The organism is Halomonas sp. SL18_1 (assembly GCF_055755715.1).
The window spans coordinates 3,124,205-3,179,382 of the sequence record NZ_JBVTRK010000001.1; the positions used below are offsets into that span (position 1 = coordinate 3,124,205).

A 55,178-nucleotide genomic window follows, 5' to 3' on the forward strand; every position below is an offset into this window, starting at 1 on the left:
ATACCGAGGGCGGCGGCATAGCCCAGCAGGCGCTGGGAGCGACTGGAAAGCAGCGGCTGCACATGAGTGAGCGAGGGGGTTCCAAGGGTCATGGGGCGGCAGGCTCGACGGCAAATGGAAAGCCACCAGTGTGGACCAACTCGACTGGCGCGGGCGGGCAAAATCCCCCAGACTTCACCTAGCCTTTGGCTGGATCAGCCAACTTATATCAACGATTCGCGATTATGAGCCACACCATGTCCGCCACGTCCCTCGACCGAGTCGATCGCCAGCTGCTCGACGCCCTGCAGCGGGATGCCCGGCTGACCACTGCCGAACTGGCCGAGCGCGTCAGCCTGACCCCTTCGCCTTGCGCCCGGCGCATCCGGCGCCTGGAACAGGAAGGGCTGATCGCCCACTACCGCGCCGTACTGGACAAGGAGAAGCTGGGGCTCGGCATCACCATCTTCGTGCAGGTGCGCCTCAGCCAGCATCAGGATAGCCTGGTCGAGCAGTTCGAGGCGGCGGTGCGCGGCATGCCCGAGGTGATCAACTGCCACACCGTCTCCGGCGCCTTCGACTATCTGCTCCAGGTGGTCAGCGCCGACCTGCGCGGCTACGAGCAGTCGGTCCGTCGCCTGCAGAAGCTGCCCATGGTCAATACCGTGGACAGCAGCTTCGCCATTCGCGCGGTCAAGGAGAGTGGCCCGCTGCCGCTGTAGCCCGCTTTGCCCCTCCCGGCACCCGCCTGGTAGGCTTGAGCTCTATTCACAAAGAGGGAGGCGTGACATGGATTCCGCCGTCAACAGCGCCGTGGGCCAGGCCCTGGTACTCCAGCAGGCGCAGACCGCCCAGCAGGCCCAGATGCAGGTGTTCAAGGAAGCCCTGGATACCCAGAAGGATCAGGTCACCGCCCTGATGGAGTCGGCCACCGCCGACCCACAGCTGGCCAGTAGCGGCAACCTGGGCACCCTGATCAATACCTACGCCTGATGCACCCTGGCCCGACCTCGCGTCGGGCCTTTACCCTCGCCTCTCCCCTCCCGGCTGACCCCGAGCCGACAGAGCGGGCATAATGACAGCCCCCCTGAACGGCGACTCGACATCATCGACGGGAGACACCCATGCCCAGCGGCCCGATCACGGTATTTGGCGGCACCGGCTTTCTCGGTAGCGCCATCGCTCGCGAGCTGGTGGATGCCGGACAGGCGGTACGCATTGCGGCTCGCCATCCCCACCTGCCGGAGTGGGCGGAAGACGGCGATCCGCTGTCGCTGGTCAGCGCCGATATTCGTGACGAGGCCAGCGTCGTCGACGCCCTGGAGGGGGCCGGCGGAGCAGTCAACGCGGTGAGCCTCTACGTGCAGAGTCGCGAGGCGCGCTTCGCATCGATCCACGTCGAGGGCGCCGGTCGCCTGGCCCGCCTGGCCCGGGAAGCCGGCCTCGAAGGACTGGTGCATATTTCCGGCATCGGCAGCGATTCGCGCTCTCCCTCAGCCTATGTTCGCGCCCGGGCGCAGGGCGAAGCAGAGGTCATCGCCGCCTTTCCCAAGGCGGTGATCGTGCGGCCCAGCGTGCTGTTCGGCCCTGGGGACGCCTTCCTCGGCACCCTTGCCGGGCTCACGCGGCTGCCGGTCATTCCGCTGTTCGGCCGCGGCGAGACCCGCCTGCAGCCCGTGCATGTGGTGGATGTAGCTCGCGCCGTGGTTCGCCTGCTGGGCGGCAACCCGCCCCGCTGGCGACTCTTCGAGCTGGGTGGCCCCGAGGTGATCCGCTATCGCGACGTGCTCACCCTGCTGCTTGCCTATCTGGAAAGGGAGCGCCCGATGGTGCCGGTTCCCTTCCCGCTATGGCATTTGCTGGCGCTGCTCGGCTCGCTGCTGCCCAACCCGCCGCTGACCCGTGACCAGGTCTTCCTGATGCAACAGGACAACTGTGCAAGCGAGGCGGTCGGTACCTTCGCCGCGCTGGACATCGCCCCGCGAGCCCTGCGGGACAGCCTACCGGAGTGCCTGCCGACCGCATCGTGACCGGACCAGGACGCGCCGGCTACGCCTCATCGGTGTCGTAGAAATCCAGATCCTCCAGACGCCCGAGCACGGCAGTGGCGATATTGGCCAGATGCGCCGCCACACGCTTGTAGTGTCGCGCCAGCAGCGAGTAGGCCACCGCCTCATGGAACTCGATCTGGCACTCATCGGCAAACAACGCCTCGATCAGCCCGTCGCAGCGCTGGCGAATCTCCACAGCCTGTGCCAGGGCCCGGCGCGCCTGCACCTCATCGGAGTCGCGGGTAGCGGCGATGACCCTGCCGAACATGCCGGTCATCTGCTCGGCCATCTCATCCAGCGGCTCCTGGTACTTCGGTACATGGAAGCCTTCGCTGTAGAAGTGGCCTACCTCGAAGACATTCTTGCAGTAGTCGCCGATGCGCTCGGCGTCCTTAGCCACGCTCATCAACGCCAGGCAAATCGCCACGTCGTGGCCGGGGTTCACGGTCAGGTGCCGCAGCACCTTGCGGCGAATCGAGCGTTCCAGCTCGTTGATGGCCTGGTCACGATCATAGAGGGGTTGTCGCACCTCATCCGCCGGCACGGTGCTGTGCAAGACATCGTTGGCACGCCCAAACATCCAGGCGCCGTACTCCAGCATCTGGGTCAAATCTTCGAAGGCCAGGTTGAGGGTGTTCTCCGAGGTAAGCGCACTGTACAGCTGACGAAACATGGGCAAAAACTCCGGGTATGCCGCGCTTAGCGCAGGCTCGTGAACAGTTCAACGGCGCCGATCCCCAACAGCGGAATCACCAGGAAAACGCCAATCAGGAAGAAGAACGCATAGCGCGTCTGGCGACCGGCCAGGCGGCCATACCAGGTCGCGACCTTGAGCGGGATATAACGAAGGGGCCACCAGATGGCGGTACCGGTCAGGTTGAAGATGACATGAAACAGCGCCACCGTCATCGCCGCCGCCACCGGATTGGCGGTTGCCGCCAGCACGCTGGTGACGGTGGTGCCCAGGTTGGCTCCCATCATGAACGGCAACACCCGACGCAGGCGCACCACCCCCGCCCCGGCCAGCGGCACCATCAGGCTGCTGGTGATGGTGCTCGACTGGACGAGCACGGTGGAGACCACTCCCACACCGTAGGCACGCAGGTCACTGCGAAAAAAGTAGGTGCGAAACAGCCCGTCCATATGGCGCAGCAGAGCGCCGCGCAGGTTCTGCACCATGAACACCAGCGCCGTGAACATCAGCAGCATGCCGAGCCCGGCCACCATCAGCCCCTGGGCGGCGGGGGTGGGCATCAGCAGCGACCCGATGGCGTTGAAGAGGTCGACCACAGGCGCGGTGATCACCTTGATCGGACTGTTGGGGCGCGCCACCTCCTCGAGCCCTATCAGCTGGGTGAGCCAGCCGGCCAGCTGAGAGAAGATACCGCGCCCCGCCTCGTGGAAGAGCCCGGAGATCAGCTCCAGCGGAAAGACCACCAGTACCGTCAGGATGTTGAAGAAATCGTGCATCAGCGCCGCGGTGAAGGAGCGGCGGAAATTGCGCTTGATCCGCACGTTGGCCAGGGCCACGATCACACCGGTGACCGCCGTGCCGATGTTGGCCCCCATGATGGCGAACACCGCCGTGCCGAGGGTCATCTCGCCGCTGGCCACCAGGGTCACGATCAACGCCGAGGTGAACGACGAGCTCTGCACCACCATGGTGACCAGCACCCCGGCCAACAGGGCGATGAAGGGATTCTCGCCATAGGCGAAGAGCTGCGACAGGAAGTCGCTGGCGTGTCCGAAGGCGCCCAGCCCCGCGCCCAGCACGTTGAGGGCGGCGAGGAACAGATAGAGGCAGATACCGGCATAGATGCCGCGCATCCAGGCCGGGGCCTCGCGCGACGGCTGGCGTGACAGGGCGGGTTGACCGGTTTGTGAGGCTGACGAATCAGGTTTCGACATAGACAAGGCTGCCGTGTAGGTGCGCAAGGGATATGACGGTTTGATGACGCTTCAATGTCAGTGCGCGCACCATACCCGCTCTACATGACAATTTCATGACATCGTTCTCGCCAGGGCCCCGTTTCTCTCCATGGCGCCGGGGCCCCGGCCCTTAAACCGATGCCCCCCTCAAAAGCTCGAAGTCCGCCTCGGTCACCTCCTGGCGATCGGCATCCAGAATCTTCCCGCCAATCTCGGCAACCGACAGGGTGAAATCGATCAGCGTTTCCGGGCTGTTTGCCACTCGCCGCTTGTTGACGAAGTGCACCAGAACGGACACGCCCTGGACAATGGGCAACTCTCCACCTTCATGCAAAGGCGGCATATTACCGGGCGGCGTGGCGTTGGCGACAGTGAGCCTGTAGCGCGCACGGGGATCACGAATGATGTAGACCTGCTGCTTCCTGTCATAGTGTGCGCCGAAGGTCTCAAGGCGCGTTGCCAGCCGGCGATTGGTATCCTTGGCCGGCCAATCGAACACCACGAACAGGCACTGCTGAATGCCGGAACCGCTCGCTACGCGAAAACGATGCGATGGTGGCTCCCTCTCTGCCTGCGGTGAGGCAGCCGAGCGGTCACGCTCTACCTCTTGTTCTTCGGCTTCTTCGGCGCCTTCATCGGCATTGGTGGCCAACGGAGTCGACCCGACTGGCTCAGGCTCCTCCTGGGGATGGCGAAGGGTGGATGGGGGACGGAGCTTAGCGTACAAAACCACGCATACCGAAGCGAACAGAAGCGCCGCCCCCGCCAGCCCTAAGGCAAGATGATTCATTTCCATGCCGAATACGCCTCCTTTCGGTTGTTATACGTTACCTCCTTGTCTCATCCTGAGCAGGAGGAAAACCCAGCGCGCCAAGCCCGAGCGGTAGCTACGTCGCTGGCACGCCCCAGCCCATTGTAGACAACAAGCGCCCTACTAGGCACTGTCCGAAAAGTCGGCGAGAAAAGGCCAGGGCTAGGCCCGTTCCTTAGGGGCCAACGCATTCCCCGCATCCATGTGGGTCGCAAGGCAACACCGGTGAAAAGCAGGACCGGGCTCGCTTACGAGCTGATTTCTATCGCTGTAGTGGTCGAGCGCAGCCAGCTCTTAGACTAAGCCTATGACACCCTCCGCCGTCCACGGAGTCTATCCGTCGTTCCAGACTGGCAGGCGAGCCGCCTGCCTTCAAGCAACCGGTAAGGAGCGGAAGGTAAAGTGAGGATTCAACCCCAGCACCTCAGGCATGCCCGTCTCAAGAACAGCCTGCAGACCCTGCTGATACTCACGGGGCTCTCGCTGGTGCTGTCGGTTCCCGGCTACCTGCTGGCGGGAGTCGGCGGCGTGCTGATCTGCCTGGCCGCGGTCATCATGGCGGTCTATCTCAGCAGCTGGGTGCCGGCCCGGCTGATCCTTGCCAATTCGGGAGCCGGCCTGCTGCGGCGTCATCAGGCCCCTGAGCTGTACCGTGTGCTGGACCTGCTCTACCGGCGCGCCGGCCTGTCGATCCCGCCGCGTCTCGATCACGCTCCCTCTCCGGACCTCAATGCCTTTGCGGTGGGTGACCGACGCGACGGCGGTATCGCGCTGACCGATGGCCTGCTGCGCACGCTGTCGCTGCGCCAGCTGGCCGGTGTGCTCGCCCACGAGGTCAGCCACCTGCGACACAACGACACTCGGGTCATGTCGATGGCAGCGGCCATGTCCCGACTGACCCTGTGGGTCGCGACGCTGGTCCAGGTGGTACTGATCATGATGATACCGATGATGATCCGCGGCGAGGCCGGCATACCGTGGCTGGCGCTACTGTTGGTGGCGATCTCGCCTACCCTGAGCTCGCTGCTGCAGCTTGGCCTGTCACGCAACCGGGAGTACACCGCCGACCTGGATGCCGTGGCCATGACCGGCGACCCTCAGGGGCTCGCCTCGGCGCTGGAGGTGTTGGAGCGCTTCCACGGCGCCTGGCTGGCCAGCCTATCGGCCGACACCAGCCGGCCTGGCTGGACTGGCTACGGACTCATCCCCCGACCCAGGAGCGAATCCGCCGCCTCATGGCGCTGGGCTGTGCCCCACGCGACGACGGCCGCATGCCGATCTCCCATGACAGTGATGCCCCTCTGATCACCGAACGGCCCGACCCGCTGGGCCGGCGTTACTGGATCGTGCGGCGGCGATAGGCGAGCCTTCATCCTGGCGCCTGTACTTACCGCCGGCTCAGGTCCTGCTGTACAGCATGCTGACGATACTTCAGGGAGAGATAGCTTGCCTCGTCCAGTTCGCGCAGCTGTCGAGCGTAGCGGTCCGTGGCCGCAAAGTAGCCGGCCAGGCGCGCCTCGAGCCGCTCCGGTTCGGGCACGGCCAAGGTTTCGTGATACACCGAAAGCCCCAGATAAAAACGCATGACGTTGCGTTCAATCATGCCACGCAAGCCACCCACCAAGCGCGGTTCACCGTCGGCATCGAGCGCTTCCCGGCTAAACCCGACGCGCTGCCTCCCTCCCAGAGCGAAGTAGGCGCGCATGGCTAACCGCGCCGAGGCGCCGTATGCCAAGGAATAGCGCAGATGGATCAGGCTGCCTTCCGCCTCATCGGGTATCGCCTGCAGATGCAGCAAGAAGTCACGTGTCCCGTAAGGCCCGCTCTCCCCTCCAGGCGAACTGCCAGGTAATTCGGCCCCACGGTGGTCACTCGCAGGCGAAGCTCGAGCCGTTCCGCCTCTGCCAGAGGAGCCTCGAGTCGCCCTACATAAAGCTGCAGCGCTGCAGCCGTGTCACCCTCATCATCTATACAGGCCTGGACATTGGGATGCAGAAACAGGATCTCGCACCAGGCCGCCACGGCCCCGAGCACCTCGGCCAGCCCGGTGAAGGGCGCATCGATCCGTGCGTGGACGGTGCCACTGACCGAATGGCGCTGCTCATAGGAGGCTACATGAACGGGCTCCGCGAAAGGCGAGCGCGCCACCACCGCCTCCCACTCTTCGCGCAAGGTTGGCTGGGTCAGCGCCGACGATAGCGGCCAGCTGGCAAGCAACAAGAGCAGCAGCAGGCTCCGCAGCTGGGAGCCGTGGGGCCATCTGCAGGGGCCGCCCTGCCCCGGCGATCGGATACACCAAACTGCAAGACGATGGCGCATGGAGGCTCAAGGCTGCCAGGGAGATACTCACAGCGTAGCGCAGCCGTGACGAAACGGTATTGCCATCACCCCCTCCCCCAAGAAAAGCAGCGCCCTCTACAGCCACCGCCAGCCTTGCCGCTGCCACCACTCGCGCGCCTTCGCACGGTTAGCATGGTTCCGGCTCGCGTCCAGCACACTCTCAAGTTCGAGATAGTCCCCCCGGTAGTGGCCATTACCTGCGGGTCCTGGGTGGCCAACATCAGGGCGTAGAGCACCAGCATCAGTTCGTAGTCGTTCTGCGTATCGAGGCGTGACGCCAACAGGGGAATGGCCGGCTCACCGATTTGCCCTAGCCGTTCTGCGGCGATGTACCAAGGGCGCGGGTGCTCCTCACCGCCATAGGAGGCGACGAAGCGGCGGTCCGCAATGCGCCCCATATAATAGTGGGCCTCATCCTGGGGACCGGAAAAGAGCGGCGGCATCCAGTACCGATCCGCCAGCTCCACCATCTCCACCGGCTCGAAGTCGCGTCCGGGAGATGGCGTGCTGGCGGGCTCAGCGGCTCGATTGGCGCATCCGGTCAACAGCGAGGCTGCCAGCCAGGCAGCGGGCAGCATCAGCGTCCATGACGTCATCCAGGCTCTCCTCGTTCCCGGTTTGGGTTCAGCATAGCGTCTCTGATCCCTGATGTGCCCGCCTATTCCAGCCTTGCTGGCCGCGCCCGGGCGCTCTTGCTCAGCCGGCATCAGGCCATGCCGTTACAACATGGCCAGTGACACAAGGGAATCAACTCTTCCTTATAGGCGATGGGCCGTCTGAGTAAGATGGTCCTGTCGAACATCCAGCCAATCCAGTCAGTGAGAGTCGCATGAAACCCTTTCTCGTCGACGTATACGCCGTGCATCCCAGTGGCCACGACAGGCATCTCGGAGGCGGGCTCTTTCATGCCACCAGCGCCCTCGAGGCTGAGCGCATGGCAACCGAAGAGTACTGGCAGCCGCAGCTGAATCCCCAGGGATTCGAGATCGGCTTCAAGACGGATATGCCCGAGACCGGTCAGAAGGTGATGTCGCTGGAGCGGCTGCGTGCCTCTGCCTCCCGTGCGCTCTGCTGCTGACTGTCAAGATCACCCACGACCTGAGGCGGGGCCGGTGACGCCATGATATCTAGCGCCAGTCACGCAGCAGGGAGCCCAGCGCCGCGGCCAGCAGCGGCGCCATGGGGATGGCGTTGCTCGGATGGGCAATACAGTCGGTGCTCCAGACCTCTCCCACCCCGGCGGCACGGATCACCGCCAGGGCATCGTCGGCGAACAGCGCATGGGTCAGCGCCACGTCCACCGATGCCGCCCCCGCCTCCAGCAGCGCCTCGGCGGCACGCGCCACGGTATGGCCCGAGCTCGCCACGTCATCCATCAGCACCACCTGACGGCCGGCCACCTCGAGGGCGGGCAGCGTGATCGCCACGTCCCGGTCGCCGTGGCGCGTCTTGTGACAGGTCCCATGATCGAAGCCGGTCAGCTCGGCGGCCTGCGCCACCCACTGCAGCGCCTCCTCGTCCGGGCCGAGCAGCAGCGGATCGTCACGCCTCTCGGCGATCAGCTCGGCCAGGCGCGGTGCGCCGGAGAGCGCGATGGCATGATCGATGGGAATCGCCTGGTCGAGGCGCTCGATGCGGTGCAGATGCGGGTCCACGGTGATCACGGCGTCGAACAGCTCGGCCAGAAAGCCGCCCACGATGGTCTGGCTGACGATCTCGCCGGGGTGAAAGGCGATATCCTGGCGCATGTAGGCCAGATAGGGCGCCACCAGCACCAGCCGCCTGACGCCCTGCCGCCGGGCGTGACGGGCCAGCAGCAGCAGCTCGATGAGCTTGTCGTTGGGTCGGTCGAGGCTGCGGTAGATCACCAGGGTCTCAGGAACCGGCGCCGGCTCATCGAACGGCAGCGTTAGCTTGAGCTCGGCGTCGGGGAAACGATGGCGTTCCACAGCGCGGGCGACCAGGCCCGTCGCTTCGGCGAGTCGCCGCGCCGGGGCCGCTTCATCCTGGAAATGGAGCAGTTCGGGATTCATCAAAACTCCACGTTCAAGCGGGTGATCGCCTCGGGCGAACCGACGCCAACCCCGCTGTCACGCTCGCTCGAACGATAGGCGAAAGCGAGTTCGTTGCGATGGGCGGCGTAGACCCGATACAGCGGCTGCCCCACCTGCACGCTATCGCCGATGTGCACCAGCACATCGACCCGGCGCCGGAGGCCTTGGGGGCGCCGGCCAGCCGGGCGATACGCGCCAGTTTGAGGTTGTCGATACCGGTGACCACGCCGCTCTGCCGGGCCGCGACCTCGAAGTGCTGCGATGCCAGCGGCGGATGTTCAAGGTCGAAGGGCCTGGCCCCCTGGGCGGCGATGATCGCCCGCATCTTCTCCAGCGCACGGCCGGAATCGAGAATGTCGCGGGCGATACTGAAGCCGTCGCCGCCGCGCACGTCGGGGTCGAACTCCAGCATGCGCCCGGCCAGACGCAGCGATTTCTGACGCAGGTCCATGGGGGCATCTGGATGGTGAGTGAGCACCCGCATCACATCGCGCGCCTCCAGTACCGGACCGATGCCGGCGCCGATGGGCTGGCTGCCATCGGTGATCACCACGTCCAGGGTCAGCCCCATGCGCCGGGCGACGAACTCGAAGAGCTTGCGCAGCTGGCGCGCCTCGGGCATCGAGCGCACCTTGGCGTGGGGGCCCACGGGGATGTCGAGCAGCAGATGGGTGGAGCCGGCGGCGGCCTTCTTGGAAAGGATCGAGGCCACCATCTGGCCCGGCGAATCGATGGAAAGCGGACGCTCCACCGAGATCAGCACATCATCGGCCGGCGACAGCTGGCTGGTGCCGCCCCAGGCCAGGCAGCCGCGGTGGGTCCGCACGATCTCGCCAAGGTCGTCGAATGGCAGGTCGACGTTGGCCAGCACCTCCATGGTATCGGCGGTGCCCGACGGCGAGGTGATGGCCCGGGACGACGTCTTGGGGCAGAGCAGGCCGTGGGCGGCGACGATGGGCACCACCAGCATTGAGGTGCGGTTGCCGGGGATCCCACCAATGCAGTGCTTGTCGACCACCGGATGCTCGTGCCAGTCCAGACGCCGCCCCACCCGGCCCATGGCATCGCTGAGGTAGAACACCTCCTCGCGATCCAACTCGCCGCGGTCGCAGGCCACCACGAAGGCCGTCAGCTCGATCTTGGAGTAGCGCAGTTCGGCGATGTCTCGGATGATGCCGCAGAAGTCATCGCGGGATAGCCGCTCGCCGGCCAGCTTGCGGTGCAGGGCGGGAATCGAGGCCGGCGGCTCGGCCTGGGAGACACTCACCGGATGTCCCTCCGCCACCCCCAGCGAGGCGTAGGCGTCCTCGGAGAGCCCCAGCTGCTGGCAGTCCACGATAGCCGCGTCATCCACCACGTTGAGACTCGCCAGGATACGCTGGCCGTTGGCCCGCACTTCCACCTTGGAGAGGGCCTGAAACCCCTCGGCCCGATAGAGATCGCAGTCGCGGTGCAGGTAGGCGACGTTCTCGCGATAGGTGTCGATGCCGACCCGCTTCAAGGCGAGAGGCGAAAGGGTAGCGTCCAGCGCCTTGGCGGCGGAGCGTCTCTTGTTCACGGCGGTCTTCCCTGCAGCGCAGGCCGGCAGCACCCGGCCCGGTGTCACGCGATCTTCATCGATGGCCTATCCTAGCAACCCCGTAGACCAGCGTCATGCAGCATCCGGCACGGGATGAGGCGCGCCTTCGAATGCGCGACGCTCTCCCTCGACAGTCATGCCGACTCCGCCATTCGGGTGTAGGCTGACAGAAGGCGAACCATCCCCCTGCAGGAGTCAACATGAAATTCGCAATCATGGGCAGCGGCGGGGTCGGCGGCTACTTCGGCGCGCGGCTCGCGGAAGCCGGCGAAGACGTCACCTTCATTGCCCGCGGCGAGCATCTGGCAGCCATCCGTCAAGACGGCCTTCGGGTCACGAGCATCAAGGGTGACGTGACCATCCACCCGGCCAGCGCCAGCGATGACCCGGCCAGCGTGGGCGAGGTGGACTGCGTGATCCTTGCGGTGAAGGCCTGGCAGGTAGGCGAAGCCGCCGAGGCTATCCGACCGATGATCGGCCCCGACAGCTTCGTGCTGCCGTTGGAGAACGGCGTCGAGGCCGCCAACACCCTCGAAGAGGCGCTGGGGGCCGACGTCGTGCTGGAAGGCCTGTGCGGCATTCTCGCCTGGCGCGAGGCTCCCGGGCGGATCCGCCACGCCGGCGTGGACCCCTTCGTGCGCTTCAGCGAGCGCGACAACCGCACCAGCGACCGGGTCATGCGCCTCAAGGCCGCCTTCGACGGAGCCCCAGGCGTCAACGCCGAGATTCCCGACGACATCCAGGTGGCCCTGTGGAGCAAGTTCCTGTTCATCTGCGCCATGAGCGGTATCGGCGGGGTGACTCGCGCCCCGATCGGCGTGACCCGTAGGCTCCCCGAGACCCGCCGGCTCATCGAGCAGATGCTCGAGGAAATCGACGCCGTGGCTCGGGCTCACGGCGTCGATTTTCCCGACGATGCCGCCGCACGAGCCATGCGCTTCATCGATGCCCTGCCGGCGGACAGCACCGCCTCCATGCAGCGCGACATCGAGGCAGGCAGGCCCTCGGAACTGGAGTCCCAGAACGGCGCCGTGGTTCGACTAGGACAGGCTGCGGGCGTGGCGACACCGGTCAACGCGATCATCTACGCGGCCCTGCTGCCCCAGGAGCAGGCGGCCCGTCGGGAGGACACCGTCTAGAACGCCCATTCCCCGCAGCCTCTGCCAGGCGTATCAGCACTATCAATTCTAATCATTGAGCATCGTCATCCATCAACAAGCCAAATGGATGACGGGCTCTGCTAAGCTGATGGCGCTGCAGCGGGGCATTTTGTCGCACCCCGCTCACCTTCCACCGCCCTCATGAACGCCCCCTGGCAACCGCGCTGCTGCTGCGCAACGGGGAGTGGGGAACTGCGGCCCCGGCCTGACCGGCGGCCGTGCTCGAGAGGAGACCGCACTTGGAATTGATTCAGTACGCACTGGATAACCTGGATCTGCTGATCACCCGCACTATCGAGCATATTGCCCTGGTGGGCGTGGCGGTGGGCATCGCCACCCTGACCGGCGTGCCCATCGGGATCGCCATCACCAAGAACGAGCGAGCGGCGCGTCTGGTGCTCTACCTGGCCTCGATCATCGTCACCATCCCCTCGATCGCCCTGTTCGGCATCATGATCCCGGTGCTGTCGATCTTCGGCCACGGTATCGGCTATGTGCCGGCGGTGATCGCGGTGCTGCTCTATTCGCAGCTGCCGATCATCCGCAACACCTACACCGCCATCAACAACGTCAATCCGGCGCTGCGCGAGGCCGCCCGGGGCATCGGCATGAGCCCCAACCAGCGCCTTCGCCTGGTGGAAATTCCGCTGGCGGTACCGGTGATCATGGCCGGTGTGCGCACTGCCGTGGTGCTCAACATCGGGGTGATGGCGATCGCCGCCTATATCGGCGCCGGCGGCCTTGGCACCTTCATCAGCCGCGGCATCTCCCAGTCGGATCCCCGCCAGCTGATCGTCGGGGCCGTCGCCGTGAGCCTGCTGGCGATCATCGTCGACTACACCCTGCTCTACGTGCAGAAGCGGCTGACGCCCAAGGGCATGGAGCGCGCCGCGGAGACGGCCTGACCGTCCACTCAATAACGCCCCTCGCCCCTGACAAGGAAACCACATGATCGAACTCGATAACCTGACCAAGGTCTTCGATACGCCCAAGGGCGCCGTGGTCGCCGCCGACCATATCAGCATGGAGGTGCCGCCAGGCGAGATCTGCATCCTGCTCGGCCCCTCCGGCTGCGGCAAGACCACCACCCTGAAGATGATCAACCGCATCGTGAAGCCCACCTCCGGCAAGGTGTTCATCAACGGTGAAGACACCACCGGCATGGACACCCAGACCCTGCGGCGCAACATCGGCTACGTGATCCAGCAGATCGGGCTGTTTCCCAACATGACCATCGAGGAGAACATCACGGTGGTCCCCAAGCTGCTGGGCTGGGACAAGGCGAAGTACCGCGAACGGGCTCGCGAGCTGATGGCCATGATCGCCCTGGAACCCGACGCCTTTCTCAAGCGCTATCCCAGCGAGCTGTCGGGTGGCCAGCAGCAGCGCATCGGGGTGGCGCGGGCACTCGCCGCCGACCCGCCGGTGATGCTGATGGACGAGCCCTTCGGCGCCATCGACCCGATCAACCGAGCGGTGATCCAGGACGAGTTTCTCAAGATGCAGCAGGAACTCAAGAAGACCATCATGTTCGTCAGCCACGATATCGACGAGGCGATCAAGATGGGCGACAGGATCGCCGTCTTCCGCGAAGGCAAGCTGGTGCAGTACTCCGCCCCCGACGACCTGCTGGCCGCCCCCAGGGACGCTTTCGTCGAGTCCTTCCTGGGCGAGGACCGGGCGCTGAAGCGACTCAATCTGGTCAAGGTGCGCGATATCGTCACCGACGAGATCGGCACCGTCTCTCCCGGCGATACCCTGGAGAACGCCCTGACCCGGATCGACGACTTCGGCTACCAGAACGCGATTCTGATGGTCAACGATCACCGCCAGCCCGCCGGCATCATCAGCCGCTCGATCGCCCGCACCACCAAGGGCTACTGCCGCGATCATTTCCAGGCGGTGCCGGCGATGATCGGCCTGGACGACGACCTTCGCAAGGCCGCCTCACTGATGTTCGCCCATGACATCACGTGGCTGCCCTGCGTGGATGACACCGGCAAGGTGTGCGGCCAGATCACCCAGCGTGCCATGACCCGTCACCTGGGCGCCCGTTTCCGAGCACGCCAGGGCGATGCCGAGAACCCCGATACCGCCATCAAGGAGTGATCGATGCCCATTCAGACCGTGAAAGGGGCCCTGCGCGCACTGCTGCTGGTGGCGATCTTCTTCGCTGGGGTATGGAGCCACTCGAGCGGGCTCATCGACGACTTCCTCTGGTACTTGCCCGATGTCCAGTACCTGATGGGGGAGCACCTGTGGCTGACCGCCGTGTCAGGCGGTCTGGCGATCCTCGTCGCGATCCCGCTCGGGATCCTGCTCTCGCGTCCCAGCATGGCGCGCTGGGCCGAGTCGCTGATGCAGGTGCTCAATGTCGGCACCACCATTCCCACGCTGGCGGTGCTGGCGCTCTCCATGAGCTTTCTCGGTATCGGCACCGTGCCGGCGGTGTTCGGGCTCTTCGTGGCCACCCTGCTGCCGATCACCCGCAACACCTATGCCGGGCTCAAGGGGGTCAACCCCGCCCTGATGGAAGCCGCCGCCGGCATTGGCATGTCGCCTACCCAGCGGCTGTTCAAGGTGGAGCTGCCCAATGCCCTCTACGTGATCTTCGCCGGCATGCGCACCGCGCTCACCATCAATGTGGGCACGGTACCGCTAGCCTTCCTGATCGGCGCCGGCGGGCTTGGCGAGCTGATCTTCACCGGCATCGATCTCTATGACCCGGTGATGATGCTGGCCGGCGCCATTCCCACCGCGCTGCTGGCCATTGTGGTCGATGCCTTCATCGCCTTCATCGCCTTCATCGTGGTGCCACGCGGGGTGAATCCCGCCCGGGCCTGAGCCACGACATACCGCAACACCCCGACGACAACGCAGCAAAGAGGTAACCAACCATGAAAAAACTGATCAGCACGCTCACCGGCCTGACCTTGGCCGGCACCATGGCCGCCGCCCAGGCAGGCGACATCACGGTAGGCGGCAAGAACTTCACCGAGCAGCAGATCCTTTCCAGCATGACCAGCCAATACCTGGAGGGGCTCGGCTATGACGTCGACACCCGCGCCGGCATGGGCTCAGCCGTGCTGCGCCAGGCCCAGGAGAACGGTCAGATCGACCTCTACTGGGAGTACACCGGCACCTCGCTGATCAACTACAACGACATCAGCGAGCGCCTGGGTCCCGAGGAGACCTATGAGCGGGTCAAGGAGCTCGATGCCGAGAAGGGCCTGGTATGGCTCGCCCCCTCCGCGGCCAACAACACCTACGCCCTGGCCATGCGGGCCGATGACGCCGAGGCGCGAGGCATTCACTCGCTCTCCGACCTGGCCGAGGCCATCAATGATGGCGAAGCCCTGGAAGTCGGCCTGAACGCCGAGTTCTATGCCCGCGACGACGGCTGGCGTCCGCTGATGGAAGCCTACGAGTTCCGCGTCGGCCGCCGAGAGGTCAGCCGCATGGACACCGGCTTGGTCTACCAGGCGCTGCGCGACGGCAACGTTGACGTGGGGCTTGTCTTTGCCACCGACGGTCGCATTCCGGCCTTCGACTTTCATGTGCTGGAGGACGACCGCGAATTCTTCCCCGCCTACGCCCTGACCCCGGTGGTGCGCCAGGAGACCCTCGACGAATTCCCCGAGCTCGAAGAGCAGATGAACGCTCTCTCCGCCCTGCTCGACGACGAGACCATGGCAACGCTCAACGCCCGCGTCGACGTCGATCGTGAAACCATCGAGCGCGTGGCCCAGCATTTCCTCGAGGAGCAGGGCCTGCTGTAAGGCGCCGAGGCCGCCGATCCGGCGGCCTCCTGTCGTTTCTGGAGACATGCCTTATCATGGGCCCAGGCCCGCCCCAGCGGGCAGGCAAGCGCCGACTCACGACAGGAGAAGAGCGAGATGTGGCACCAGCAGGAGATTCGTCTACCCGCCCGCGAGCGAGGCTTTCACCTGATCACCGACCGGGTCCTGGACGCCATGCCCGAGCTGGCCGACTGCCGAGTTGGCCTGCTGCATCTGCAGCTGCTCCACACCTCGGCCTCGCTGACCCTTAACGAGAACGCCGACCCCGACGTTCGCCACGACCTGGATGCCTTCCTGCGCCGTCTGGTACCGGGGGACCTGCCCTACTTTCGCCACACCCTGGAGGGCCCCGACGACATGCCCGCCCATGTCATCGCTAGCCTGCTGGGCACCCAGCTGACCCTGGCGGTACGCGAGGGGCGCCTGGCGCTGGGCACCTGGCAGGGCATCTGGTTCGGCGAGCACCGCGACCACGGTGGGTCGCGGCGGCTGATGGCGACGCTCAGCGGCGAGGCGTGATGGCAGCGCTCACGGCAGGCGCCCCTCCCGGGCCAGGCGCCGCCTGACCCAGCCGTCATACAGCCAGCGCAATGCCGGCTTGAGCCCGGGCAGGCCGATCAGCCAGGCCAGAGGGCGCAGGCGCGGCACCCGGCGCATCAGCAGAATATAGGCATCGATACCCTCAACGATGGGCCCGCCCTGCTCTTCCACGTGCAGCGAGAGCAGCGCCGCCTGCGGGTCGATGCCCTTCTCCCGCAGCGTCTCCTGATGCTCGGTCACGTCGCACCACACCACCTGCCGGCCGGCCTCACCGGCCCAGCGTTCGTAGCGGGCGCGATCACGACGGCAGCCGGGGCAGAGGCCGTCGTAGTAAACCTTGAGCAGTGTCATATCGGGCATAGGGGCGTCTCATCGCGCTGACCGTGGAAGGACTATCATGGCAGAGCCTGGCCGGCCGAGGCCATGACACACGCCCTCGCCCATCACCTTGGATGGGCGAGGGCGAGTCAGACGCTGAGCGGGTGGTGAAGGGTCAGTTCGAGGGGAAGCTGAACTGCGCCGACTCCTGGGCCTGGGACGAGGGCCAGCGCTGCGAGACGGCCTTGCGGCGGGTATAAAAGCGCACGGCGTCGGGTCCGTAGGCGTGAAGGTCGCCGAACAGCGACTCCTTCCAGCCGCCGAAGCTGTGGAACGCCACCGGAACCGGCAGGGGCACGTTGATGCCCACCATGCCCACCTCGATAGCGTCGGCAAAGCACCGCGCCGCCTCGCCGTCGCGGGTAAACACGCAGGTGCCGTTGCCGTACTGGTGGGCATTGATCAGGTCGATGGCCGCCTCGAAGGTCTCGACGCGCACCACGCAGAGCACCGGGCCGAAGATCTCGTCGCGATAGATGGACATCTCCGGTGTGACCCGGTCGAACAGGGTAGCGCCCAGGAAGTAGCCCGGCGACGCCTCCACCAGCGGGTGCCGGCGGCCGTCCACCACCAGCTCGGCGCCGGCGGCCTCGCCCTGGGCGATATAGCCGGCCACCTTGTCGCGGTGCGCGGCGTTGACCAGGGCGCCCATGTCGAGGCCCTTCTCGGTGCCGGGGCCGATCTTCAGGGTACGCGCCTGCTCGCCAAGCCGCTCCACCAGCGCATCGGCGGTGGCCTCGCCCACGCAGACCGCCACCGAGATCGCCATGCAGCGCTCGCCGGCGCTGCCGTAAGCGGCCCCGACCAGGGTGCTGGCGGCGTTATCCAGGTCGGCGTCCGGCAGTACCACGGCGTGGTTCTTGGCCCCACCCAGGGCCTGGACGCGCTTGCCATTGTCGGCGCCGCGGCGGTAGATCGCCTTCGCCACCGGCGTGGAGCCGACGAAGGAGAGCGCCTTGACCGCCGGCGCGTCGATCAGCGCCTCCACGGCCTCGCGGTCGCCGTGCACCACCTGGAAGAGCCCCGCCGGCAGCCCCGCCTCCTCCAGCAGCTCGGCCATCTTGAGGGCCGCCGAGGGCGTCTGCTCGGAGGGCTTGAGGATGAAGGCGTTGCCGCAGGCCAGCGCCATGGGAAACATCCACAGCGACACCATGGCCGGAAAATTGAAGGGCGTGATACCGGCGACGATGCCCAGCGGCTGGTGGTGGGAGAAGGTATCGATGCCCGGCCCGGCGTTGTGGGAGTACTCGCCCTTGAGCAGCTCCGGTACCCCGCAGGCATATTCCACGTTCTCGATGCCGCGCTTGAGCTCGCCCATGGCGTCTTCCAGCACCTTGCCGTGCTCGCGGCTGATCAGCGAGCAGAGCGCGTCGGCGTCGCGCTCCAGCAGCGTCTTGAAGCGAAACATCACCTGGGCACGCTTCGCCGGCGGGGCGTCGCGCCAGGCCGGCTGCGCCGCCCGGGCGGCCTCGATGGCGCGCTCGACGGTGGCGACATCGCCCCGCGGCACCCGAGCGATCGCCTCGGCGCTGGCGGGATTGATCACGTCCAGGTAGCGATCCCCCGCTGCGGGGTCGCCACCGATCCAGTGGGTCAGGGTCTGCATCTCGTGTCCTCGGGAGTCAGAATTCACGGCCGAGCAGTGCCTCGTTGAAGGGGTAGCGGGAAAGCTTTTCGATGCCGGTGTCGGTGATCAGCACCTCTTCCTCGAGCTTGACGCCGTCGGCGGCCCCCACCTCGCCGATGTAGCTCTCCACCGAGACCACCATGCCCGGCTCGAGGATGCCATCCTTGGAGAAGCGATCGAAGTCCATATGGTGGGCCACCAGCGGCGTCTCGCCGTGCATCCCCACTCCGTGGATGATCGAGGGATAGCGGCGGTCGAGGAAGCGCTCGGGGATCTTCCAGGCCTTCTCCGCGATCTCACGGTAGCTGATGCCGGGCTTAAGAATGCCCATGTTGTGGTGCACCTGGTCATAGGCCATGCGGTAGAGCTCGCGCTGATAGGCGCTGGGGCGCCCCGGCCCCACCGGGAAGGTGCGCGAGAAGTCGGAGTAGTAGCCGTGGCAGCCGATGGTGTCGGTGTCAAGGGCCACCAGCTCGCCGGGGCGGATCTTGCGGTCGCTGGCCTCGTGGAACCAGGGGTTGGTGCGCGGTCCGGAGTTGAGCAGGCGGGTCTCGATGAACTCGCCGCCGCCGCGGATCACCTCACCGTACATGATGGCGAACAGCTCGTTCTCGGTGACCCCGGGCCGGATGGCGGCCTCCACCTCGGCCACCGAGGCCTCGCTTGCCGCCATGGACTGGGCCAGGCAGGCGATCTCCTCGGGGGTCTTGATGCGCCGACAGTGCAGGGTGTCCTGCATGCAGTCGTAGACGTCCAGCCCCTGGGCCTCCAGGGAGCGAGCCAGGTTGAGGGCGCAGCGGTCCAGGCCGACCTTCCGGTTGCCACGGCCGTGTTCCTCCACCAGCTCGGCAATCTCCACGCCGAAGGGGTCCGAGGAGAGATTGTCGCGCTGGTTCACCGCCGACCACACCACCTTGGAGGTGCGCGACTCGTCGATGGTCTCCAGCCAGGTGGAGACATGGGCGCTGCCCGGGTATTCGAACAGAATGATCGGGCCGTCCAGCGGCACATAGATATAGCGCGTGGAGTTGCGCAGGAAGTAGCCGAACATGTTGCGCGAGCCGGTGGCGTAGCGCTGGTTGTTGGGGTCAAACAGCACCAGGGCGGCGTAGCCCTGCTCGGCCATCATGGCCCTCAGGCGTGCCAGGCGGCCGGCGCGCAGCTGCTTGGGATCGAAGGCGGTGGGGATGCTGTCGCCGTTGGCCATCGGGGCCGAGGGCACGACCGGAATCCGGTCCGGTTCACTATCGGTCAGCTGCTCTGACTCTACGATGCTCATGGGGGTCTCTCGCTGTGTCGTCAGGGCGATGGCCGCAAGTCGCCGGCCATCGGCACGGTGTTGTTATGGCGGTTCGGGTTCGGGGACCGGCTCGGTGACAGACCCGGGGATCAGTCAGCGAGGCTGTCGGAGCGGCTCATACCCTCCTCCAGCAGCCGCTCGTGCACCGGCGCCATGCGCCCGAAGATGCGCTTGGCACGCTCGGGGCGGCCGATGAAGCCAGGCTCCTTGGCGTAGGCGAAGATCACGGTATGGCGCTCACGGTCACCCTCCACCGGGGTGACCCGATGCAGCGAGTAGCGGCCGAAGAACACCTGCAGATCACCGGGCTGAAGGTCGAGGCTCTTGAGCCGCGAGCGGTCGCCGTCGATCACCTTCTCCACCTCATCGAAGTTCTCGCCCTCGGGGCTGCGGATGCCCGGGGCATACTCGAAGCGGCCGCCGCCATGGGACTGGCGGGTCATCATGGTGACGATGAATTCGTTGGTGTCGTAGTGCCAGGGATGCTGGCAGCCCTCGCGCAGCACGTTGACCACCAGGTCGGCCAGGGGGTCGGCATACTGGTGAATTTCCTCCATGCCCACCACGGCGCCGATGAAGCGCTGAAAGCCGGGATGCTCATAGACCTGGCGGATGATGGTGTCGCCGTCGATGCGGTCACCGGCCACGAAGCCGTTGGTACGATCATCGAAGCGGTTGAGCGGGTGGCTGTCGGGCAGCTCGGGTCCCCGGCGCTGTTGTAGGGGTTGGTCTCGGTCTGGTTGTAGTGGGCCTGAGGCGAGAGGCGCTCGGTCTCGCGCTCCAGCCGCGCCAACGCCTCTTCGGGGACGAAATTCTTTAGCACCACGCAGCCGTCCTCAGCGAGCTGGCGGCGGCAGCTGTCGATCAGCTCGCGGCCTGCCGGGCTGTCGAGGTTGTCGATGGGGTAGCAGCCCAGATCGATCAGGCCGTCCAGGGAGTCGGTCGCTTGTGTCTCGGCCGTGGCATGCATCGGTCGTCGCTCCTGTCGTCGGGGAGGAAATGTTCGGGTTGTCGTGTGGACAGGGTAGTGACGACGAATTCATAATTGAAATGAATGGTTGAGATGAAACCCATTTGAGGAGCTCATTGATCATGGATACCGACCTGCTGCGCGCTTTCGTCACCGTCGCCGAATGTCAGGGCTTCAGTGCCGCCGGCAAGGTGCTGCACCGCACCCAGTCGGCGGTCAGTCTCCAGATCAAGCGGCTCGAGGACCAGATGAGCAAGGCGCTGTTCGAGCGCACCAGCCGCAGCGTGCTGCTGACGGCGTCCGGCGAGCGCTTGCTGCCCTATGCCCGACAGATGCTCAAGCTCGAGGACGAAGCCAGGGCGGTGCTGGGAGAGCGCCAGCAAGGGGAGCTGATCCGCTTCGGCACGTCCGAGGAGCAGGCCGCGACCTACCTGCCTCAGCTACTGCCGCGCTACGCAGCACGCTTTCCCGATTCCCGCCTAGAGATGAACTGCGAAATCAGCGCCTCACTGGTGAAGTGGTTTCAGGAGGGCCTGCTGGACGTGGTCTTGTCGGTGCGGCACGCCCCGACCCAGTCGGGCCACCTGCTGGGCTGGGAGCCGATGGTGTGGGTGGTGGCCGAGGATCGCCAGCCGCAGGCCTGGAGCCGCCTGCCGCTGGCGCTCAACCCGGAAGGCTGTATCTTCCGCGACCATGCCCTCGCCGCACTGGGGCGCGTAGATCGACGCTGGGAGCTGCGCTACACGAGCCAATCCCCACCGCCATCAACCTGCCCGTACAGGCGGGACTGGCGATCACGGTCAAGACTCCCCGCAGCATACCGCCAGGGTGTCGCATCGTCGGCGAGCAGGAGGGGCTGCCGCCCCTCGGCCAAGTGGAGATCGAATTGCACCGCCGGCCTGGACACAGCGGCGAGGCCCTGGAAGCCTTTTGCCAGGAACTCGAAAGCATCGTCACCGGCAGCGACGTCGTGGCCTCGCCGGAGCCTGGCGACACGGCCTTTTGAGCCGCGCATCACGAGCCGATGACTTCCCCTTGGGATTCGGCCCCGACTAGGCTTCTCACCCAAGACCCTTGAGGTTGCTATGCACTACCAAGACCGATTACTCGTTGGCGCCGCTCAGATCAACTGCCAGCTCGGCGAAGTCGACACCAACATCGAGCACCACCTGAACCTCATGGCGGAGGCCCGGCGACAAGGAGTCGAACTGCTCGTCTTCCCGGAGCTCTCGCTGACCGGCTATGGACTCGCCAGTCGCGTGATGCAGGTCGCCATGCCACTGGAAGACCCCCGCCTGGCATCACTGGCAAATGCCAGCGGCGATATGCAGACCGTAGTCGGCTTCGTCGAGGAAGCCAGCCCGGGCGAGTACTACAACGCCTTGGCCATCCTGCAGGACGGCGAGATCCTGGCGGTGCACCGCAAGCTCAATCTGCCCACCTACGGTGGACTCGAGGAGGGAAAGTGGTTCTGCCACGGCGAGGAGCTTACCTATGCGCAGGTGCGCCCGGGCTGGACGTCGACTCAGATGATCTGTGCCGACCTATGGAATCCCGCGCTGGTGCATGCCGCTCTCTTGGCGCGCCCGACCGTGTTATGTGCGCCGATAAACTCGGCATCGGGCATCGTCAGCGAGGAGTTCTCCAACGAGCAGAACTGGCTGCTGAACATTCGCTTCTATGCCATGACCTACGGTACGCCCGTGATCATGGCCAACCGCTTCGGTCCCGAAGGGGCAGCCATTTCTGGGGCGGTTCACGCATTCTCGGCCCTCGCGGCGAAACTCTTGCCGAGGCGGCGTCGGGCGATGCCCTGATCACCGCCCAACTGTCGCGCACCGCCATTGCCAAGGCGCGCTTCGAACTTCCCACCCAGCGTGACGCCGACAGCCCCTTGATTCGTGATCTGCTCTCGCGACAACGTCGATAGGCGGTGCCATCGACCCAATAGGTTATGCTGGTCACAAAGCGGCTTACCAACGCGCGCCAATGGAGGCACCATGTTTCAGTCCCCACGCTCCGTTCCCGGTCAGAGCCAGCGCGCTTTCGACATCGCCCGCCGTGCCGACCCCATGGCCATGCCTGGTATGGAAGCGGTAAAGCTGCTAGCCCCGTGTGCCGGCGAGCGCATCCTCGACCTGGGCTGCGGCGACGGCGCTCTGACTGAGACACTCGGCAGGTCCGGTGCCCAGCTGGTCGGCATTGATGCCTCTGAGTCTTTGGTCGAGGCGGCACTCGCCCGCGGCCTGCAGGCACGTCAGCTCGACGCCCATCGGCTGCCGTTCGATCATGAGTTCGATGCCGTGTTCAGCGGCACACTTCACTGGCTGCGCAACCACCAGGCGGTGATCGCCGGGGTACGCCGGGCGCTGAAGCCGGGGGACGCTTCGTTGCCGAGTTTGGCGGACACGGCAACATGGCCGCGGTGTGCACCGCCCTGGTGGCCGCCCTGGAGTTTCGGGGCATCAGCGCGATCGAGCGGCTACCGTGGTTCTTTCCCACCGTGGAAGAGTACCGGGAGATGCTGACCAGCGCGGGCTTTTCCATCGAGTCCATCGAGCTTGTGCCACTGCCCATGGCCCCTCCCGGGGGATGAATGGCTGGCTGGCCTCCTTCGCGGCTTCCATCCTGCACGACCTGGAGGAGGATGTGCGCGAGGCGATACTCGACAATGCCTCGACCTGGCTCGCTCCGAGCCTGTGCGACAGCCACGGCCAGTGGACCGTCGATGCAGTCCGGCTGAGGTTCAAGGCCCACGCCTGACCCTGGCTTGCCGACCCGCGGTGCGCACAACGTCGCGGGCCGACGTAAGCGAAGGCTCGGCGCCCCATCAGCTGCGCTGATAGGTCCCGACCAGCCGGTTCATGCCGATCAGGTGCGGCTCGACCCGCACCAGCAGGTCATGCAGGGTCAGCCCCTCGGGCAGGTCGTCGGTGGGCTTATCCATGGCCAGCACCCAGAAGTAGTACTGGTGCAGCCCATGCCCCTCCGGCGGCATGGGCCCGCCATAGCCGTGCTTACCGAAGTCGTTCTTGCCACGGGTGCCCACGGCGGTGGCCTCTTCCAGCGAACTGGTGGAGGCCGGGATGTTATACAGCACCCAGTGCACGAAACCATAGGCGCCATGCTGCACCAGCGGCGCATCGGGGTCGTGACAGATCACCGCAAAGCCCTTGGTCCCCTCCGGGGCGTCATGCCAGGCCAGCGGCGGTGAGACGTCATCGCCCTCGCCGGTATACTTGGCCGGGATGGCGTCACCGGCGGCAAAGGCTGCACTCTCCAATTGCATGTTCGACAGGGCAAATGCCATTGCAGGAATCCTCCTTGGTCCGAAAGGAATGGCGTACTCACTCAGTATCGCAGACCGCAGCGTTGATAAAACTCGCTAGACTGTCAAACATGAAACGACTGCTGATCGTGGCCCACGGGCCCTCACCCAATACGCAAGAGCTGCGCAAGGCCGCCGAACGCGGCGCCCGCGACCCGAATGTCGAAAACGTCGAGGTCGTGGTCAAACCACCGCTGGAAGCCGGTCCGGAAGACGTCCTGGCCTGCGATGCCATTCTGCTCGGCACCACCGAGAACCTCGGCTACATGAGCGGGGCGCTCAAGGACTTTTTCGACCGCAGCTACTACCCGATCCTCGAAGCGACGCAGGGGCTGCCCTGCGCGCTCTATATCCGCGCCGGACACGACGGCACCGGCACTCGTCGGGCTGTGGAGAGCATCGTCACGGGACTGCGCTGGCGCTGGGCGCAGGAACCGCTGATCCTGCGCGGGGAATGGCAGAGCGACTTCGTCGATCAGGTCGAGGAACTAGGACTTTACCTGGCCGCCGGGCTGGAGGCGGGCGTGCTGTAGCGAAATCCCCTTGCCACCATGGGCAGGGGTGCTATACCTCTCTATGTGCCACAGCCCCAACAATGCAGAATCTTGGGCGGCATATGGTCTCTCATGTAAAAAAAGAAAATATAAAAAGACACTAAATCAGAATAAACCACTGTCGACCAGATCCCGATGCGAAGCCATCACCAACGGCTTCCTCCCAGCCTCCCTACGTGATCCTGGTATGGCCTCTGGCCGGCTCACTGCCCCGAGGTGAGTCATGAAAGCAACTGCCCATCGTGTGGCCATCGGCCTTATCGGCCTGATGTGCTGGTATTCGTCGCCGGCATCATCCGACACCCCCTGATCATCGGTACCGCCAGCCCTGCCGGCGTCTACCACCTCGCGGGGCGCGTCCTGTGTCGGACCATCGACGTGCCCTGCCGGGCAGTGCCCAGCGATGGCTCGAGCGCCAATCTACAAGCCCTGCGCCGCGGCGAACTCACCCTGGCACTGGCCCAGTCCGATCTTCATCATTACGCCGCCACCGGTACGGAGGGGTTCCGCGAAGTTGGGCCGGACCCCGGCCTACGATCGGTCTTCTCCCTGCACAGCGAGCCCTTCACCCTGGTCGTGCGACGCGATGCCGGCATCCATCGACTCGACGACCTGGCGGGTCGTTCGGTCAACATCGGCAATCCCGGCTCCGGCCAGCGCGGCACCATGCTCAGGGTCATGGATGCTCGAGGCTGGAGCCGCAACAGCTTTCGCCAGGTCAACGAACTGCCTGCCGATCAGCAGGCCATGGAGCTTTGCCACGGCAACATTGACGCCATGGTCTATACCGTCGGTCATCCCAACGACTCGGTGGCCCAGGCAATCCGGCTGTGCAACGCCGCCCTGGTGGACGTGGAAGGCGCGGCGATCGACCTTCTGATCGCCGCCTACCCCTTCTTCAGCCGCGCCTGGATTCCCGGTGGGCTCTATGGTCCCGACCAGCCGGCGGTGCGGACCTTCGGCGTGCGCGCCACCCTGGTGACCACCGCGGATAGCGATCCGGAGCTCGTCTATCGTCTGGTATCCCGGGTCTTCGACAACTTGCTGCGCTTCAAAGCCTACCATCCGGCCTTTGGTACCCTGACCCCGGAGTCGATGATCGAAGAGGGACTCACCGCCCCGCTACATGAAGGCGCCCTGCGCTACTATCGCGAACAGGGCTGGATCGCACCGCAAGAGGCCAAGCCAGGCACCATCATGGTCGAGGAAGGCCCTGGGGAAATCGTCCCGGAAGTATCGAGCAGCGGCTGAGAAGGCGTTTTAGCCGAACGGTTAAGAGCAAAACGGGCATGCCTGGAAGGGCATGCCCGCTGCGTAACGTTCCGATGGCTGGCTGGCAGCCTGGCGCGCTGGCCGGGATCAGTGGCAAGAGCCGCAGCAAACGCCCGGTTCCCCATGCGGCTTCTTTTCGGCGTCGGCGCTGACGGCCTCGTCTTCGCCGACCTCGGCGACAGACGCCGCTGACGGAGCAGGCTCGAAGGTCTGAACGGCCTGACTCTCCGCAGCCGGGTTATCTTCTGCCTTGATTTTCTTGAGCAGGCTAGTGAGGAGTCCCATTGGCATTGCCTCGCGATGGCTTCGTTAAGATGCATAAAAAATGCATCTTATGGCTCCTGGCCCCAGTCGTCAACGCCTCAAACGCCGGTGGCCCCGCCAACGAGGACGGGGCCACCGGTTTACCGCAGAAAGTGCTGACTTCACCCGTCGGGGCTTACTTCAAACGTTCGAACACCGTGGCCACGCCCTGTCCCATGCCGATACACATGGTGGCCAGGCCCAGCGTGGTGTCGCGCTGCTGCATCACGTTGAGCAGCGTGGTGCAGATACGCGCGCCGGAGCAGCCCAGCGGATGGCCCAAGGCGATGGCGCCGCCGTTGAGATTGACCTTGTCGTCCATGGCATCGAGCAGGCCGAGATCCTTGAGCACCGGCAGCCCCTGAGCGGCAAAGGCCTCGTTGAGCTCGACGGTCTGGATATCGTCGGTGGTCAGGCCGGCGCTCTTGAGCGCCTTCTTGGAGGCCGGCACCGGGCCATAGCCCATGATGGAGGCATCGCAGCCGGCCACCCCGGTGGAGAGCACCCGGGCGATGGGCTCGAGGCCCAGCGCCTGGGCGCGCTCGTAGCTCATCACCGCCATGCCCGAGGCGCCCACCGACAGCGCCGAAGAGGTGCCGGCGGTGACCGTGCCGCTGCGCGGGTCGAAGACCGGCTTGAGCTCGGCCATCTTCTCCAGGCTGGCGTCGGCGCGAATCACCTCGTCACGGTCGACCCGCACGCGGAAACCGTTAGCATCGTGGCCTTCCACCCCGATCACTTCATTGTCGAAGCGCCCCTGCTCCATGGCGGCCTGAGCCCGCTGGTGGGAGCGCACGCCGAACTTGTCCTGTTCCTCGCGGCCGATGCCGTGCGATCTTGCCCAGCAGCTCGGCGGTCAGGCCCATCATCATCGCCGCCTTGGCGGCATACTTGCTGGCCGCCGGGTTGACGTCGACGCCGTGGGTCATGGCGACATGCTCCATGTGCTCGACGCCACCGATGATATAGAAGTCACCCATGCCGGCCTTGATGTTGGCCGCGGCGATATGCAGCGCCGTCATGGAGGAGCCGCACAGGCGGTTGACCGTCTGGGCCGGTACCGTGCGCGGGATGCCGGTCATGATCGCCGCGTTGCGGGCGATGTTCATCGACTGCTCGAGGGTCTGATTGACACAGCCCCAGATCACGTCGTCGACCTCGGAGGGATCGAGATTGGCGTTGCGATCGAACAGCGCCTGCATCACCGCGGCGGACAGATTCTCGGCACGCACGTGGCGGAAGGCACCGTTCTTGGCCTTGGCCATGGCGGTACGCACTCCGTCGACCACCACGATATCTCTCGGGTTCAAGCTCATTCTCAACATCTCCTGTTCGCGGTGGGTTCAGCTCTGCGCCTGGGTGGAATAGAAGCGCTCGTCGGCCTTGGCCATCTCGCGCAGCTTGTCGGTGGGCGCATCGAGCGGACCCAGCTCCTCGGCCAGCCCCTCGGCCAGCTCGACGAACGCCGCCACGCCCATGGCGTCGATATAGCGCAGCGCACCGCCGCGGAACGGCGGGAAGCCGATGCCGTAGATCAGCGCCATGTCGGCCTCGGCCGGCGTCTCGACGATGCCGTCTTCCAAACAGCGCACCGTTTCCAGGCACAGCGGCACCATCATGCGGGCGATGATGTCGTCGTCGGAGAGCTCCTTCTCCTCACGTACCACCTGCTTGACCAGCGCATGGGCCGCCTCGTCGCTGACCTTCTTCGGCTTGCCCTTCCTGTCTTCCTCGTAGGCGTAGAAGCCTTTGTCGTTCTTCTGGCCCAGTCGCTCATTCTCGTACATCACCTGAATGGCGCTCTTGCTGCCGTCACCGCCCATCTGGCCCATGCGCTCGGGGAAGCCCTCGGCCATCACCTCACCCGCATGAACGGCGGTGTCCATGCCCACCACGTCGAGCAGGTAGGCGGGGCCCATGGGCCAGCCGAACTTCTCCATGATCTTGTCGACGCGCTGGAAGTCGGCGCCCTGCTCCATCAGCAGGCTGAAGCCGCCGAAGTAGGGGAAGAGCACGCGGTTGACCAGAAAGCCCGGGCAGTCGTTGACCACGATGGGCGTCTTGCCCATGGCCCGGGCGTAGGCCACGGTGGCCGCCACGGCGGCATCACTGGTCTTCTCACCGCGAATCACTTCGACCAGCGGCATGCGGTGCACCGGGTTGAAGAAGTGCATGCCGCAGAAGTTCTCGGGGCGCTTGAGGTTCTCGGCCAGGCGGTTGATCGAGATGGTCGAGGTGTTGGAGGTGAGGATGGTCTCCTCGCCGACCAGGCCTTCCACCTCGGTGAGCACCGCGTCCTTGACCTTGGGATTCTCGACCACCGCCTCGACCACCAGGTCGACGTTGCCGAAGTCACCATAGGAAAGCGTCGGGCGAATGTTGGTGAGCTTCTCGGCCATCTGCTCGGTGGTGAGCTTTTTGCGCTCCACCTGCTTGGCGAACAGCTTGCGGGCCTCCTTGAGGCCAAGCTCGATGGCCTCGTCCTTGATGTCCTTCATCAGGATCGGGGTGCCCTTGGAGGCGCTCTGGTAGGCGATGCCGCCCCCCATGATGCCTGCGCCCAGCACCGCGGTCTGATTGACCGGCCGCGCCTGCTTCTCGTACTTGCTGCCCTTCTTCTTGACCACCTGATCGTTCATGAACAGGCCGACCAGGTTGAAGGCGACACTGCTCAGGGCCAGCTTGGCGAAGGCCTTGGCCTCGATGGCCTGGGCGCGACCGCGCTCCTCCCCGGCCCCTTTCTGGACCACCTTGATCGCCTCCACCGGCGCCGGGTAGTGGGGCCCCGCCTTGCCGGCCACGTAGCCCTTGGCGGTCTCGAAGGCCATCATCTGCTCGATAGGACCGAGCTTGAGCGGCTGCTTCTTCTCATCGCGGCGCGCCCGGTAGTCGAGCTCGCCACTGTTGGCGCGGGCCAGGATATCCAGCGCCGCGGCCTCGAGCTGCTCGCCGGGCACCACCGCATCGACGGCACCCACCTTGAGCGCGGCATCGGCGCGGTTCTCGGTGCCGCCGGCGATCCACTCGATGGCGTTGTCGGCGCCGATCATGCGCGGCAGGCGCACGCAGCCGCCCCAGCCGGGAAGAATGCCCAGCTTGGTCTCCGGCAGGCCGATCTTGGCCTTCTCGCTCATCACACGGAAATCGGTGGTCAGCAGCACCTCGCAGCCGCCGCCCAGCGCCAGGCCATTGATAGCGGTCACGGTGGGGAACGGCAGATCCTCTATGGCATTGAAGATGTCATGCACCTTGAGGTTCATCTCCACCAGGTAGTCTTCACCCTTGTCGAACAGGCCGTGGAATTCGGTGATGTCGGCACCGACGATGAACGCCTCCTTGCCGCTGGTGATCACCAGCCCCTTCAGACCGCTTTCGGCCTCGATCGCCTTGACCGCCTCGCCCAGTTCGCCCACCACCGCGCTGGAGAGCTTGTTGACGGATTCATCCTTCAGGTCGAAGGTGAGCGTGGCGATGTCGTCGCCCCCGTTCTGGGTACCGCGCGACACCGTGATGGCATTGCCTTGATAGATCATCCACGAATCTCCACACAGAGGATTGGCATTGGAGGAGCGCCCGATTTCATACGGCCGTTTGATTTTGGAAGCTTGGTGCAGTCGGCGCGGTTCGTCAAGCCCTGAGTGGCACTGAATGGGGCGGACGCGAGTCGGACCCTAGGAGGGGGGCAGCGGAGTACCGCTTGCATTACACGCGGCGGCTCCGGACAATTCGGCAAATTCAACGCAAATGCGGAGTCCCATGCACCAGAACATCGGCTTCCGGCTGTCACGCCTGCCGCGCCTGTGGCGGGCGATCATCGACCGGCGACTGGCGCCGCTGGGCCTGACCCAGACCCGCTGGATCACTCTCTACCACCTATGGCGCCTGGGCGACGGCCAGCCCCAATGCGACCTGGCCCGGGCCATCGGCGTCGAGGCGCCGTCGCTGGTGCGCACCCTCGACCAGCTTGCCGAGCAAGGGCTGATCGAGCGACGCCCCTGCGAGCAGGACCGCCGCACCAAACGCGTCTTCTTACCCTGGAAGCGACCCCCCTGCTGGAGCAGATCGACGAGGTGGTCACCCAGGCCCGCCGCGAGATGCTCGACGGCCTGAGCGACGCCGAGGTTCACCAGCTCGACGCCCTACTGGCCCACATCGAGAATAACGGCCTGGAAATCCAGGCCCGGGAAAGCGACGGCTGAGCGCCGGGCGGGTCTCACTCCGGCGCGGTGCCCTCGGCGTGACCAAAGGGGCGCGGCCCCTCGAGCCGGTCGGCGCGACCAGCCAGGGCATCGCGCAGCCGACGAAAGTCCGCTACGTAGGTCAGAAAGCGCTCGGCTCCCTGAGACTCCCACCACCACAGGGTGATGCCGGGCTCCCGCGACTCGATCACCAGCGCATCCTGGGGCAGGCGCATCAGCAGCGCCTCCAATGGCTTGCACGCCGCCTCAGGCAGCGGCCGCAGCGGCTCGATGCGCCACCGCCAGCCGGGAATAAAGGTCTTGAGGGCCTCGCTGGCCTCGCTGTCGCGCACCAGCACGAAGCGCGGCCCCGGCGCGTCCTGGGGATAGGGCCAGCGATAGCCCGGCATGGCGGTGGCGATACCGTGCAGCGGCGGTGACGCCAGCGTCACCTGCACCCCGGCCTTGCCGGCGGCGCTGCGCAGCGGCGCGATGCGCCGCTGACGCGGGCTGGGCTTGAGCCACAGCACCGGCGAGATCATCAGCATCAGCACGAACAGTATCAGCAACCAGACCATCGGTATCTCCTGAATGAATCTTGACGCAAGTCGTTGTCCTCGCTCACCGTTCGTCCTAGAGTGATGGCATGTTCACGTCACCCCGCCACTCTTCAGGAGCCTCTCATGAGCAATGAATATCGTCACATCCTGGTCGCCGTCGATCTGACCAAGGACTCCCACAAGGTGCTGGAGCGCGCCCTGCAGATCGCCGAACGCAACCAGGCCAAGCTCTCGATCATGCACACCCTGGAGCCGCTGGGCTTCGCCTACGGCGGCGATATCCCCATGGACCTCACCAGCATCCAGGACCAGCTCGACGAGCATGCCAAGCAGCGCCTCGCCGAGATCGCCGACGCCCATGTGGCCAAGGAGAACCAGCACGTAGTGGTCGGCATGCCCGACACCGAGATCCACCGCTTCGCCGAGGAGCACGACGTCGACCTCATCGTGGTCGGCTCCCACGGCCGGCACGGTTTCGCCCTGCTGCTCGGCTCCACCTCCACCGGCGTACTGCACGGCGCCCAGTGCGACGTCCTGGCCGTGCGGGTGGGGAAGAAGGGCGAGAAGAGCGCCGAGTAGTCGCCTCCCCTCACTGTCCTGCGGGAGGGAGCTTCAGCTCCGGTTCAACGCTTCGACCAAGCAGCGCCTCGCGCTGCCAGAGCGGCAAGTGCGGGGCGCCCTCCGGCGCCTTCGCCCGATGAATCGGCCTCCCACGAGGCATTTCCTCTATGCCCATTACTCCCCCGCGGCGAGGGCCTCCAGCTCCATCCACCGCTCCATGGCCGCGTCGAGTTCGGCCTGTTTCGCCGCCATGGCCTCCAGCGTCGCGGTGACCGCCGTGCTCTCCTGCTGGTAGAAGCCGGGGTCGCCCACCTTGGCCTCGAAGCCCGACACCTCATTCTCCAGCCGCTCGATCTCGGCCGGCAGGCCGTCGAGTTCACGCTGCAGCTTGTAGGAGAGCTTGGCGGGCTTCTTCGCCGCCGGGGCCGGGTCGGCCTTTGGTGCGGCCCCCACCGTGCCGGGCGCCGTAACGCTAGCCCCCTCTGTCGCCGTGGCGACGGGTTCCGCCCGCTGGCGCGCCGCGCCCTCCCAGGGCGCCGGCGGCAACTCGCCACCCTGGCGCACCCAGTCGCTGTAGCCGCCCACGTACTCGCGCACCACGCCATCGCCCTCGAAGGCCAGCACCCCGGTCACCACGTTGTCCATGAAGGCACGGTCGTGGGAGACCAGCAGCAGGGTGCCGTCGAAGTCGAGCAACAGCTCCTCGAGTAGCTCCAGGGTCTCGACATCCAAGTCATTGGTGGGCTCGTCGAGCACCAGCACGTTGGCCGGCTGGGTGAACAGCTTGGCCAGCAGGAGGCGGTTGGACTCCCCGCCGGAGAGCGCCTTGACCGGCTGGCGGGCACGCACGGGGGTGAACAGAAAGTCCTGCAGATAGCTGATGACGTGCTTGTCCTTGCCCCCACCGTGACCCGGTCGCTGCCCTGGGCCACATTGTCGTAGACGCTCTTCTCCGGATCGAGGCCGGCGCGAAGCTGGTCGAAGTAGGCCACCTGCAGGTTGGTGCCCAGGTGCACCTGGCCCTCGCTCGGCGCGAGTTCGCCGAGCAGGATCTTGAGCAGGGTGGTCTTGCCCGCACCGTTGCGACCGATCAGCCCGATGCGATCGCCGCGCTGGATCTCCAGGGAGAGATCGCGGATCACCGTCTCCTCACCGTAGCGGTGGCTGACGCCCTTGAGCTCTACCACCCGCTTGCCGCTGCGCTCGCCGCTGTCCACCGAGAGCGAGGCCTTGCCCTGGCGCTCGCGGCGCTGGCTGCGTTCGAGGCGCATCTGCTCCAGCGCCCGCACGCGGCCCTCGTTGCGGGTCCGCCGCGCCTTGATGCCCTGGCGAATCCAGGCCTCTTCCTGGGCCAGCCTCTTGTCGAACTCGGCGTGCTCCCGGGCCTCCACCTCCAGCTCGTGGACCTTCTGCTCCTGATACTTGCCATAGTCGCCGGGATAGCGCCCCAGGCGGCCGCGATCCAGCTCGAGAATCGCCGTGGCCAGCTTCGACAGGAAGGTACGGTCGTGGGTGATGAACAGCACCGCGCCGTTGAAGGCGGCCAGCTGCTCCTCCAGCCAGGCGATGGTATCCAGATCCAGGTGGTTGGTGGGCTCGTCGAGCAGCAGCAGATCGGGCTCGGCCACCAGCGCCCGGGCCAGGGCCACGCGCCGGCGCCAGCCGCCGGAGAGCGAGGCCATCTCGGCATCCTCGGGCAGTCCGAGGCGCGTCAGCACCACATCGATACGCTGGTGGAAGGACCAGCCGTCGATGGCCTCGAGCTGGGTCTGCAGCGTCGCCATGCGGCGCATGTCCGGCGCCTCGGCCTGCACCAGGTGGTGGTATTCCGAGAGCAGCTCGCCCGCCTCGGGAAGCCCCTGGGCCACCACATCGAAGATGGTCTCGCCGCTGGCCTCGGGCAGGTTCTGGTCCAGAACGCCGATCTTGAGCCCCGGCGCGCGCCAGATGCTGCCGCCGTCGGGGAGGATCTCACCGGCCACCAGCTTGAGCAGGGTCGACTTGCCGGTGCCGTTGCGGCCCACCAGCGCCAGCCGCTCCCCGCGCTCCAGCATCAGGTCGGCGCCGTCGAGCAGTACATGGGTGCCATAGGCCAGTTGCAGACGTTCCAGACGTAGCAGGGTCACGCGCAGTCCTCATCCAGTCATCGGGCGCCCTAGTGTAACGCATGGCAGGCCTCGACCGGGCATGTGACGATAGGCCGTTTTCGCTCCTGGAGACTGAGCACGGCCATGCACAAGACGCTCCCCCCGACGGCGACACGACGCTGCCCGAGGCGCTGCGCTTTCGCTCCCCGGCGCCGCTGGTGGACATCGGCGCCAACCTGACCCACGAGAGCTTCGCCCGCGACCTCGAGGCGGTGATCGCTCGAGCGCGGGCGGCGGGCGTCACCACCCTGATCCTCACCGGCACCGACCGCGAGCACGCCGAGCAGGCCGTGGCGCTGGCGCGCCGGCATCCCGGGCTCTACGCCACCGCCGGCGTTCACCCCCACGACGCCAGCCGCTGGAGCGGCGAGCTGGCGCGGGCGATGCGCGACCTGCACCGCCAGCCCGAGGTAGTGGCGGTGGGCGAATGCGGGCTCGACTTCAACCGCAACTTCTCGACGCCGGCCGAGCAGGAGCGGGCTTTCGAGGCCCAGCTGGAGCTCGCCGCCGAGAGCGGCCAGCCGCTGTTCATCCACGAGCGCGACGCCGGCCGCCGCATGCGCGAGATGCTCCACGCCTGTCGCGACGCGATCGGCGACGCGGTGATCCACTGCTTCACCGCGGATCGCGAGACGCTGTACGGCTATCTCGACCTGGACCTGCATATCGGCCTGACGGGCTGGCTCTGCGACGAGCGTCGCGGCCACCACCTGCGCGACCTGGTCGGCGAGATCCCGCTTAGCCGGCTGATGGTGGAAACCGACTGCCCCTACCTGCTGCCGCGCAATTCACCTGCCAAACTCAAGGGCAGGCGACACGAGCCGGCGCTGCTGCCCTGGATCGTGCGGGAAATCGCCCACTGGCGGGGCATCGACGAGGCCGAACTGGCCGCGGCGACCACGGCCACCGCCAGTGCCTTTTTCCGCCTGGACCAGCGGCAACAGGAGAGCGCAGCGCCCGACCACCGGCAGGAGAACGCATGATGGAAGAGATCCCCGGATTCATTGCCGTGGAAACCGGCGAGGACGGCGAGCTGCCCCTGGCAATCGCCTGGGTGCTTCCCGACGGGCGTATCAAGCACACCCTGATCCAGCCCGACGACGGCTGGCTCGACGATGAGATGAACGCCCTCAACGGCTACAGCATGGAAGAGCTCAACAGCTTCGGCGTGAGCCCCCTGGATGTGATTCGCGAGCTGGAGAACGATCACTTCAACGCCACCCTGTTCACCGCCGGGGTGAGCGACGACGAGGCCGCCCTGGCACGGCTCTTCGACACCTTCGGCATCGACCCCTTCGTGGAGCTGGCCCCGGCCGACAGCCTCTATCCCGATCTGGACAGCGGCGAGTGGACCCGGGCCCGAGGCGAGCTGTTCGGCGAGCTGGGCCTCGAACCGCTGCGCCCCGAGCACGAGGTAGCGGTGATGCTGCGCCTGCATCAGCGGCTGGGCATGCCGGAGTAACCCTGGGCCGGCTCCTAGTACTACAGCAGTAGGTGTCTTCTGCTGGAGCAGCTTTAGCTCCGGTCCGACGCTTCGGCGACTGGAGGCGAAGCCTCCCGGCGGCGTTGCCAATGGGCCCGGTTGTTGCCAACTCCGGCAGCCTCCGCCGAGGCGCCTGCGGCGCCAGTCGCGACGGGGACCGGCGCTCCTACAGGCGAAATTTACTAATGTAGTGCCCGTCCAGAAACCCCAACATTCTGATATTGTTGAGAATTTCTGCCGAACGGACACAAAAAACCCCGTTACCCTGGTAAGATCAGAGGCGCTAACACACTGACTTGCCAAGGAAACGGGGGTGACTGATGCGTGCAGAACGCACCGTCCAGAGCAGTATATTCGAACGCTACGCTGAGCACGAGATCGGCCTGGAGTTGCAGGCCATGTCGGCCTGGCTGGACGCGCACCCGGAGTTGCTGGCTTGGGTGGCCATGGACCTGAAGACCGACGCGGTCCAGCCCGTTGGTCGCCAAGGCCTGAGCTGTGAGTCGGTGTTGCGCTGTGCGCTTCTCAAGCAATACCGGCAGCTCAGCTACGCGGAGCTGGCGTTCTGTCTGTTGGATTCGATGTCGTGCCAGGCGTTTGCCCGGCTGACGACGGGCTGGGTCCCCAAGAAGGCGGCGCTGCAAGGCGTGATCAGCCAGATCTCGGACACGACCTGGGAGCGGATCAACCAGCACCTGCTGCAGCAGGCCTGCACCGTCCGGATCGAGCGCGGCGACATGCTGCGGATCGACAGCACTGTGACCGATGCCCCGGTTCACGCGCCCAGTGACAGCACCTTGCTGTGGGATAGCGTCCGGGTCTTGGTCCGGCTGCTCAAGCAGGCGCGGGAGCTAGCCGGTGACCGGGTCCCGATCGCGTTCTGCGATCATCGGCGCCGGGCCAAGAAGCGGATGCGCACGATCCAGTACACCCGGGGGCAAGACAAGAAGGTAGCCCTGTACCAGGATCTGATCGCGGTGACGGAGAAGAGCCTGGCATACGCCGAGCAAGCCGCTATGGCGCTGCGCGCGCAGCGTGCCGTGCTGTCGTCGGACTACGACGCCTGGCAGGCTCAACTGGCCCACTTCACGCCCTTGATCCGGCGCGTCATCGCACAGACCGAGCGGCGCGTACTGCGCGGGAAGAAGGTCCCGGCCAAGGACAAGCTCGTGAGCCTCTTCGAAGCGCATACCGACATCATCGTCAAGGGCCGCCGGGACGTGCAGTATGGCCACAAGCTCAACCTGAGCACCGGCCGCAGCGGCCTAGTGCTGGATGTCGTGATCGAGGACGGCAATCCGGCGGATGCCGAGCGTCTCCTGCCGATGCTCGACCGCCACATCGCCCAGTACGGCAGGCCGCCCCGCCAGATGGCGGCCGATGGCGGCTACGCCAGCATCGCCAACCTCGATGCCGCCAAGGCGCGACAGGTTGACGACGTGGTGTTCCACAAAAAGCGCGGCTTGGCCATTGACGCCATGGCCAAGAGTCCCTGGGTGTATCGCAAGCTGCGCAACTTCCGCGCCGGTATCGAGGCCGGTATCTCGTGCCTGAAGCGAGCTTACGGCTTGGGCCGCTGCACCTGGAAGGGGCTGGCTCACTTCAAGGCCTACGCGTGGTCCTCGGTCGTCGCCCACAACCTGGCCTTGCTGGCCCGCTTGAAACCGATACCCACCTGAGCGGATATCCGACCCCGTGTCGCCCCTACGGCAAGCCAGCTCGCCGGGCCCTGCCACGCCTTCACACAAGCAACTATCACCCGCCAATGGCAGAGTTGGTGAGGAATGACCATGTCTCGTGACGATCAGGCTTCCGGGGCGGGAACATCGTGGCGCCGCCGATGCCAGATCGCACGAAATCCCGTCTTTCTGGACGGACACTAATGTAGGAGCAGCTTCAGCTCGCGACTGGAGGCGAAGCCTCCCCGCGGGGTTAACTGCGCTGGCGGTCAGCGCCAACTCCGGCAGCTTCCGCCGAGGCGCCTGCGGCGCCAGTCGCGACGGGGACCGGCGCTCCTACAGGCGAAATTTACTAATGTAGGAAATGGGATGGACCCGTCCCTCCCTGTGCCAAGATGAGTTTGCAACGCCATCTTGGGTGCACGGGGCACCACACGGCATCTCGAAGAGAGGGTCCATCCATGAATCACATTAGCATCGTCGGGATCGATCTCGCCAAGCATGTCTTTCAACTTCACGCCGTCGATTCCAAAGGGCGGCAGGTGTTCAGCAAAACGGTGTCACGCTCGGCATTTCCCACCACGCTAGCCCAACTGCCTCGCTGCGTTGTCGCCATGGAGGCCTGCGGCGGGGCCCATTACTGGGCCAGGGAGATTCAGGCGCTGGGGCATGAGGTCCAGTTGATTCCGCCCCAGTACGTGAAGCCCTTCGTCCTCGGGCACAAGAGCGACGCCCGGGATGCCCGCGCGATTGCCGAGGCAGCGGCCCGGGATGCCACGCCACGGGTGGCGCCCAAGACACTGGAACAGCAAGCGCTGCAGGCGATGCATCGCGTGCGCTCACGGGCCATCACCAGCCGGACGGCGCTGGGTAATGAGCTGCATGGCTTGCTCGCCGAAATGGGGATCATCGTGGCCAAGGGGCACTCGGTGTTTCGCCAGGGGGAGGTCAGGCGCGTGCTCGCCGAGCATCGAGTCCAGCTGGGCGACGACCTCTTCGTGGTACTGGATGATGTCCTGGACCAGTGGCTGGCGCTGGATGCCCGCATCCGTGCCTATGATCAGCGCCTGGCACGGCTGGCCAAGACGACGCCGGTTTGTCAGCGCTTGATGAGCGTGCCCGGCATCGGGCCGGTCAATGCCACCTTGCTGGTCAGCCATATCGGCGATCCGAAACGGTTTGCCAATGGCCGCGCCTTCAGCGCCTCGATTGGCTTGGCGCCCCGCCAGCACTCGAGTGGCGGCAAGGAGCGATTGATGGGCATCTCCAGGCGGGGCAACGGCGAGGTGCGTCGACAGCTCGTGCATGGTGCCCGAGCGGCCTTGCGTGCCTTGCAGCGCCAGCAACAGCCGGATCGGTTGGCACGTTGGGCATGCTCCTTGGCCGCGCGACGCGGCGCTGCCAAGGCCACTGTCGCCCTGGCGAACAAGCTCGGCAGAATCTGCTGGGCGGTGATGGCGCGTGACACGCGCTACGCAGCCATGCCGTGAAGCACGAAGATGGCATGAAATAACTTAGATTTCCCGGAGGTTGCGCAGGTACGTACGTAGATGGCAGGACAGGTCAGACCGGCTCTCCGCCACTCTGTGAAGCTGTATGGCCACTCGTGAGGCCGAGTAGGAGATCAGATCGGAGAGCGCGCATCCCATCATGGCCAGGTACCGACGAAGTGCCACTGACAGGCCGGATATAAGCGTGCAGTCTCACCCCCGCCGATACGTGTCGGGCTTGCACAACGGGACGGGTCCATATAAGCAGCTTCAGCTCGCGACTGGAGGCGAAGCCTCCCCGCGGGGTTGCCTGCGCTGGCGGTCAGCGCCAACTCCGGCAGCTTCCGCCGAGGCGCCTAGCGGCGCCAGTCGCGACGGGGACCGGCGCTCCTACAGGCGAAATTTACTAATGTAGGAGCAGCTTCAGCTCGCGACTGGAGGCGAAGCCTCCCGGCGGCGTTGCCAATGGGCCCGGTTGTTGCCAACTCCGGCAGCCTCCGCCGAGGCGCCTGCGGCGCCAGTCGCGACGGGGACCGGCGCTCCTGGTATGGATTGACCTGTCAAGGGTTCGGTTGTCTCTGTCGTTTGTGATCATCCTCAATGCCTTCGGATCAGGAAGCGAGGGGCTGATCAGCGACGGTGGATCTCTCTGGTATTCGTGGGTTGGGTACCGACCTGTCATCACTTCGTCGCGGAGCTGCCCTGGTCTACAAGCGAGGGTCACCCTGCCCCGGAGGGCGGGGGCCTCATAGGAGCGTCAGGGGTTCTCCCACCGGCCCGACGCTCCCTGACCCGAAGGCACTGGGACGGGAAGCTCATGCCGTGGCTCGACTGGCGTGGGGTTTGCCCATGGCCTCGCAGGCAATCGCCCACAGGAAGCCGGCCAGCTCCCGGGCCACGGCCGTCACCACCTGTTGCTTGACCTTGCCCGTGGCCGCCAGCCGGCGGTAGCGCCCACAGAGCCGCTTCTGCGCCTCCCAGGCAATCGCCTGCACCGTCGGCGAGGTCCTCTCGGCCCGCTGCTCGATGATGCGCGTCTTGCGGGCCGGGAACCGGTAGCTCCAGGCGGCCTCCACCAGCACGCGTCGTACATGCCCGTTGCCGGTCTTGGTGATGCCGCCCTGGCGTCGGCTGCCACCGCTCGAGTGCTCGCTGGGCACCAAGCCCAAGTAGGCCATCAGCTGACGAGGCGAGTCGAAGCGGCTGATGTCACCGAGCTCGGCCAGCACCGTCATCGCCGTGATCAGGCTGACACCGCGCATCGCCTGGATGGCCTCGACCACCGGGGCCAGTGACCAACTCGGCAGCGCTGTCTCCATCTGCCTCTCCAGGCCGGCCACGCGGCGCCGGGCATCGCGCACCGCCTCGATGTACTCCTGGAGCACAATCTGCTGAACCGAGGTGTCGAAGCGCACCGTTTCCAGCCAGCGGAAGTGGGCAGGAAGCCACTTGCTCTTGCCGGGATAGACCTTGCCGTGACGCAGCAGGAAGGCGTTCAGTCGCTGTCGCACCTTGAGCTCGACGGCCTTCATGTCCTCGCGGGCCCGCGTCAGGTCGCGTATCGCCTCCTGCTCCGGCGTAGGCACCCAGACGGGCGTGAGCTCCCCGGACCGCGACAGGCGCGCCAGCATCTGCGCATCGCGGCGGTCAGTCTTGACGCGATCGCCGGCGCGGCGCGGGATCAGGGTCGGGGCCACCACCTCGCAGTCATGCCCGCTGGCCTGGATCTGGTGATAGACCCCGTAGCCGCAGGGGCCAGCCTCGTAACTGAACAGCAGAGGCTGCCCAGCGAAGCGCTCGCTCAGCTGGCGAACCAGCTTGTCGATCGCCTTGGGCTCATTGGGAATCTCGCCACGAAACTCAGGGGTATGCCGCCCCGCCTCGGCGACGGACACCGCAATGCTCGCCTTGTGGACATCCAGCCCGATATAGGCGGCGTGAACGTTGCTGGCGGCGTTGACCTGCTCGGTGACGGTGCGGTCGACAACGGCTCGCTGAGTTGCGTTAGACTGTTTCATGACCTGCCTCCCTCAATAGTGGCTCTGTGTTGTTGCCTCAACCTCAACGTAACCCACGACGTTGAGGAGGGGCAGGTCAATCCATCATGTCTACAGGCGAAATTTTTAACGCCGTATGGTCGAGCGTAGCCAGTTTTCAGACAGTGCCTAAGCCACCACCAGGCGGCGCTGCTCGGGAATGCCCATGCCGATCAGCAGCGGGTCCTCGGCCTGGCGCGCCTGGAAGGCCGCCTTGCTGTCCAGCCCCTGCCAGCCGAACTGGATCAGCGCCTGGGCGGTGGCTCCTCCCAGACTGGTGCCGGGCCCCGGCACCACCACCCGATCGGGGGCGAACTCGCGCACCCCGACCCGCAGAGCCGCGGTGAAATCGTAGGGGCCACCAGCTGCTCCCCCAGGGTGTAATCCCACAGGGCCTCGGGGTCGCTGCTCCAGGGGGTCCAGAGGTGCCCACGTCCATCGATCAGCGGCACCCTCGGCGCCCGGAAGGGCGCTGCCGGCAGACGCTGGCGAGCGGCGTCGCGCACCTCCCGCTGTAGCGGCGTATGGAAGGCGGCGTGCTGATGCAGGCGCAGCGGGAAGCGATCCCTAACCGGCAGCGCCTCGGTCAGTCGCGCCAGCCCCGCCTCGTTGCCGCCGAACACCAGCATCCCGCCAAGCTCGATGGAGAGATAGAGCTCAGCCCCCTGGTCGCCGTGCAACCGGTCGATCAGCGCGAGCAGCTCACGCCGCCTCTCCCACTGCGGGCGCCACTGCTCGTCGACCCAGGGGTAGAGCAGCTGCCCGCCCGCCAGCCGCTCCTGCATCATCTGCCCCATGGTGCCGATCAGCTCGAAGGCGTCCTCCTGCCCAGGGCAGCGCCGGCCATCAGGGCGATATACCAGCCCATGGAGTTGCCGGTGACCGCCACGACCTCGTAGCGAGTGCGGTCGATGGCCAGCAGGTCGGCCAGGGCGCAGGCATAGATCAGCGGCGCGGCGTGTTCGCCGCGACCATGCAGGCGTGCACGAAACGGCAGCTCGGCATCCAGTGCGGAAAGGGTCGGCAGCCCCGCCTCGCGGCGCCGGGCATCGAAGCGCGCCAGCCATTCCGCGCCGCCGGCATGGCGGGTCAGGCTGCCCCACTCCGCCTGGGTGTAGGTGCCCCGCCCGGGCAGACGATCAGCAGTCGTTCGCGTCTCTCGCTCATGCTTGCTGGCTCCCTGTCAGCGTCTTCTGGGCGTCAACGCCACTATTGTCGGCCCTGTCGATCAGGGCCCGCGCCCGCTCGACGATGGCGTCCGCCGAGGGCAGCGTGGCCGTGGCGGCCCGCCCCAGCGGAATGAAGCTGTCCTCGGCGGTCAGGCGGTGCAGGCGCCGGCTTTCCACCCCACGCTCCACCAGGGCGGCGATCAGCTCCTCGCTGACCGAGCCCGAGCGGCGACACTCGTCGACGACCAGCACCTGGTCGCAGTCGGCGACCCGGCGGTGCACAGCCGCGTGGTCGATGGCGGTGAGCCAGCGCAGGTCGACGATGCGCAGGGCAATGCCTTCGGCCTCCAGTCGCGCCGCCGCCTGCCGCGAGAGGTAGACGCCGTTGCCGTAGGTGACGATGGCAAGCACTCGCCCCTCCCCCCAGACGCCGAGTTCCCCCACCCCCAGGCGGTGCTCCGGCCCCGGGTCGGCAAAGCACCAGCCGCCGTCGCCCTCCTCCAGCAGGTCGCGGCGGTGGTAGAGGGCGATCGGCTCGAGCATCACCACCACCCGCTGCTCCTCGTCGGCCAGGCGCACCGCCTCCTGCATCAGACCGACGGCATCGGCGGCATTGGACGGACAGGCCACCAGCAGGCCGGGGATGTCGCGCAGCACGGCGATGGCGTTGTCGTTGTGGAAATGGCCGCCGAAGCCCTTCTGGTAGCCGAGCCCGGCGATACGCACCACCATGGGGTTGGTGTACTGGCCGTTGGAGAAGAAGCTGAGGGTGGCCGCCTCACCGCGCAGCTGGTCCTCGGCGTTGTGCAGGTAGGCCAGAAACTGGATCTCGAGAATCGGCACCAGGCCGTTGTGGCCCAGGCCGATGCCGAGCCCCAGGATGCTCTGCTCGTCGAGCAGGGTGTCGATCACCCGGTGCGGGCCGAACTGGGCCTGCAGCCGCTGGGTGACCCCGTAGACGCCGCCCTTGCGGCCGATGTCCTCGCCGGCCATCACCAGATGCGGATAGCGGCCCATCAGGCGCCCCAGCGCCTGGTTGAGCAGCTTCGCCATGGAGGCCGGCGCCGGGTCCAGCTCTCCCTGCCAGGGGCGGCAGCGCCCCGGCCGCGCCAGCGGCACGATGCTGGCCATCACTTGCTCGGCCGTCTCCAGCTTGGGACGCTGAATTGCCGCTTCGGCGACATGGGCCACCCGCTCCCCCACCGCCCGGTAGAGCTCACCGATCCGGGCATCGTCGAGCCCCCGTGGTGGCGCAGCAGCCCGGCGCTGACCAGCAGGGGGTCCCGCGCCTCGTCGGCCTTGATGCGCTGGGGCGTGAGGTAGGCCTGCTGGGCATCGGAGCCGGCATGGCCGAACAGCCGCACGCAGCGCATGTGCAGGAACACGGGCTGGCGGTGCGTCCGGGCGATGCGCGCCGCCTCCCGGGCCGCCCGCCGGGTATCCAGCAGATCGAGGCCGTCGCAGCTCAGGTAGTGAAAGCCGGGGCGGGCGCGCATGCTGGCCTCGACCCAGCCCTCGGGGGTGGGCGTGGAGATGCCGATGCCGTTGTCCTCGCAGACCAGCACCAGCGGCATCGGGGCGCCCTGGTAGGCGGCCCAGCCGGCGGCGTTGATCGCCCCCTGGGCGGTGGAGTGATTGAAGGAGGCGTCGCCGAAGCTGCAGATCACCACGCTGTCGGCCGGCCAGTCACCCCCGCCGCCCAGGCGTCGCCACAGGCCGAGCCCATAGGCTGCCCCCATCGCCTTGGGCAGGTGCGAGGCGATGGTGCTGGTCTGGGGCGGCACCGCGAGTGCCTTCGAGCCCAGCACCTTGTGCCGGCCGCCGGAGATGGGGTCCTCGGCCGAGGCGGCGAAGCTGAGCAGCAGATCCCATAGCGGCGTCTGGCCGGGCACCTGACGGGCGCGCTGGATCAGAAAGGCGGCGTCGCGGTAGTGCAGAAAGGCGGGATCCGTGGGTCGAAGGCGCCGGCGATGGCGGCGTTGCCCTCGTGACCGGCGCTGCCAATGGTGTAGAAGGCCTCGCCGCGGGCCTGCAGGCGCCGGGCATGCAGATCCAGATGGCGGCTCATCAGCTGGGACTCGAACAGCTCGACCAGGCCGGCACGGCTGAGTTCAGCGTCATCGAGGCTCCAGGCCCGGTCGGGTTCGGGCCAGTCGCCGGAACGCAGGGCCTGGAAGAACAGTGTCTCCTGGGGCAGGGAATCGACCACGGTAGCGGGCTCCTGTCGGCAATCACGAGGGAAGTGTCTACAGCCTAGCGCGCCCGGCAGGCAAAGGGATAATATCGATATCCTGGATCAGGTATAGGAACGTCTTATGGATGTGCGCAGCCTGCGCTACTTCATCGCCGCCTACGAGGGCGGCTCGATCAGCGCCGCCGCGCGTCGCTGCCATGTGGCCCAGCCCTCCATCTCGGCGGCCCTGGCCCAGCTCGAGGCGCGGCTCGATACCACGCTGTTCGAACGCCATCGCCGCGGCATCACCGCCACCGAGGAGGGCCACCGCCTCTACCCCCTGGCCCGCCGGGTCAGCGAGGATCTCGACGCGATCACCCGGCAGTTCCGCCACCCCGCCTCCCCCACCCCGGTGCGCCTGGGCCTGATGCGCTCGCTGGGCGCCAGCCGCATGACCGCCCTGCTCAAGGAGGTCATCCACCGCGGGGAGCACCTGGCGCTGACCCTGGTCAATCCGGAGGAGCCCTGCGACGCCCGCATCATCGGCGAGCATGACCTGGCCCCCGGCGAGGCCTTCCAGCCGATCTGGCACGACCGCTATCGCCTGGCCCTGCCCACCGGCCACCCGCTGACCCGGCATGCCACCGTGGCGCTCGCCGACCTGGAGGGGCTGCCCATGGTCTGGCGCCGCCCCTGCGCGGCCATGGAGCGGCTGGGCGAGGCGCTCGACGGCGCCGGCATCCGCTGCCAGGTACGCGCCCACCTGCGCACCATCGAGTACACCCTGGGGCTGGTGGCAGCGGGGGTCGGCGCCTCCTTGGTGCCCGTCTGGCCGGAGATCCTGGAGCGCCACGACGTCCAGTGCCGCCCCCTGGAGGGCCTGACCATTGCCCAGACCATCGGCGTGGCGTATCCGGCACGCCACGCCTCGGCGGCGCTGGCGCCGCTGCTGGCGCTGGGCCGGGAGGCCTGGGGGGCCGGGCTTCAGGCCGGTGCGGTCGCTGCCTCGCCGGCGAGCAGCTGAGCGCGGCCGGCGGCCACCGCTCGCTCCCGGCCGAGGCCGCGGTGATAGAAGCCGTGCAGCGTCTCGCACAGGGCGGCGGCCCGGGGCGGCAAGCCTTCATGTACATAGCGGGCCGCCCGCGCCTCGACCCGGGCACGAAAGGCCTCGCGATCCACCTCCGCGTTGCCGCCAAGGTTGTCGACGCTGACATGGAAGTGGTGCCCGCAAGCCTCGGCCAGCAGCCTCTCCAAGGCCTGGGGCGCCACCTCCACCGCCTCGAAGTCGCGCTGCTGCTCGGCGCTGCGTCCGTCGGGCAGATACCAGTAGCCGTAGTCCTCCAGTCGGCGGCGCCGCTCGCCGGCAATGCACCAGTGGCTGATCTCATGCAGGGCGCTGGCATAGAAGCCGTGGGCGAAGATCACCCGGTGATAGGGGCAGTCGGCATCGGCGGGCAGGTAGAGCGGCTCGTCGCCGCCCCGCACCAGCCGCGTTGCGAAGGTATCCGCGAAGAGGCCGTCGAACAGGGCGATGATGTCGTCGAGTCGATGTGTCACGCAGGCTCCAGGGGTGGCTGAGAGGCCGGCATTATAAAACGCGTGGCGGCGAGCGAACATCGCCGGCGATTGCTACTATTGACGGTTTCTTCCCTGGCATGGAGCCGCTCCCTTGGCAACGTTTTTCACCGACCTGCTGAGCGCCAGCCGCACGGAAACGCGGCCGCTGATTCGCCTCGCCCTGCCGATCTGCGGGGCCCAGCTGGCCCAGGCCGGCATGAGCGTCACCGACGTGATGATGACCGGGCGCCTGAGCGCCACCGACCTGGCGGCGGTCTCGGTGGGCTCGAGCCTGTGGCTGCCGCTGATGCTGTTCATGACCGGCACCCTGATGGGGCTGACCCCCATCGTTGCCCAGCTGCTGGGCGGCGGACGCACCGCCGGCATCCGCCCCAACGTGCATCAGGCGCTGTGGGTGGCCCTGGCCCTGGGGACCCTGGCCGCCCTGCTGCTGTGGTTCACGGTAATGCCGATCTTCCGCCTGATGGCGGTGCCAGACGAGGTCGCCACGCGCTCGGCCGCCTATCTCGCCGCCGTGGCCTTCGGCATGCCCGGGGTGGCGCTGTTCCAGGCGCTGCGTGCCTTCTCCGACGGCATGAACCATACTCGCCCCTCGCTGTGGATCAGCCTGATCGGCCTGGGGGTGAACGTGCCCAGCAACTTCGTGCTGATCTACGGCGGCGACGGCCTCACCGGGCTCTTCGGCGACTGGCTACCCGCCTGGCTCCAGGCCCTGCCGGCGCTGGGCGCGCTGGGCTGCGGGATCGCCACCGCCCTGTCGATGTGGGTGATGTGCCTGGCGATGATCATCTACACCCGGCGCTCGAGCGCCTACGGCCGCGTCGCCCTGTGGCACTCGCCCACCCCGCCGCGCTGGCAAATGATCGGCGAGCTGCTCTACGTCGGCGTGCCCATCGGGGTGGCGATCTTCGTGGAGGTGACGCTGTTCACGCTGATCGCGCTGTTTATCGCGAGCCTCGGCGAAGTCACGGTGGCCGCACACCAGGTGGCCCTCAACTACACCTCGATCCTGTTCATGCTGCCGCTCTCGCTGAGCATGGCGCTGACCGTCAGGGTCAGCAACACCCTGGGCCAGCAGCGCCCCGAGTTCGCCCGCCTGGTGGCCTGGAACGGCGTCGCCCTCTGCCTGCTGGTGGCCGGCCTCAACTGCCTGGTGCTGTGGCTCACCGCCGAGCCGGTGATCGGGCTCTATACCCACGACCCGGCAGTGCAACGCCTGACGCTTTCACTGGTCATACTGGCCATGATCTTCCAGGTGTCCGACTCGCTGCAGGTCAACCTGGCCGGCGCCCTGCGCGGCTACAAGGACACGCGGGTGATCATGGTGATCACGCTGATCGCCTACTGGCTGGTCGGCCTGGGCGGCGGACACTGGCTGGGCACCCAGGGACTGTTCGGCTGGCTCGCCCCATGGGCGTGCATGGCTACTGGGTCGGCCTGATTGCCGGGCTCAGCGTGGCCGCGCTGCTGCTGGGCGAACGGCTGCGGCGCATGGCAAGCGGAGTGGCACATGGCGAGATCGAGATTCCCAAGAGCTAGCACGCCATCTGCCGGGGCAAGGCGACTCCCGCCGCTGGCGGCGCTGCTGCTAACCGCGCTGCTGGTGGGCTGCGGCGGCAGCGGCGAGGGCGAGGCGCTGCTGCAGGCGTACCAGCGCGAGCTTGCCGCCGCCCTGGACCTGGCCGAGCCCGAGCCCTCCGCCCGGACAATATCGGCGCCTTCCCACAGCGCAGCGAACGCCTCTTCGAGGTGGCCGAGACCCGCGACGGAATGCTCAACGTTTACGCCCTGCGGGAGTGCCATATCACCTCGCTGGTCGCCGAGCGCAATAACCAGCTGGGCCGGGTGGCGCCGCCCAGCCAGCGCTGGATCTACGAGCTCGAGCTGTGGCGGCGGCTGCACGCCTGCCACAACAGCGATATTCCCGAGACGCTCAGCGACAGCCATCGCGAGCGGCTGGCCCGCCTCACCGAGACCAAGACCGAGCAGCTCCCGCTAGTCAGCTGGAACACCCTGTTCGACTCCGAAGAGTGGACCGGCAGCTTCTCCCGGGCCAGCTCACCGCTGGAACCCGGTGCAGACACCGCCATCGACGCCCAGCTCGACGCGGTGGTCTGGCTGCAAGAGGCCACCCGCAACCAATTCAACCCGGCGTGGCAGCACGACTCCTCCACCCTGGAAAATCACCTCAAGACACTGCGCTCCCGGCCGCTCACCGCCGAGGTGCTACGCGCCCTGATGCTGGCCGAGCAGCGGCTAGGCGAGGCCAACGCCCTGCTCGAGGAGCGCCTCTCGCGCGCGGATTCCTGCCGGGCGCTGGAGGCATCGGGGAGCGAGCTCAAGGCCACCTTCGACGCCCTTCCGGCAGCCGACTGGCTGGCCCGGCTCGAGGCGCACGCCGAGCGCTGGCTGGGCGCCGTGGCGGAGCTGCTGGACAGCCATGTCGAGCCGCCGACGGCCGTGGCCGACTACCGTCGGCGCTGGCTCTCCCTGGACAATCCGGCGGCACCGCTGCCCGCCTACCGCGAGGCCCTTGAGGCGCACCGCCACCACTGGCAGATCTTGGCCGAACGCTGCCCCTGATCCCCGTTGCGCGAAAAACCCGATCCCAGGCTTAACTTGCCCTGCCACTCTATGCTATTGGTGGAGGCAGGTGGCATGCGCCGATACCGTCAGCCTTGCTGTTGCCGTGACCGACACGGACCGTGCAGAACCTGGAGGTAGATCATGGGTACTCAACTGTCACCCCGCCCTGCCCAGGTGATCGACCTGGATACCATGCGTCGGCGGCACAAGGCCAGGCAGCGCCTGGTGCGTCTCTCCCCGGAGCTCGATGGCCTGGAAATGGTCTACAGCCTGGCGTCCGATCCCGACTCCCTCTACGGCATGCCGATCCTCGCCTGGGGCCTGCGCGAAGACGGAGAGGTGGTGGGGCTGGTGCCCTGGATGGAATCGCTCACCCCCTGCCATCGACTCGACGACCCGGATCACGGCTGCTTCATCGGCTATCGCGACCCCGAGACCGAAGAGCTGCTGGAAACGGCGCCCCCCCACAAGGCGTTCGAGCTGGAGCACGCCGCGGCCTACTTCGACTACGAGGAGACCGAAGACGTCACCCTTATCCAGCAGCTCCCCGACACCCTGGGCACCCACGCCCTATGCATCAACGACGGCCAGGAGCCCTGGCAGCTCAAGCAGGTGTTCGGCTGGCGCCTCTACAACGACGGCGGCATCGAAGCGCTGCTGGCCGACGAGGCGCTGATCGACACCACCCCCATCCTTCCCGGGGACCCCTGCCTCTACACCGGCCACAGCCGCCACCGGGTGGTCTACTTCTTCCAGCGCCACATCGCCAACCGGATTCGCGAACAGGACCCCAGCACCCTGGAGGCCCTGGCACTGATGGTGATCCCCGACTCGACGAGATCGCCCCGAGACCCCGAGGACTAGCGGTGCATCAGCCCAAGCGGATAAAGTAGTGATAGTGTCCGCCCGACTCCTGCTGGAGCAGCAGCTCATGGCCCAGGAAGCTGCAGAACTTCGGCACATCGCGGGTGGTCGCCGGATCCGTGGCGACCACCTTGAGCACCTCGCCGGACCCCATGTCGCGCACCTTGTTGTGCATCAGCATGATCGGTTCCGGGCAGTAGAGTCCGGTAGTATCCAGTTCGGCCTGGTAGTCGGGCAGGGAGTCGGCGGTATCAGCCATCGATCGACCTCGGTGTTAGGGAGCAGCTTAGATGATAAAGATCATTATCGAACGTCGCATCATGCCCGGCCTGGAGGAGGAGTACGAAGAGGCCGCCCGCGAAGCCATGCGCTGGTCGCTGGGCGCCAGGGGCTTCGTGGGCGGCGAGACCCTCGTCGAGCTGGGCCACAGCGACCGGCGTCTGATGATCACCAAGTGGCGCGACATGCGCGCCTGGAAGGAGTGGTACACCAGCGAGGAGCGCACTCGCGTCATGCAGCGCATCTTGCCGCTGCTGACCGAGGACGAGACCATTCGCGTCTATGAGCCCTCCTACTGAGCAAGGCACTACCTTCCCTTCCTCGCCGGGCATGTCGGGCCGCCTCAATCCCGCAGCCGGACATGCACGGTGACCTCCTCACGGTCGTGATAGAGGTGCCGGCAGCGAATCTCGGCCGCCACCCCGGCGTCCGCCAGGGCACCTTCCAGCGACATCAGGCAGCCCGACACGCTCTCCCAGCGCCGCTTCATCGGCAGCTTGAGATTGAATACCGCCTCTCGACACCAGCGCCGCACCAGCCAGCGCCCGACCATGGCCGTGACGCGCGTCGGCTTGTCGACGATGTCGCACACCAGCCAGTCGAGCCGACAGGGCGGCTCCCAGACGAAGCCATCCTCGCGCCGATGCTCCACCATCCCGGTGGCCATCAGCCCCTTGTCCATGGGGCCGTTGTCGATGGCATAGACGTGCATGCCGCGGTTCACCAGCTGCCAGGTCCAGCCGCCCGGGGCCGCGCCCAGGTCGGCGGCCTGCATGCCTTCGCCTAGCCGCTGCGGCCATTCATCCCGCGGCACGAACTCATGCCACGCCTCTTCCAGCTTGAGCGTCGAGCGGCTGGGCGCCCCCGGCGGAAATTTCAGCCGGCGAATCCCGCCGGGCAGCTCGCTGCGGTTGCCGGGGAAGCTCATGCCCAGCAGGACTCGGTCGCCGTCGCACCACAGCAGGTGTAGCCGCCGTCCCGCCGCCCTGCGCCGCAGCGCCCCGCGTTTCTTGAGCGTCGAGGCCAGCGGCCGGCTCAACGACTTGATCAGTCCCGCCAGCGCCTTGCCTTCATTGGTGTCCGGCGTCTCGTGCCAGACATCATCGAAGCTCCAGCCGCTGGCCACCACCTGATCGACGATGGCCGCCAGCCGGTTGTCCCGCGACAGCGAGAGCGGCGCAAGCCCCACCAGACTCTGTCGCGCGAAGATCAGCCCGCTCAAAGATAGCTCACGGTGCAGCAGATTGACCGGCCGCTCATCGTCGGGGACAAAGCTAGCATAGCCTGCCAGCGGCACGGCATCGCACTCGCCCTGCCAGCCCAGCGCCTGAGCACGGGCCGTTACTTCCGCGGCCATATCGGCCTCGAAGCCCGGGCGGCAGTAGAGCAGTAACCGATCGGGTGCCTGCCGGTCCAGCGGCGTCTCCATGCGCATCATTCGCCTTCCTCTCCTTGTCCGCCCTGCGACGACGCGGCCTTTTTCCTTCTCCCACCCAGCGCCTCGATATCCTGCAGCTGCACGTTGAGGGCATTGGTCGACAGCAACACCTCCCACAGGGAGTAGACCAGCGAAATGGAAAGCGTGATCAGGCTCGCCCCGAACAGCGCCATACCCACCAACTCAAACGCCAGAAACAGCGCAAACATCGACAGGGTACAGAGCAGAAAGCTCAGCACCCCGGCGACCTGCATGCGCTTGGTCAGGGAGATCCGCTTACGCAGCATCAGGATCTGGCGTGCCGTCACCTCCTGATGCTGGCTGCGCTCCTCCTCGGCCAGCTTGCGGATCAGCTGGGCCAGCACCAAGAAGCGGTTGGTATAGGCCAGCAGCAGCAGGGAAATGGCGGGAAACAACAGGGCCGGTGTCGTCAGCGTCACGGCGCTCGGGCTCCAGCGAAAATGGGGCGCCCATGATATCAGTCCTGACATCTCAGGTGTGACGCCCCACCACATCGTTTATTCATCGTCTATGAAGAACGGTTAATGCTCGACATTGGTGCACGGTTTTCCTGATTTTTGAAGGGATTTCGCCTCATATCAATGTCTAATCCCGACATGGCCCATGCATTTGCTGCATAATGGTGCATGCCTTATAGTGTGCCGACACTTCTTCGACAGGAACCCACCATGCCCTACGTTCATGACACCCTCGAACGCCTCAAGAAGAGCAGTCCGGCACAGACCGAGTTCTACCAGGCCGCAGAAGAAGTCCTGGAGTGCCTTCGCCCGCTCTTCGAGCGCAGCCCCTACTACCACGATCACAGCATCATCGAGCGCATCGTCGAACCCGAGCGCCAGATCATGTTCCGCATCTGCTGGACCGACGACGCGGGCAAGGTCCAGGTCAACAAGGGCTATCGCGTCCAGTTCAACTCCGCCCTGGGCCCCTACAAGGGCGGCCTGCGCTTTCACCCCAGCGTCACCTCGGGCATCATCAAGTTCCTGGGCTTCGAGCAGATCTTCAAGAATGCCCTCACCGGCCTGCCCATCGGTGGCGGCAAAGGCGGATCGGACTTCGACCCCAAGGGCAAGTCCGACGCCGAGATCATGCGCTTCTGCCAGTCGTTCATGAACGAGCTCTATCGCCACATCGGCCCGACCACCGACGTACCGGCCGGGGATATCGGCGTGGGCGCCCGCGAGATCGGCTATCTCTACGGCCAATACAAGCGGATTACCGGACGCTACGAGGGCGTGCTGACCGGCAAGGGGCTGGACTGGGGCGGCTCCATCGGGCGCAAGGAAGCCACCGGCTACGGGGCGGTCTACTTCGCGCAGAACATGCTGGAGGCCCGCGGCGAGAGTATCGAGGGCAAGACTTGCCTGGTCTCCGGCGCCGGCAACGTGGCCATCTACACCATCGAGAAGCTCTACGAGCTGGGCGCCACGCCCATCACCTGCTCCGATTCCCGCGGCACCATCCATGACCCCCGCGGCGTCGACCTCGACCTGCTCAAGGAGCTCAAGGAGGTCAAGCGCGCCTCTCTGGAGGAGTACCTGGCCAAGCACCCTGACGCCGAGTACATTCCCGCCAGCCGCTATCCCGCGGACGGCCATGCAGTGTGGCGCATCCGGGCCGACGTGGCCTTCCCCTGCGCCACCCAGAACGAGCTGACCGATGCAGACGCCGAGACCCTGCTCGGTAACGGCATCACCTGCATCAGCGAAGGCGCCAACATGCCCTCCACTGCCGCCGCCGTGGACCGCTTCCTGGAAGCCAAGATCGCCTATGGCCCCGGCAAGGCCGCCAACGCCGGCGGTGTCGCCACCAGCCAGCTGGAAATGGCCCAGAACAGCAGCATGCAGCAGTGGCCGCTGGAAAAGGTCGACGCCAAGCTCAAGGAGATCATGGCCAATATCCACCGGCAGTGCGCCGACACCGCCGAGGAATTCGGCGAGCCGACCAACCTGGTGCTCGGCGCCAATATCGCCGGTTTCCGCAAGGTGGCGGACGCCATGATCGAGCAGGGCGTCGTGTAACCCCCGCTCGACGCCACCCGCACCACGAAAAAACCCCGAACATCGAAATGTCCGGGGTTTTCTCGGTATAAGTGCCTGACGACCGGGGCGGCCCTCCGTCGGGCGGCGCTCCGCTACTCTCCATGGGAAGCCCCTAAACGACGAAACCCAGCCTCTTTCGAAGCTGGGTTTCTGAAATAAGTGCCTGACGATGACCTACTCTCGCATGGGGAAGCCCCACACTACCATCGGCGCTGAGCGGTTTCACTGCTGAGTTCGGCAAGGGATCAGGTGGTTCCCACTCGCTATGGTCGTCAGGCGAAAACGGTTGGAATCATGCCGACGCTACGTCTCGTCGTATCCGTCAATGTCGCGCGCAATGCGCAGACCCCTTGGGGTTATATGGTCAAGCCTCACGGGCCATTAGTACCGGTTAGCTCAACGCCTTGCAGCGCTTCCACACCCGGCCTATCAACCAGCTGGTCTCGCTGGGCCCTTCAGGAGGCTCGAGGCCTCGGGGATGTCTCATCTTGAAGGGGGCTTCCCGCTTAGATGCTTTCAGCGGTTATCCCGTCCGCACATAGCTACCCGGCAATGCCACTGGCGTGACAACCGGAACACCAGAGGTGCGTCCACTCCGGTCCTCTCGTACTAGGAGCAGCTCTTCTCAAACATCCAACGCCCACGGCAGATAGGGACCGAACTGTCTCACGACGTTCTAAACCCAGCTCGCGTACCACTTTAAATGGCGAACAGCCATACCCTTGGGACCGACTTCAGCCCCAGGATGTGATGAGCCGACATCGAGGTGCCAAACACCGCCGTCGATGTGAACTCTTGGGCGGTATCAGCCTGTTATCCCCGGAGTACCTTTTATCCGTTGAGCGATGGCCCTTCCATACAGAACCACCGGATCACTAGAACCTACTTTCGTACCTGCTCGACGTGTCTGTCTCGCAGTCAAGCACCCTTATGCTCTTGCACTCATTGCACGATTTCCGACCGTGCTGAGGGTACCTTCGTGCTCCTCCGTTACGCTTTGGGAGGAGACCGCCCCAGTCAAACTACCCACCACACACTGTCCTCGATCCGGATCACGGACCTGAGTTAGAACGCCAATGATGCCAGGCTGGTATTTCAAGGTTGGCTCCACCCGAACTGGCGTCCGGGTTTCCAAGCCTCCCAGCTATCCTACACAGGCAACATCAGCGTCCAGTGTGAAGCTATAGTAAAGGTTCACGGGGTCTTTCCGTCTAGCCGCGGGTACACAGCATCTTCACTGCGATTTCAATTTCACTGAGTCTCGGGTGGAGACAGCGTGGCCATCATTACGCCATTCGTGCAGGTCGGAACTTACCCGACAAGGAATTTCGCTACCTTAGGACCGTTATAGTTACGGCCGCCGTTTACCGGGGCTTCGATCAGGAGCTTCGCCCGAGGGCTAACACCATCAATTAACCTTCCGGCACCGGGCAGGCGTCACACCCTATACGTCCGCTTACGCGTTTGCAGAGTGCTGTGTTTTTAATAAACAGTTGCAGCCACCTGGTATCTTCGACCGCCTTCCGCTCCGGCCGCGAGGGCCTTCACGTAGTGGCGGCGTGCCTTCTCCCGAAGTTACGGCACCATTTTGCCTAGTTCCTTCACCCGAGTTCTCTCAAGCGCCTGGGTATTCTCTACCTGACCACCTGTGTCGGTTTGGGGTACGGTCCCACTGTATCTGAAGCTTAGAGGCTTTTCCTGGAAGCGTGGCATCGATGACTTCCACCCGTGGGGTGTTCGTCTCGCTTCTCGGCCTTAGGGATCCGGATTTGCCTGAACCCCCAGCCTACAAGCTTTCACCAGGACAACCAACGCCTGGCTCACCTAGCCTTCTTCGTCCCCCATCGCAATACAGTGAGGTACGGGAATATTGACCCGTTTCCCATCGACTACGCCTTTCGGCCTCGCCTTAGGGGCCGACTCACTCTGCTCCGATTAGCGTCGAACAGAAACCCTTGGTCTTCCGGCGGGGGAGTTTTTCACTCCCCTTGTCGTTACTCATGTCAGCATTCGCACTCGTGATACCTCCAGCAAGCCTCTCGACTCACCTTCGTCGGCGTACACGACGCTCCTCTACCGCTTGTGTGCATCCCGAAAACCACTCGCTGCTGGCTCGGCTTACGTTGGCGACCAACTCGACTATTGTTGGGCGCTTTCGCTCGCTTCGCTCGCGTAAACGAATAGCTTTGGGTGATGCACACAAGCCCGTAGCTTCGGTACCTGGTTTAGCCCCGTTACATCTTCCGCGCAGGCCGACTCGACTAGTGAGCTATTACGCTTTCTTTAAAGGATGGCTGCTTCTAAGCCAACCTCCTAGCTGTCTGAGCCTTCCCACATCGTTTCCCACTTAACCAGGATTTGGGGACCTTAGCTGACGGTCTGGGTTGTTTCCCTTTTCACAACGGACGTTAGCACCCGCTGTGTGTCTCCCACGCTGGCACTCACCGGTATTCGGAGTTTGCCTCGGGTTGGTAAGTCGGGATGACCCCCTAGCCGAAACAGTGCTCTACCCCGGTGGTGATACGTGAGGCGCTACCTAAATAGCTTTCGAGGAGAACCAGCTATCTCCGGGCTTGATTAGCCTTTCACTCCGATCCACAAGTCATCCAAATCTTTTTCAACAGATCCTGGTTCGGTCCTCCAGTTGATGTTACTCAACCTTCAACCTGCTCATGGATAGATCGCCCGGTTTCGGGTCTATATCCAGCGACTGGTCGCCCAGTTAAGACTCGGTTTCCCTACGCCTCCCCTAATCGGTTAAGCTCGCCACTGAATATAAGTCGCTGACCCATTATACAAAAGGTACGCGGTCACACGACGAGCGTGCTCCCACTGCTTGTACGCATACGGTTTCAGGATCTATTTCACTCCCCTCGCCGGGGTTCTTTTCGCCTTTCCCTCACGGTACTGGTTCACTAT

At 65.8% G+C, this 55,178-nt stretch carries 52 protein-coding genes, 2 rRNA genes and 6 pseudogenes (2 of these 60 running past the window's edge); 30 read left to right on the forward strand and 30 right to left on the reverse strand.

Annotated elements, in window-relative coordinates; all coding sequences use genetic code 11:
• On the reverse strand, positions 1-92 hold the beginning of the coding sequence (locus tag ACSJDS_RS15910) for a DMT family transporter (protein WP_473034103.1). 844 nt of this gene lie to the left of the window's left edge; only the first 92 of its 936 coding nucleotides appear in the window; it begins with the start codon at positions 90-92; its stop codon lies beyond the left edge, outside the window.
• A 144-nt stretch (positions 93-236) separates the two neighbouring features.
• Between ACSJDS_RS15910 and ACSJDS_RS15915 the strand changes: the two genes are divergently transcribed.
• From ACSJDS_RS15915 to ACSJDS_RS15925, 3 genes are all read left to right on the forward strand, one after another.
• A complete protein-coding gene (locus ACSJDS_RS15915) occupies positions 237-701 on the forward strand; it encodes an Lrp/AsnC family transcriptional regulator (protein WP_473034104.1) in 465 nt (154 codons plus the stop codon).
• A gap of 67 nt (positions 702-768) precedes the next feature.
• Entirely contained in the window at positions 769-972 is a 204-nt protein-coding gene (locus ACSJDS_RS15920) for a putative motility protein (protein WP_309636760.1), read from the forward strand.
• A 131-nt stretch (positions 973-1,103) separates the two neighbouring features.
• Positions 1,104-2,009, forward strand: a complete 906-nt coding sequence (locus ACSJDS_RS15925; RefSeq protein ID WP_473034105.1) for a complex I NDUFA9 subunit family protein — start codon at positions 1,104-1,106, stop codon at positions 2,007-2,009.
• A gap of 19 nt (positions 2,010-2,028) precedes the next feature.
• Here ACSJDS_RS15925 and ACSJDS_RS15930 read toward each other — a convergent pair whose 3' ends face one another.
• The 3 genes from ACSJDS_RS15930 to ACSJDS_RS15940 all read right to left on the reverse strand — a co-directional run bounded on the left by ACSJDS_RS15930 (position 2,029) and on the right by ACSJDS_RS15940 (position 4,755).
• Positions 2,029-2,703, reverse strand: a complete 675-nt coding sequence (locus ACSJDS_RS15930) for a phosphate signaling complex PhoU family protein (RefSeq protein WP_473034106.1) — start codon at positions 2,701-2,703, stop codon at positions 2,029-2,031.
• Positions 2,704-2,729: 26 nt separating this feature from the next.
• Positions 2,730-3,857, reverse strand: a complete 1,128-nt coding sequence (locus tag ACSJDS_RS15935) for a Na/Pi symporter (protein WP_473034107.1) — start codon at positions 3,855-3,857, stop codon at positions 2,730-2,732.
• Positions 3,858-4,089: 232 nt separating this feature from the next.
• On the reverse strand, positions 4,090-4,755 hold the full coding sequence (locus ACSJDS_RS15940; RefSeq protein ID WP_473034108.1) for a hypothetical protein: 666 nt from the start codon (positions 4,753-4,755) through the stop codon (positions 4,090-4,092).
• A 417-nt stretch (positions 4,756-5,172) separates the two neighbouring features.
• On the opposite strand from ACSJDS_RS15940, the gene ACSJDS_RS15945 reads away from it, so the two are divergent.
• Positions 5,173-6,075: a zinc metalloprotease HtpX gene (locus ACSJDS_RS15945; protein WP_473034109.1), complete on the forward strand. Its 903-nt coding sequence runs from the start codon at positions 5,173-5,175 to the stop codon at positions 6,073-6,075.
• An 82-nt stretch (positions 6,076-6,157) separates the two neighbouring features.
• Here the strand turns inward: ACSJDS_RS15945 and ACSJDS_RS15950 are convergent, their stop codons facing one another.
• Positions 6,158-6,568: a hypothetical protein gene (locus tag ACSJDS_RS15950; protein WP_473034110.1), complete on the reverse strand. Its 411-nt coding sequence runs from the start codon at positions 6,566-6,568 to the stop codon at positions 6,158-6,160.
• Between the two features lie 586 nt (positions 6,569-7,154).
• Positions 7,155-7,706 carry a hypothetical protein gene (locus ACSJDS_RS15955; protein ID WP_473034111.1) on the reverse strand — a complete coding sequence of 184 codons (552 nt, stop codon included), beginning with the start codon at positions 7,704-7,706 and terminating at the stop codon, positions 7,155-7,157.
• A 338-nt stretch (positions 7,707-8,044) separates the two neighbouring features.
• Between ACSJDS_RS15955 and ACSJDS_RS15960 the strand changes: the two genes are divergently transcribed.
• A complete protein-coding gene (locus ACSJDS_RS15960; RefSeq protein ID WP_473034112.1) occupies positions 8,045-8,188 on the forward strand; it encodes a hypothetical protein in 144 nt (47 codons plus the stop codon).
• 49 nt (positions 8,189-8,237) lie between these two features.
• On the opposite strand, the gene ACSJDS_RS15965 is transcribed toward ACSJDS_RS15960, so the two are convergent.
• Positions 8,238-9,143, reverse strand: a complete 906-nt coding sequence (locus tag ACSJDS_RS15965) for a ribose-phosphate diphosphokinase (protein ID WP_473034113.1) — start codon at positions 9,141-9,143, stop codon at positions 8,238-8,240.
• A gap of 13 nt (positions 9,144-9,156) precedes the next feature.
• A complete protein-coding gene (locus ACSJDS_RS15970; RefSeq protein ID WP_473034114.1) occupies positions 9,157-10,722 on the reverse strand; it encodes a thymidine phosphorylase family protein in 1,566 nt (521 codons plus the stop codon).
• 221 nt (positions 10,723-10,943) lie between these two features.
• On the opposite strand from ACSJDS_RS15970, the gene ACSJDS_RS15975 reads away from it, so the two are divergent.
• The 6 genes from ACSJDS_RS15975 (at position 10,944) to ACSJDS_RS16000 (ending at position 16,222) form a co-directional block, all read left to right on the forward strand.
• The gene (locus ACSJDS_RS15975) at positions 10,944-11,882 is read left to right on the forward strand and encodes a 2-dehydropantoate 2-reductase (protein WP_473034116.1); all 939 of its coding nucleotides are present in this window, start codon (positions 10,944-10,946) and stop codon (positions 11,880-11,882) included.
• Between the two features lie 260 nt (positions 11,883-12,142).
• Entirely contained in the window at positions 12,143-12,808 is a 666-nt protein-coding gene (locus ACSJDS_RS15980; RefSeq protein ID WP_473034118.1) for an ABC transporter permease, read from the forward strand.
• 43 nt (positions 12,809-12,851) lie between these two features.
• Entirely contained in the window at positions 12,852-14,012 is a 1,161-nt protein-coding gene (locus ACSJDS_RS15985; protein ID WP_473034119.1) for an ABC transporter ATP-binding protein, read from the forward strand.
• Positions 14,013-14,015: 3 nt separating this feature from the next.
• Positions 14,016-14,747, forward strand: coding sequence for an ABC transporter permease (locus tag ACSJDS_RS15990; RefSeq protein WP_473034120.1), 732 nt, complete (start codon positions 14,016-14,018; stop codon positions 14,745-14,747).
• Between the two features lie 53 nt (positions 14,748-14,800).
• Entirely contained in the window at positions 14,801-15,682 is an 882-nt protein-coding gene (locus tag ACSJDS_RS15995; protein WP_473034121.1) for a glycine betaine ABC transporter substrate-binding protein, read from the forward strand.
• 117 nt (positions 15,683-15,799) lie between these two features.
• Positions 15,800-16,222: a secondary thiamine-phosphate synthase enzyme YjbQ gene (locus ACSJDS_RS16000; protein WP_473034122.1), complete on the forward strand. Its 423-nt coding sequence runs from the start codon at positions 15,800-15,802 to the stop codon at positions 16,220-16,222.
• A 9-nt stretch (positions 16,223-16,231) separates the two neighbouring features.
• On the opposite strand, the gene ACSJDS_RS16005 is transcribed toward ACSJDS_RS16000, so the two are convergent.
• From ACSJDS_RS16005 to ACSJDS_RS16020, 4 genes are all read right to left on the reverse strand, one after another.
• Positions 16,232-16,603, reverse strand: a complete 372-nt coding sequence (locus ACSJDS_RS16005) for a thiol-disulfide oxidoreductase DCC family protein (RefSeq protein WP_473034123.1) — start codon at positions 16,601-16,603, stop codon at positions 16,232-16,234.
• Positions 16,604-16,736: 133 nt separating this feature from the next.
• The gene (locus ACSJDS_RS16010) at positions 16,737-18,227 is read right to left on the reverse strand and encodes a CoA-acylating methylmalonate-semialdehyde dehydrogenase (protein WP_473034124.1); all 1,491 of its coding nucleotides are present in this window, start codon (positions 18,225-18,227) and stop codon (positions 16,737-16,739) included.
• 16 nt (positions 18,228-18,243) lie between these two features.
• On the reverse strand, positions 18,244-19,527 hold the full coding sequence (locus ACSJDS_RS16015; RefSeq protein ID WP_473034125.1) for a M24 family metallopeptidase: 1,284 nt from the start codon (positions 19,525-19,527) through the stop codon (positions 18,244-18,246).
• Positions 19,528-19,637: 110 nt separating this feature from the next.
• On the reverse strand, positions 19,638-20,195 hold the full coding sequence (locus ACSJDS_RS16020) for a HalD/BesD family halogenase (RefSeq protein ID WP_473034126.1): 558 nt from the start codon (positions 20,193-20,195) through the stop codon (positions 19,638-19,640).
• A gap of 445 nt (positions 20,196-20,640) precedes the next feature.
• On the opposite strand from ACSJDS_RS16020, the gene ACSJDS_RS16025 reads away from it, so the two are divergent.
• From ACSJDS_RS16025 to ACSJDS_RS16045, 5 genes and pseudogenes are all read left to right on the forward strand, one after another.
• The gene (locus ACSJDS_RS16025) at positions 20,641-21,546 is read left to right on the forward strand and encodes a LysR family transcriptional regulator (RefSeq protein ID WP_473034127.1); all 906 of its coding nucleotides are present in this window, start codon (positions 20,641-20,643) and stop codon (positions 21,544-21,546) included.
• A gap of 57 nt (positions 21,547-21,603) precedes the next feature.
• The gene (locus ACSJDS_RS16030; RefSeq protein ID WP_473034128.1) at positions 21,604-22,335 is read left to right on the forward strand and encodes a nitrilase-related carbon-nitrogen hydrolase; all 732 of its coding nucleotides are present in this window, start codon (positions 21,604-21,606) and stop codon (positions 22,333-22,335) included.
• Positions 22,336-22,605: 270 nt separating this feature from the next.
• Positions 22,606-22,839: pseudogene (locus ACSJDS_RS16035) on the forward strand (class I SAM-dependent methyltransferase); the annotation flags it as partial.
• Positions 22,840-22,934: 95 nt separating this feature from the next.
• Positions 22,935-23,114 carry a hypothetical protein gene (locus ACSJDS_RS16040; RefSeq protein ID WP_473035111.1) on the forward strand — a complete coding sequence of 60 codons (180 nt, stop codon included), beginning with the start codon at positions 22,935-22,937 and terminating at the stop codon, positions 23,112-23,114.
• Positions 23,111-23,281, forward strand: coding sequence for a hypothetical protein (locus ACSJDS_RS16045; RefSeq protein WP_473034130.1), 171 nt, complete (start codon positions 23,111-23,113; stop codon positions 23,279-23,281). The genes ACSJDS_RS16040 and ACSJDS_RS16045 overlap by 4 nt, the downstream gene beginning before the upstream one ends.
• Positions 23,282-23,348: 67 nt before the next feature.
• Here the strand turns inward: ACSJDS_RS16045 and ACSJDS_RS16050 are convergent, their stop codons facing one another.
• The gene (locus ACSJDS_RS16050; protein WP_473034131.1) at positions 23,349-23,828 is read right to left on the reverse strand and encodes a YbhB/YbcL family Raf kinase inhibitor-like protein; all 480 of its coding nucleotides are present in this window, start codon (positions 23,826-23,828) and stop codon (positions 23,349-23,351) included.
• 89 nt (positions 23,829-23,917) lie between these two features.
• On the opposite strand from ACSJDS_RS16050, the gene ACSJDS_RS16055 reads away from it, so the two are divergent.
• Both ACSJDS_RS16055 and ACSJDS_RS16060 read left to right on the forward strand, forming a co-directional pair.
• Positions 23,918-24,379, forward strand: coding sequence for a flavodoxin family protein (locus tag ACSJDS_RS16055; RefSeq protein WP_473034132.1), 462 nt, complete (start codon positions 23,918-23,920; stop codon positions 24,377-24,379).
• A gap of 291 nt (positions 24,380-24,670) precedes the next feature.
• Positions 24,671-25,651 (forward strand): TAXI family TRAP transporter solute-binding subunit, encoded by a 981-nt coding sequence (locus ACSJDS_RS16060; RefSeq protein ID WP_473034133.1) that lies wholly within the window; start codon positions 24,671-24,673, stop codon positions 25,649-25,651.
• 108 nt (positions 25,652-25,759) lie between these two features.
• Here ACSJDS_RS16060 and ACSJDS_RS16065 read toward each other — a convergent pair whose 3' ends face one another.
• From ACSJDS_RS16065 to fadB, 3 genes and pseudogenes are all read right to left on the reverse strand, one after another.
• Positions 25,760-25,963 carry a CCGSCS motif protein gene (locus ACSJDS_RS16065; RefSeq protein WP_473034134.1) on the reverse strand — a complete coding sequence of 68 codons (204 nt, stop codon included), beginning with the start codon at positions 25,961-25,963 and terminating at the stop codon, positions 25,760-25,762.
• Between the two features lie 148 nt (positions 25,964-26,111).
• Positions 26,112-27,291: pseudogene (gene fadA / locus ACSJDS_RS16070) on the reverse strand (acetyl-CoA C-acyltransferase FadA).
• Positions 27,292-27,318: 27 nt separating this feature from the next.
• On the reverse strand, positions 27,319-29,508 hold the full coding sequence (gene fadB / locus ACSJDS_RS16075) for a fatty acid oxidation complex subunit alpha FadB (protein ID WP_473034135.1): 2,190 nt from the start codon (positions 29,506-29,508) through the stop codon (positions 27,319-27,321).
• Positions 29,509-29,731: 223 nt separating this feature from the next.
• Between fadB and slyA the strand changes: the two are divergent.
• Positions 29,732-30,174, forward strand: a pseudogene (gene slyA, locus ACSJDS_RS16080) (transcriptional regulator SlyA).
• 14 nt (positions 30,175-30,188) lie between these two features.
• On the opposite strand, the gene ACSJDS_RS16085 reads toward slyA, so the two are convergent.
• Entirely contained in the window at positions 30,189-30,731 is a 543-nt protein-coding gene (locus tag ACSJDS_RS16085; protein ID WP_473034136.1) for a preprotein translocase subunit YajC, read from the reverse strand.
• Positions 30,732-30,836: 105 nt separating this feature from the next.
• Between ACSJDS_RS16085 and ACSJDS_RS16090 the strand changes: the two genes are divergently transcribed.
• Entirely contained in the window at positions 30,837-31,292 is a 456-nt protein-coding gene (locus tag ACSJDS_RS16090) for a universal stress protein (RefSeq protein WP_238978347.1), read from the forward strand.
• A gap of 156 nt (positions 31,293-31,448) precedes the next feature.
• Here ACSJDS_RS16090 and ACSJDS_RS16095 read toward each other — a convergent pair.
• Positions 31,449-33,400: pseudogene (locus ACSJDS_RS16095) on the reverse strand (ATP-binding cassette domain-containing protein).
• 41 nt (positions 33,401-33,441) lie between these two features.
• Between ACSJDS_RS16095 and ACSJDS_RS16100 the strand changes: the two are divergent.
• The 4 genes from ACSJDS_RS16100 (at position 33,442) to ACSJDS_RS16115 (ending at position 38,073) form a co-directional block, all read left to right on the forward strand.
• Positions 33,442-34,404 carry a TatD family hydrolase gene (locus tag ACSJDS_RS16100; RefSeq protein ID WP_473034138.1) on the forward strand — a complete coding sequence of 321 codons (963 nt, stop codon included), beginning with the start codon at positions 33,442-33,444 and terminating at the stop codon, positions 34,402-34,404.
• Positions 34,404-34,883 (forward strand): hypothetical protein, encoded by a 480-nt coding sequence (locus ACSJDS_RS16105; RefSeq protein ID WP_473035049.1) that lies wholly within the window; start codon positions 34,404-34,406, stop codon positions 34,881-34,883. The genes ACSJDS_RS16100 and ACSJDS_RS16105 overlap by 1 nt, the downstream gene beginning before the upstream one ends.
• Positions 34,884-35,224: 341 nt before the next feature.
• Positions 35,225-36,583 carry an ISNCY family transposase gene (locus ACSJDS_RS16110; protein ID WP_473034139.1) on the forward strand — a complete coding sequence of 453 codons (1,359 nt, stop codon included), beginning with the start codon at positions 35,225-35,227 and terminating at the stop codon, positions 36,581-36,583.
• A gap of 461 nt (positions 36,584-37,044) precedes the next feature.
• Positions 37,045-38,073 carry an IS110 family RNA-guided transposase gene (locus ACSJDS_RS16115; protein ID WP_473034140.1) on the forward strand — a complete coding sequence of 343 codons (1,029 nt, stop codon included), beginning with the start codon at positions 37,045-37,047 and terminating at the stop codon, positions 38,071-38,073.
• Positions 38,074-38,888: 815 nt separating this feature from the next.
• Here the strand turns inward: ACSJDS_RS16115 and ACSJDS_RS16120 are convergent.
• The 6 genes and pseudogenes from ACSJDS_RS16120 to ACSJDS_RS16145 form a co-directional block, all read right to left on the reverse strand.
• Positions 38,889-40,091 (reverse strand): IS110 family RNA-guided transposase, encoded by a 1,203-nt coding sequence (locus tag ACSJDS_RS16120; RefSeq protein ID WP_473032606.1) that lies wholly within the window; start codon positions 40,089-40,091, stop codon positions 38,889-38,891.
• Positions 40,092-40,238: 147 nt separating this feature from the next.
• Entirely contained in the window at positions 40,239-40,406 is a 168-nt protein-coding gene (locus ACSJDS_RS16125; RefSeq protein ID WP_473034141.1) for a hypothetical protein, read from the reverse strand.
• Positions 40,355-40,906, reverse strand: a complete 552-nt coding sequence (locus ACSJDS_RS16130; protein ID WP_473034142.1) for a hypothetical protein — start codon at positions 40,904-40,906, stop codon at positions 40,355-40,357. The genes ACSJDS_RS16125 and ACSJDS_RS16130 overlap by 52 nt, the downstream gene beginning before the upstream one ends.
• Positions 40,907-41,272: 366 nt before the next feature.
• Complete coding sequence (locus tag ACSJDS_RS16135; protein WP_473034143.1) at positions 41,273-42,469, reverse strand: alpha-ketoacid dehydrogenase subunit beta; 1,197 nt, start codon at positions 42,467-42,469, stop codon at positions 41,273-41,275.
• Positions 42,409-43,242: pseudogene (locus tag ACSJDS_RS16140) on the reverse strand (thiamine pyrophosphate-dependent enzyme); the annotation flags it as partial. The gene ACSJDS_RS16135 and the pseudogene ACSJDS_RS16140, both read right to left, overlap by 61 nt.
• Positions 43,188-43,487, reverse strand: coding sequence for a hypothetical protein (locus tag ACSJDS_RS16145; protein WP_473034144.1), 300 nt, complete (start codon positions 43,485-43,487; stop codon positions 43,188-43,190). The pseudogene ACSJDS_RS16140 and the gene ACSJDS_RS16145, both read right to left, overlap by 55 nt.
• Before the next feature lie 106 nt (positions 43,488-43,593).
• Between ACSJDS_RS16145 and ACSJDS_RS16150 the strand changes: the two genes are divergently transcribed.
• Positions 43,594-44,475, forward strand: coding sequence for a LysR family transcriptional regulator (locus tag ACSJDS_RS16150; RefSeq protein WP_473034145.1), 882 nt, complete (start codon positions 43,594-43,596; stop codon positions 44,473-44,475).
• Here ACSJDS_RS16150 and ACSJDS_RS16155 read toward each other — a convergent pair.
• The gene (locus ACSJDS_RS16155; RefSeq protein ID WP_473034146.1) at positions 44,436-45,008 is read right to left on the reverse strand and encodes an elongation factor P hydroxylase; all 573 of its coding nucleotides are present in this window, start codon (positions 45,006-45,008) and stop codon (positions 44,436-44,438) included. The two genes, ACSJDS_RS16150 and ACSJDS_RS16155, sit on opposite strands and share 40 nt — an antisense overlap.
• A 112-nt stretch (positions 45,009-45,120) precedes the next feature.
• Here ACSJDS_RS16155 and ACSJDS_RS16160 point away from each other — a divergent pair.
• From ACSJDS_RS16160 to ACSJDS_RS16170, 3 genes and pseudogenes are all read left to right on the forward strand, one after another.
• Positions 45,121-46,568 (forward strand): annotated as a pseudogene (locus tag ACSJDS_RS16160) (MATE family efflux transporter).
• 210 nt (positions 46,569-46,778) lie between these two features.
• A complete protein-coding gene (locus ACSJDS_RS16165) occupies positions 46,779-47,612 on the forward strand; it encodes a DUF3080 family protein (protein WP_473034147.1) in 834 nt (277 codons plus the stop codon).
• Positions 47,613-47,756: 144 nt separating this feature from the next.
• Positions 47,757-48,479, forward strand: a complete 723-nt coding sequence (locus tag ACSJDS_RS16170) for a hypothetical protein (protein WP_473034148.1) — start codon at positions 47,757-47,759, stop codon at positions 48,477-48,479.
• A gap of 7 nt (positions 48,480-48,486) precedes the next feature.
• Here ACSJDS_RS16170 and tusA read toward each other — a convergent pair whose 3' ends face one another.
• Positions 48,487-48,738 carry a sulfurtransferase TusA gene (gene tusA / locus ACSJDS_RS16175; protein ID WP_473034149.1) on the reverse strand — a complete coding sequence of 84 codons (252 nt, stop codon included), beginning with the start codon at positions 48,736-48,738 and terminating at the stop codon, positions 48,487-48,489.
• A 31-nt stretch (positions 48,739-48,769) separates the two neighbouring features.
• Between tusA and ACSJDS_RS16180 the strand changes: the two genes are divergently transcribed.
• A complete protein-coding gene (locus ACSJDS_RS16180) occupies positions 48,770-49,057 on the forward strand; it encodes an antibiotic biosynthesis monooxygenase family protein (protein WP_473034150.1) in 288 nt (95 codons plus the stop codon).
• 44 nt (positions 49,058-49,101) lie between these two features.
• Here ACSJDS_RS16180 and rlmM read toward each other — a convergent pair whose 3' ends face one another.
• Together rlmM and ACSJDS_RS16190 are read right to left on the reverse strand one after the other, a co-directional pair.
• Positions 49,102-50,196 carry a 23S rRNA (cytidine(2498)-2'-O)-methyltransferase RlmM gene (rlmM, locus tag ACSJDS_RS16185; protein ID WP_473034151.1) on the reverse strand — a complete coding sequence of 365 codons (1,095 nt, stop codon included), beginning with the start codon at positions 50,194-50,196 and terminating at the stop codon, positions 49,102-49,104.
• Positions 50,193-50,636, reverse strand: a complete 444-nt coding sequence (locus ACSJDS_RS16190; RefSeq protein ID WP_473034152.1) for a DUF2721 domain-containing protein — start codon at positions 50,634-50,636, stop codon at positions 50,193-50,195. Before ACSJDS_RS16190 ends, rlmM begins: the two co-directional genes overlap by 4 nt.
• A 249-nt stretch (positions 50,637-50,885) precedes the next feature.
• Here ACSJDS_RS16190 and gdhA point away from each other — a divergent pair, with 249 nt between their 5' ends.
• Positions 50,886-52,238, forward strand: coding sequence for an NADP-specific glutamate dehydrogenase (gene gdhA / locus ACSJDS_RS16195; protein ID WP_473034153.1), 1,353 nt, complete (start codon positions 50,886-50,888; stop codon positions 52,236-52,238).
• Positions 52,239-52,420: 182 nt separating this feature from the next.
• On the opposite strand, the gene rrf is transcribed toward gdhA, so the two are convergent.
• Positions 52,421-52,536 (reverse strand): 5S ribosomal RNA (gene rrf / locus ACSJDS_RS16200).
• Between the two features lie 83 nt (positions 52,537-52,619).
• Positions 52,620-55,178 (reverse strand): 23S ribosomal RNA (locus tag ACSJDS_RS16205) (it continues 435 nt past the right edge of the window).

Excerpts from the sequence above, each read along its gene's own strand:
- ACSJDS_RS15915 (WP_473034104.1), top strand. The coding sequence starts at position 237 with ATGTCCGCCACGTCCCTCGACCGAGTCGATCGCCAGCTGCTCGACGCC.
- ACSJDS_RS15920 (WP_309636760.1), top strand. The coding sequence starts at position 769 with ATGGATTCCGCCGTCAACAGCGCCGTGGGCCAGGCCCTGGTACTCCAG.
- ACSJDS_RS15925 (WP_473034105.1), top strand. The coding sequence starts at position 1,104 with ATGCCCAGCGGCCCGATCACGGTATTTGGCGGCACCGGCTTTCTCGGT.
- ACSJDS_RS15930 (WP_473034106.1), bottom strand. The coding sequence starts at position 2,703 with ATGTTTCGTCAGCTGTACAGTGCGCTTACCTCGGAGAACACCCTCAAC.
- ACSJDS_RS15935 (WP_473034107.1), bottom strand. The coding sequence starts at position 3,857 with ATGCGCGGCATCTATGCCGGTATCTGCCTCTATCTGTTCCTCGCCGCC.
- ACSJDS_RS15940 (WP_473034108.1), bottom strand. The coding sequence starts at position 4,755 with ATGGAAATGAATCATCTTGCCTTAGGGCTGGCGGGGGCGGCGCTTCTG.
- ACSJDS_RS15955 (WP_473034111.1), bottom strand. The coding sequence starts at position 7,706 with ATGACGTCATGGACGCTGATGCTGCCCGCTGCCTGGCTGGCAGCCTCG.
- ACSJDS_RS15960 (WP_473034112.1), top strand. The coding sequence starts at position 8,045 with ATGGCAACCGAAGAGTACTGGCAGCCGCAGCTGAATCCCCAGGGATTC.
- ACSJDS_RS15965 (WP_473034113.1), bottom strand. The coding sequence starts at position 9,143 with ATGAATCCCGAACTGCTCCATTTCCAGGATGAAGCGGCCCCGGCGCGG.
- ACSJDS_RS15975 (WP_473034116.1), top strand. The coding sequence starts at position 10,944 with ATGAAATTCGCAATCATGGGCAGCGGCGGGGTCGGCGGCTACTTCGGC.
- ACSJDS_RS15985 (WP_473034119.1), top strand. The coding sequence starts at position 12,852 with ATGATCGAACTCGATAACCTGACCAAGGTCTTCGATACGCCCAAGGGC.
- ACSJDS_RS15990 (WP_473034120.1), top strand. The coding sequence starts at position 14,016 with ATGCCCATTCAGACCGTGAAAGGGGCCCTGCGCGCACTGCTGCTGGTG.
- ACSJDS_RS15995 (WP_473034121.1), top strand. The coding sequence starts at position 14,801 with ATGAAAAAACTGATCAGCACGCTCACCGGCCTGACCTTGGCCGGCACC.
- ACSJDS_RS16000 (WP_473034122.1), top strand. The coding sequence starts at position 15,800 with ATGTGGCACCAGCAGGAGATTCGTCTACCCGCCCGCGAGCGAGGCTTT.
- ACSJDS_RS16005 (WP_473034123.1), bottom strand. The coding sequence starts at position 16,603 with ATGCCCGATATGACACTGCTCAAGGTTTACTACGACGGCCTCTGCCCC.
- ACSJDS_RS16010 (WP_473034124.1), bottom strand. The coding sequence starts at position 18,227 with ATGCAGACCCTGACCCACTGGATCGGTGGCGACCCCGCAGCGGGGGAT.
- ACSJDS_RS16015 (WP_473034125.1), bottom strand. The coding sequence starts at position 19,527 with ATGAGCATCGTAGAGTCAGAGCAGCTGACCGATAGTGAACCGGACCGG.
- ACSJDS_RS16025 (WP_473034127.1), top strand. The coding sequence starts at position 20,641 with ATGGATACCGACCTGCTGCGCGCTTTCGTCACCGTCGCCGAATGTCAG.
- ACSJDS_RS16030 (WP_473034128.1), top strand. The coding sequence starts at position 21,604 with ATGCACTACCAAGACCGATTACTCGTTGGCGCCGCTCAGATCAACTGC.
- ACSJDS_RS16040 (WP_473035111.1), top strand. The coding sequence starts at position 22,935 with ATGGCCGCGGTGTGCACCGCCCTGGTGGCCGCCCTGGAGTTTCGGGGC.
- ACSJDS_RS16045 (WP_473034130.1), top strand. The coding sequence starts at position 23,111 with ATGAATGGCTGGCTGGCCTCCTTCGCGGCTTCCATCCTGCACGACCTG.
- ACSJDS_RS16050 (WP_473034131.1), bottom strand. The coding sequence starts at position 23,828 with ATGGCATTTGCCCTGTCGAACATGCAATTGGAGAGTGCAGCCTTTGCC.
- ACSJDS_RS16055 (WP_473034132.1), top strand. The coding sequence starts at position 23,918 with ATGAAACGACTGCTGATCGTGGCCCACGGGCCCTCACCCAATACGCAA.
- ACSJDS_RS16065 (WP_473034134.1), bottom strand. The coding sequence starts at position 25,963 with ATGCCAATGGGACTCCTCACTAGCCTGCTCAAGAAAATCAAGGCAGAA.
- fadB (WP_473034135.1), bottom strand. The coding sequence starts at position 29,508 with ATGATCTATCAAGGCAATGCCATCACGGTGTCGCGCGGTACCCAGAAC.
- ACSJDS_RS16085 (WP_473034136.1), bottom strand. The coding sequence starts at position 30,731 with ATGGTCTGGTTGCTGATACTGTTCGTGCTGATGCTGATGATCTCGCCG.
- ACSJDS_RS16090 (WP_238978347.1), top strand. The coding sequence starts at position 30,837 with ATGAGCAATGAATATCGTCACATCCTGGTCGCCGTCGATCTGACCAAG.
- ACSJDS_RS16100 (WP_473034138.1), top strand. The coding sequence starts at position 33,442 with ATGGCAGGCCTCGACCGGGCATGTGACGATAGGCCGTTTTCGCTCCTG.
- ACSJDS_RS16105 (WP_473035049.1), top strand. The coding sequence starts at position 34,404 with ATGGAAGAGATCCCCGGATTCATTGCCGTGGAAACCGGCGAGGACGGC.
- ACSJDS_RS16110 (WP_473034139.1), top strand. The coding sequence starts at position 35,225 with ATGCGTGCAGAACGCACCGTCCAGAGCAGTATATTCGAACGCTACGCT.
- ACSJDS_RS16115 (WP_473034140.1), top strand. The coding sequence starts at position 37,045 with ATGAATCACATTAGCATCGTCGGGATCGATCTCGCCAAGCATGTCTTT.
- ACSJDS_RS16120 (WP_473032606.1), bottom strand. The coding sequence starts at position 40,091 with ATGAAACAGTCTAACGCAACTCAGCGAGCCGTTGTCGACCGCACCGTC.
- ACSJDS_RS16130 (WP_473034142.1), bottom strand. The coding sequence starts at position 40,906 with ATGGGGCAGATGATGCAGGAGCGGCTGGCGGGCGGGCAGCTGCTCTAC.
- ACSJDS_RS16150 (WP_473034145.1), top strand. The coding sequence starts at position 43,594 with ATGGATGTGCGCAGCCTGCGCTACTTCATCGCCGCCTACGAGGGCGGC.
- ACSJDS_RS16170 (WP_473034148.1), top strand. The coding sequence starts at position 47,757 with ATGGGTACTCAACTGTCACCCCGCCCTGCCCAGGTGATCGACCTGGAT.
- tusA (WP_473034149.1), bottom strand. The coding sequence starts at position 48,738 with ATGGCTGATACCGCCGACTCCCTGCCCGACTACCAGGCCGAACTGGAT.
- ACSJDS_RS16180 (WP_473034150.1), top strand. The coding sequence starts at position 48,770 with ATGATAAAGATCATTATCGAACGTCGCATCATGCCCGGCCTGGAGGAG.
- rlmM (WP_473034151.1), bottom strand. The coding sequence starts at position 50,196 with ATGATGCGCATGGAGACGCCGCTGGACCGGCAGGCACCCGATCGGTTA.
- gdhA (WP_473034153.1), top strand. The coding sequence starts at position 50,886 with ATGCCCTACGTTCATGACACCCTCGAACGCCTCAAGAAGAGCAGTCCG.